The sequence below is a fragment of the Hyphobacterium sp. genome (assembly GCF_965228115.1).
GTDB lineage: Bacteria > Pseudomonadota > Alphaproteobacteria > Caulobacterales > Maricaulaceae > Hyphobacterium.
Map to the genome: position 1 here is coordinate 740113 of NZ_OZ245794.1, position 54048 is coordinate 794160.

At 58.5% G+C, this 54048-nt stretch carries 66 protein-coding genes and 3 tRNA genes (2 of these 69 cut by a window edge); 8 read left to right on the forward strand and 61 right to left on the reverse strand.

Annotation, left to right across the window (positions count from 1 at the left end; translation table 11 throughout):
• The 3 genes from ACO079_RS04065 to ACO079_RS04075 form a co-directional block, all read right to left on the reverse strand.
• Window positions 1–399: the 5' portion of a hypothetical protein gene (locus ACO079_RS04065; protein WP_421792020.1), read on the reverse strand. Its footprint begins 147 nt before the window's first position; 399 of the gene's 546 nt are visible here — the first part of the coding sequence; the start codon lies at window positions 397–399; its stop codon lies beyond the left edge, outside the window.
• A gap of 109 nt (window positions 400–508) precedes the next feature.
• On the reverse strand, window positions 509–2533 hold the full coding sequence (locus ACO079_RS04070; RefSeq protein WP_421792022.1) for an acetyl-CoA carboxylase biotin carboxylase subunit: 2025 nt from the start codon (window positions 2531–2533) through the stop codon (window positions 509–511).
• A gap of 74 nt (window positions 2534–2607) precedes the next feature.
• Window positions 2608–3063: an ion channel gene (locus ACO079_RS04075; protein WP_421792024.1), complete on the reverse strand. Its 456-nt coding sequence runs from the start codon at window positions 3061–3063 to the stop codon at window positions 2608–2610.
• A gap of 72 nt (window positions 3064–3135) precedes the next feature.
• Between ACO079_RS04075 and ACO079_RS04080 the strand changes: the two genes are divergently transcribed.
• Window positions 3136–3993 carry a hypothetical protein gene (locus ACO079_RS04080; protein ID WP_421792026.1) on the forward strand — a complete coding sequence of 286 codons (858 nt, stop codon included), beginning with the start codon at window positions 3136–3138 and terminating at the stop codon, window positions 3991–3993.
• Here the strand turns inward: ACO079_RS04080 and ACO079_RS04085 are convergent.
• Complete coding sequence (locus ACO079_RS04085; RefSeq protein ID WP_421792028.1) at window positions 3990–4949, reverse strand: beta-propeller fold lactonase family protein; 960 nt, start codon at window positions 4947–4949, stop codon at window positions 3990–3992. The genes ACO079_RS04080 and ACO079_RS04085 overlap by 4 nt on opposite strands.
• A gap of 168 nt (window positions 4950–5117) precedes the next feature.
• Between ACO079_RS04085 and ACO079_RS04090 the strand changes: the two genes are divergently transcribed.
• Complete coding sequence (locus ACO079_RS04090; protein WP_421792030.1) at window positions 5118–5411, forward strand: GIY-YIG nuclease family protein; 294 nt, start codon at window positions 5118–5120, stop codon at window positions 5409–5411.
• Between the two features lie 428 nt (window positions 5412–5839).
• Here ACO079_RS04090 and ACO079_RS04095 read toward each other — a convergent pair whose 3' ends face one another.
• From ACO079_RS04095 to ACO079_RS04140, 10 genes are all read right to left on the reverse strand, one after another.
• The gene (locus ACO079_RS04095) at window positions 5840–6268 is read right to left on the reverse strand and encodes a hypothetical protein (RefSeq protein WP_421792032.1); all 429 of its coding nucleotides are present in this window, start codon (window positions 6266–6268) and stop codon (window positions 5840–5842) included.
• 15 nt (window positions 6269–6283) lie between these two features.
• Window positions 6284–7114, reverse strand: coding sequence for a hypothetical protein (locus tag ACO079_RS04100; RefSeq protein WP_421792034.1), 831 nt, complete (start codon window positions 7112–7114; stop codon window positions 6284–6286).
• Window positions 7115–7125: 11 nt separating this feature from the next.
• Complete coding sequence (locus ACO079_RS04105; protein ID WP_421792035.1) at window positions 7126–8658, reverse strand: acyl-CoA carboxylase subunit beta; 1533 nt, start codon at window positions 8656–8658, stop codon at window positions 7126–7128.
• 76 nt (window positions 8659–8734) lie between these two features.
• Window positions 8735–9256, reverse strand: a complete 522-nt coding sequence (locus ACO079_RS04110; protein WP_421792037.1) for a GrpB family protein — start codon at window positions 9254–9256, stop codon at window positions 8735–8737.
• Window position 9257: 1 nt separating this feature from the next.
• Entirely contained in the window at window positions 9258–9998 is a 741-nt protein-coding gene (locus tag ACO079_RS04115) for an ATP12 family chaperone protein (RefSeq protein ID WP_421792039.1), read from the reverse strand.
• Window positions 9995–10678 carry an HAD-IA family hydrolase gene (locus ACO079_RS04120; RefSeq protein ID WP_421792040.1) on the reverse strand — a complete coding sequence of 228 codons (684 nt, stop codon included), beginning with the start codon at window positions 10676–10678 and terminating at the stop codon, window positions 9995–9997. Before ACO079_RS04120 ends, ACO079_RS04115 begins: the two co-directional genes overlap by 4 nt.
• Window positions 10675–11664: an RluA family pseudouridine synthase gene (locus tag ACO079_RS04125; RefSeq protein WP_421792042.1), complete on the reverse strand. Its 990-nt coding sequence runs from the start codon at window positions 11662–11664 to the stop codon at window positions 10675–10677. Before ACO079_RS04125 ends, ACO079_RS04120 begins: the two co-directional genes overlap by 4 nt.
• Window positions 11661–12044 carry a fluoride efflux transporter CrcB gene (crcB, locus tag ACO079_RS04130; RefSeq protein ID WP_421792044.1) on the reverse strand — a complete coding sequence of 128 codons (384 nt, stop codon included), beginning with the start codon at window positions 12042–12044 and terminating at the stop codon, window positions 11661–11663. The genes ACO079_RS04125 and crcB overlap by 4 nt, the downstream gene beginning before the upstream one ends.
• Window positions 12045–12354: 310 nt before the next feature.
• On the reverse strand, window positions 12355–13182 hold the full coding sequence (locus tag ACO079_RS04135; RefSeq protein ID WP_421792045.1) for a PIG-L deacetylase family protein: 828 nt from the start codon (window positions 13180–13182) through the stop codon (window positions 12355–12357).
• Window positions 13179–14489: a replication-associated recombination protein A gene (locus ACO079_RS04140; RefSeq protein WP_421792046.1), complete on the reverse strand. Its 1311-nt coding sequence runs from the start codon at window positions 14487–14489 to the stop codon at window positions 13179–13181. Before ACO079_RS04140 ends, ACO079_RS04135 begins: the two co-directional genes overlap by 4 nt.
• 36 nt (window positions 14490–14525) lie before the next feature.
• On the opposite strand from ACO079_RS04140, the gene ACO079_RS04145 reads away from it, so the two are divergent.
• The gene (locus ACO079_RS04145; RefSeq protein WP_421792047.1) at window positions 14526–14936 is read left to right on the forward strand and encodes a VOC family protein; all 411 of its coding nucleotides are present in this window, start codon (window positions 14526–14528) and stop codon (window positions 14934–14936) included.
• On the opposite strand, the gene ACO079_RS04150 is transcribed toward ACO079_RS04145, so the two are convergent.
• From ACO079_RS04150 to ACO079_RS04300, 31 genes are all read right to left on the reverse strand, one after another.
• Window positions 14933–16381 carry a Do family serine endopeptidase gene (locus ACO079_RS04150; RefSeq protein ID WP_421792048.1) on the reverse strand — a complete coding sequence of 483 codons (1449 nt, stop codon included), beginning with the start codon at window positions 16379–16381 and terminating at the stop codon, window positions 14933–14935. The genes ACO079_RS04145 and ACO079_RS04150 overlap by 4 nt on opposite strands.
• Before the next feature lie 97 nt (window positions 16382–16478).
• A complete protein-coding gene (gene rplQ, locus ACO079_RS04155) occupies window positions 16479–16901 on the reverse strand; it encodes a 50S ribosomal protein L17 (RefSeq protein WP_421792049.1) in 423 nt (140 codons plus the stop codon).
• A 51-nt stretch (window positions 16902–16952) separates the two neighbouring features.
• A complete protein-coding gene (locus ACO079_RS04160; protein ID WP_421792050.1) occupies window positions 16953–17972 on the reverse strand; it encodes a DNA-directed RNA polymerase subunit alpha in 1020 nt (339 codons plus the stop codon).
• 83 nt (window positions 17973–18055) lie between these two features.
• Window positions 18056–18445 carry a 30S ribosomal protein S11 gene (gene rpsK, locus ACO079_RS04165; protein WP_421792051.1) on the reverse strand — a complete coding sequence of 130 codons (390 nt, stop codon included), beginning with the start codon at window positions 18443–18445 and terminating at the stop codon, window positions 18056–18058.
• A gap of 13 nt (window positions 18446–18458) precedes the next feature.
• Window positions 18459–18827 carry a 30S ribosomal protein S13 gene (rpsM, locus tag ACO079_RS04170; RefSeq protein ID WP_421792052.1) on the reverse strand — a complete coding sequence of 123 codons (369 nt, stop codon included), beginning with the start codon at window positions 18825–18827 and terminating at the stop codon, window positions 18459–18461.
• 150 nt (window positions 18828–18977) lie between these two features.
• The gene (locus ACO079_RS04175; protein WP_421792053.1) at window positions 18978–19541 is read right to left on the reverse strand and encodes an adenylate kinase; all 564 of its coding nucleotides are present in this window, start codon (window positions 19539–19541) and stop codon (window positions 18978–18980) included.
• A complete protein-coding gene (secY, locus tag ACO079_RS04180) occupies window positions 19538–20890 on the reverse strand; it encodes a preprotein translocase subunit SecY (protein WP_421792054.1) in 1353 nt (450 codons plus the stop codon). Before secY ends, ACO079_RS04175 begins: the two co-directional genes overlap by 4 nt.
• Window positions 20891–20913: 23 nt before the next feature.
• Window positions 20914–21405, reverse strand: a complete 492-nt coding sequence (gene rplO / locus ACO079_RS04185; RefSeq protein ID WP_421792055.1) for a 50S ribosomal protein L15 — start codon at window positions 21403–21405, stop codon at window positions 20914–20916.
• Window positions 21406–21439: 34 nt separating this feature from the next.
• Entirely contained in the window at window positions 21440–21628 is a 189-nt protein-coding gene (gene rpmD, locus ACO079_RS04190; protein WP_421792056.1) for a 50S ribosomal protein L30, read from the reverse strand.
• A 3-nt stretch (window positions 21629–21631) separates the two neighbouring features.
• Window positions 21632–22213, reverse strand: coding sequence for a 30S ribosomal protein S5 (rpsE, locus tag ACO079_RS04195; RefSeq protein ID WP_421792057.1), 582 nt, complete (start codon window positions 22211–22213; stop codon window positions 21632–21634).
• Window positions 22214–22224: 11 nt separating this feature from the next.
• The gene (gene rplR / locus ACO079_RS04200) at window positions 22225–22578 is read right to left on the reverse strand and encodes a 50S ribosomal protein L18 (protein WP_421792058.1); all 354 of its coding nucleotides are present in this window, start codon (window positions 22576–22578) and stop codon (window positions 22225–22227) included.
• An 11-nt stretch (window positions 22579–22589) separates the two neighbouring features.
• Window positions 22590–23123: a 50S ribosomal protein L6 gene (rplF, locus tag ACO079_RS04205; RefSeq protein WP_421792059.1), complete on the reverse strand. Its 534-nt coding sequence runs from the start codon at window positions 23121–23123 to the stop codon at window positions 22590–22592.
• A gap of 13 nt (window positions 23124–23136) precedes the next feature.
• Window positions 23137–23535, reverse strand: coding sequence for a 30S ribosomal protein S8 (rpsH, locus tag ACO079_RS04210; protein WP_421792060.1), 399 nt, complete (start codon window positions 23533–23535; stop codon window positions 23137–23139).
• A gap of 16 nt (window positions 23536–23551) precedes the next feature.
• Window positions 23552–23857 carry a 30S ribosomal protein S14 gene (gene rpsN / locus ACO079_RS04215; protein WP_421792061.1) on the reverse strand — a complete coding sequence of 102 codons (306 nt, stop codon included), beginning with the start codon at window positions 23855–23857 and terminating at the stop codon, window positions 23552–23554.
• A 49-nt stretch (window positions 23858–23906) separates the two neighbouring features.
• Window positions 23907–24467: a 50S ribosomal protein L5 gene (rplE, locus tag ACO079_RS04220; protein ID WP_421792062.1), complete on the reverse strand. Its 561-nt coding sequence runs from the start codon at window positions 24465–24467 to the stop codon at window positions 23907–23909.
• Window positions 24460–24774 carry a 50S ribosomal protein L24 gene (gene rplX, locus ACO079_RS04225; protein WP_421792063.1) on the reverse strand — a complete coding sequence of 105 codons (315 nt, stop codon included), beginning with the start codon at window positions 24772–24774 and terminating at the stop codon, window positions 24460–24462. The genes rplE and rplX overlap by 8 nt, the downstream gene beginning before the upstream one ends.
• Window positions 24775–24776: 2 nt before the next feature.
• On the reverse strand, window positions 24777–25145 hold the full coding sequence (rplN, locus tag ACO079_RS04230; RefSeq protein WP_421792064.1) for a 50S ribosomal protein L14: 369 nt from the start codon (window positions 25143–25145) through the stop codon (window positions 24777–24779).
• A 35-nt stretch (window positions 25146–25180) separates the two neighbouring features.
• Window positions 25181–25417, reverse strand: a complete 237-nt coding sequence (gene rpsQ / locus ACO079_RS04235) for a 30S ribosomal protein S17 (RefSeq protein WP_421792065.1) — start codon at window positions 25415–25417, stop codon at window positions 25181–25183.
• Between the two features lie 3 nt (window positions 25418–25420).
• The gene (gene rpmC, locus ACO079_RS04240; protein WP_421792066.1) at window positions 25421–25627 is read right to left on the reverse strand and encodes a 50S ribosomal protein L29; all 207 of its coding nucleotides are present in this window, start codon (window positions 25625–25627) and stop codon (window positions 25421–25423) included.
• A 12-nt stretch (window positions 25628–25639) separates the two neighbouring features.
• The gene (rplP, locus tag ACO079_RS04245) at window positions 25640–26053 is read right to left on the reverse strand and encodes a 50S ribosomal protein L16 (protein ID WP_421792067.1); all 414 of its coding nucleotides are present in this window, start codon (window positions 26051–26053) and stop codon (window positions 25640–25642) included.
• 27 nt (window positions 26054–26080) lie between these two features.
• On the reverse strand, window positions 26081–26791 hold the full coding sequence (rpsC, locus tag ACO079_RS04250) for a 30S ribosomal protein S3 (protein WP_421792068.1): 711 nt from the start codon (window positions 26789–26791) through the stop codon (window positions 26081–26083).
• Window positions 26791–27201: a 50S ribosomal protein L22 gene (rplV, locus tag ACO079_RS04255; RefSeq protein ID WP_421792069.1), complete on the reverse strand. Its 411-nt coding sequence runs from the start codon at window positions 27199–27201 to the stop codon at window positions 26791–26793. The genes rpsC and rplV overlap by 1 nt, the downstream gene beginning before the upstream one ends.
• Window positions 27202–27203: 2 nt before the next feature.
• Window positions 27204–27482: a 30S ribosomal protein S19 gene (gene rpsS, locus ACO079_RS04260; RefSeq protein WP_421792070.1), complete on the reverse strand. Its 279-nt coding sequence runs from the start codon at window positions 27480–27482 to the stop codon at window positions 27204–27206.
• A gap of 15 nt (window positions 27483–27497) precedes the next feature.
• Window positions 27498–28337: a 50S ribosomal protein L2 gene (gene rplB, locus ACO079_RS04265; RefSeq protein WP_421792071.1), complete on the reverse strand. Its 840-nt coding sequence runs from the start codon at window positions 28335–28337 to the stop codon at window positions 27498–27500.
• Between the two features lie 4 nt (window positions 28338–28341).
• The gene (locus tag ACO079_RS04270; protein ID WP_421792072.1) at window positions 28342–28647 is read right to left on the reverse strand and encodes a 50S ribosomal protein L23; all 306 of its coding nucleotides are present in this window, start codon (window positions 28645–28647) and stop codon (window positions 28342–28344) included.
• Window positions 28647–29285 (reverse strand): 50S ribosomal protein L4, encoded by a 639-nt coding sequence (rplD, locus tag ACO079_RS04275; protein ID WP_421792073.1) that lies wholly within the window; start codon window positions 29283–29285, stop codon window positions 28647–28649. The genes ACO079_RS04270 and rplD overlap by 1 nt, the downstream gene beginning before the upstream one ends.
• Window positions 29282–30106 (reverse strand): 50S ribosomal protein L3, encoded by an 825-nt coding sequence (gene rplC, locus ACO079_RS04280; RefSeq protein WP_421792074.1) that lies wholly within the window; start codon window positions 30104–30106, stop codon window positions 29282–29284. Before rplC ends, rplD begins: the two co-directional genes overlap by 4 nt.
• A 1-nt stretch (window position 30107) precedes the next feature.
• On the reverse strand, window positions 30108–30422 hold the full coding sequence (gene rpsJ / locus ACO079_RS04285) for a 30S ribosomal protein S10 (protein ID WP_421792075.1): 315 nt from the start codon (window positions 30420–30422) through the stop codon (window positions 30108–30110).
• A 324-nt stretch (window positions 30423–30746) separates the two neighbouring features.
• Window positions 30747–31922: an elongation factor Tu gene (tuf, locus tag ACO079_RS04290; RefSeq protein ID WP_421792076.1), complete on the reverse strand. Its 1176-nt coding sequence runs from the start codon at window positions 31920–31922 to the stop codon at window positions 30747–30749.
• Window positions 31923–32150: 228 nt separating this feature from the next.
• Window positions 32151–32224: transfer RNA gene (locus ACO079_RS04295), tRNA-Gly, on the reverse strand.
• A 284-nt stretch (window positions 32225–32508) separates the two neighbouring features.
• Window positions 32509–32594, reverse strand: a tRNA-Tyr gene (locus tag ACO079_RS04300).
• A 132-nt stretch (window positions 32595–32726) separates the two neighbouring features.
• On the opposite strand from ACO079_RS04300, the gene rlmB reads away from it, so the two are divergent.
• The gene (rlmB, locus tag ACO079_RS04305; RefSeq protein WP_421792077.1) at window positions 32727–33515 is read left to right on the forward strand and encodes a 23S rRNA (guanosine(2251)-2'-O)-methyltransferase RlmB; all 789 of its coding nucleotides are present in this window, start codon (window positions 32727–32729) and stop codon (window positions 33513–33515) included.
• Here rlmB and ACO079_RS04310 read toward each other — a convergent pair.
• From ACO079_RS04310 to metG, 6 genes are all read right to left on the reverse strand, one after another.
• Complete coding sequence (locus tag ACO079_RS04310; RefSeq protein ID WP_421792078.1) at window positions 33512–34006, reverse strand: hypothetical protein; 495 nt, start codon at window positions 34004–34006, stop codon at window positions 33512–33514. The genes rlmB and ACO079_RS04310 overlap by 4 nt on opposite strands.
• A 95-nt stretch (window positions 34007–34101) precedes the next feature.
• Window positions 34102–34515, reverse strand: coding sequence for an avidin/streptavidin family protein (locus ACO079_RS04315; protein ID WP_421792079.1), 414 nt, complete (start codon window positions 34513–34515; stop codon window positions 34102–34104).
• Entirely contained in the window at window positions 34515–34913 is a 399-nt protein-coding gene (locus ACO079_RS04320) for a RidA family protein (RefSeq protein ID WP_421792080.1), read from the reverse strand. Before ACO079_RS04320 ends, ACO079_RS04315 begins: the two co-directional genes overlap by 1 nt.
• A 14-nt stretch (window positions 34914–34927) precedes the next feature.
• Complete coding sequence (locus tag ACO079_RS04325; RefSeq protein ID WP_421792081.1) at window positions 34928–36268, reverse strand: amidohydrolase; 1341 nt, start codon at window positions 36266–36268, stop codon at window positions 34928–34930.
• Between the two features lie 61 nt (window positions 36269–36329).
• Window positions 36330–37484, reverse strand: a complete 1155-nt coding sequence (locus ACO079_RS04330) for a serine hydrolase domain-containing protein (RefSeq protein ID WP_421792082.1) — start codon at window positions 37482–37484, stop codon at window positions 36330–36332.
• Window positions 37485–37505: 21 nt separating this feature from the next.
• Window positions 37506–39218 (reverse strand): methionine--tRNA ligase, encoded by a 1713-nt coding sequence (gene metG, locus ACO079_RS04335; RefSeq protein WP_421792083.1) that lies wholly within the window; start codon window positions 39216–39218, stop codon window positions 37506–37508.
• A gap of 86 nt (window positions 39219–39304) precedes the next feature.
• Between metG and ACO079_RS04340 the strand changes: the two genes are divergently transcribed.
• The 4 genes from ACO079_RS04340 to ACO079_RS04355 all read left to right on the forward strand — a co-directional run bounded on the left by ACO079_RS04340 (window position 39305) and on the right by ACO079_RS04355 (window position 42540).
• Window positions 39305–39709, forward strand: a complete 405-nt coding sequence (locus tag ACO079_RS04340) for a DUF1761 domain-containing protein (protein ID WP_421792084.1) — start codon at window positions 39305–39307, stop codon at window positions 39707–39709.
• Window positions 39710–39778: 69 nt separating this feature from the next.
• Window positions 39779–39854 (forward strand) — tRNA-Thr (locus ACO079_RS04345).
• A 631-nt stretch (window positions 39855–40485) separates the two neighbouring features.
• A complete protein-coding gene (locus tag ACO079_RS04350) occupies window positions 40486–41241 on the forward strand; it encodes a hypothetical protein (RefSeq protein ID WP_421792085.1) in 756 nt (251 codons plus the stop codon).
• Between the two features lie 132 nt (window positions 41242–41373).
• Window positions 41374–42540 carry an LL-diaminopimelate aminotransferase gene (locus ACO079_RS04355; protein WP_421792086.1) on the forward strand — a complete coding sequence of 389 codons (1167 nt, stop codon included), beginning with the start codon at window positions 41374–41376 and terminating at the stop codon, window positions 42538–42540.
• Here the strand turns inward: ACO079_RS04355 and ACO079_RS04360 are convergent.
• From ACO079_RS04360 to ACO079_RS04405, 10 genes are all read right to left on the reverse strand, one after another.
• Window positions 42537–44657 (reverse strand): hypothetical protein, encoded by a 2121-nt coding sequence (locus tag ACO079_RS04360; protein WP_421792087.1) that lies wholly within the window; start codon window positions 44655–44657, stop codon window positions 42537–42539. The two genes, ACO079_RS04355 and ACO079_RS04360, sit on opposite strands and share 4 nt — an antisense overlap.
• Window positions 44657–48007, reverse strand: coding sequence for a tetratricopeptide repeat protein (locus tag ACO079_RS04365; protein WP_421792088.1), 3351 nt, complete (start codon window positions 48005–48007; stop codon window positions 44657–44659). Before ACO079_RS04365 ends, ACO079_RS04360 begins: the two co-directional genes overlap by 1 nt.
• The gene (locus ACO079_RS04370) at window positions 48007–48462 is read right to left on the reverse strand and encodes a hypothetical protein (RefSeq protein WP_421792089.1); all 456 of its coding nucleotides are present in this window, start codon (window positions 48460–48462) and stop codon (window positions 48007–48009) included. Before ACO079_RS04370 ends, ACO079_RS04365 begins: the two co-directional genes overlap by 1 nt.
• 114 nt (window positions 48463–48576) lie before the next feature.
• The gene (locus tag ACO079_RS04375; RefSeq protein ID WP_421792090.1) at window positions 48577–49557 is read right to left on the reverse strand and encodes a hypothetical protein; all 981 of its coding nucleotides are present in this window, start codon (window positions 49555–49557) and stop codon (window positions 48577–48579) included.
• 6 nt (window positions 49558–49563) lie between these two features.
• Complete coding sequence (locus ACO079_RS04380; RefSeq protein ID WP_421792091.1) at window positions 49564–49698, reverse strand: hypothetical protein; 135 nt, start codon at window positions 49696–49698, stop codon at window positions 49564–49566.
• Window positions 49695–50894, reverse strand: coding sequence for an MBOAT family O-acyltransferase (locus tag ACO079_RS04385; RefSeq protein WP_421792092.1), 1200 nt, complete (start codon window positions 50892–50894; stop codon window positions 49695–49697). Before ACO079_RS04385 ends, ACO079_RS04380 begins: the two co-directional genes overlap by 4 nt.
• 82 nt (window positions 50895–50976) lie before the next feature.
• On the reverse strand, window positions 50977–51783 hold the full coding sequence (locus ACO079_RS04390; RefSeq protein WP_421792093.1) for an alpha/beta fold hydrolase: 807 nt from the start codon (window positions 51781–51783) through the stop codon (window positions 50977–50979).
• Window positions 51784–51788: 5 nt separating this feature from the next.
• Window positions 51789–52028: an acyl carrier protein gene (locus ACO079_RS04395; protein WP_421792094.1), complete on the reverse strand. Its 240-nt coding sequence runs from the start codon at window positions 52026–52028 to the stop codon at window positions 51789–51791.
• A 3-nt stretch (window positions 52029–52031) separates the two neighbouring features.
• Complete coding sequence (locus ACO079_RS04400; protein WP_421792095.1) at window positions 52032–52997, reverse strand: methionyl-tRNA formyltransferase; 966 nt, start codon at window positions 52995–52997, stop codon at window positions 52032–52034.
• A 4-nt stretch (window positions 52998–53001) separates the two neighbouring features.
• Window positions 53002–54048: the 3' portion of an amino acid adenylation domain-containing protein gene (locus ACO079_RS04405; RefSeq protein WP_421792096.1), read on the reverse strand. 525 nt of this gene lie beyond the right edge of the window; only the last 1047 of its 1572 coding nucleotides appear in the window; the start codon falls outside the window, past its right edge — the gene reads right to left on this strand; the stop codon is at window positions 53002–53004.

The window sequence follows — 54048 nt, forward strand, 5'->3', positions numbered from 1 at the left end:
CTGGAAATCTTCCTGCATGGCCGGATCCTGCGCCACGGTCTGGAAATCACGCCCGATGGATTCCGCATACTCACCCATCAAACCAATCGAGACGGTAACGGCCAGAATGCCGGAGGCGATCATGCTGACCAGGGCCGCAACAATAACCGGCAGCAAAAACAGCATGATACCCCGGTCAGCATCGCGCCGCCGGTTGATGAAGAGGAAAGAAACAAACACAACAAGCAAGAAGAAGAGCGCCATCGAAAGATAGCCAAAAAGCTCGCTGTTATCACTCGTTCCGAGCGTTGTTCCGAACCAGGTTTTGGCGGCATCGGCAACAGCAAGAATAACAAGCCCGATCAAAAAAGCGGCAGGTGCCGCGCGTTGAATGGGCGTCACAATAGCAAGCGGATTCATAGGTTTTGTCCCTGTCAGAAGTTATCGACCGGAGTCGGCTTTAACCCCGTCGACGAAAGCTTTGAAGCGGGACCGTTTCAGCCCCTGTCCCGCCTGTTCTTTGTCCCGCCTATTCAAATTCGACCAGCAATTCATCGGCAGACACCGACTGTCCGGCCTCTACAGCAATCTGTTTCACCACCCCGTCCATCTCGGCTCGGATGACGTTTTCCATCTTCATCGCTTCGACCACCAGCAGCGGCGCACCTGCTTTCACCTCGTCCCCAGCCTGGGCTTCCAGCGTGACCACAAGGCCTGGCATGGGACTTGTAACCTGTTTCGCCGACGCACTGGTGTCGCGCTCTGGGAGAATGGCATGGAGGTCCGCTGACCGGTGCGTAGCAACAATCGCGGTCGTCGTATAACCGCGATGGCGCAACCGATACCCTTCAGTGAGGTTTTTGAATTCTACCGCGAAATGTTCATCATCCATCAGCCCGTCAAACACATGTTCGCCGGGCAACCAGGCGCTCTCTAGTTTCACGGGGCCGCCATCCAGCTCCGGCATAATCAGCTTGGCTGGCGTGCCGCCGCCTATTGCGGCATCCGGCAGATCAATATCAACGGCGATGCGCTGCTTATCCATCAACACATCCCATTCATCGGTATAGATGCGCGGCAGTGGGGTCAGACGCCCGGAGGTACGTGCTGCCCGGCGGGTCATGACCGTGTGAATGAAAGCAGCCGTCGCCGCGATCGCCCGCGTCTGGAATTCCGTTGGTTCGGTGCCGGTAAACCCTTCCGGGAATTTTTCGGCGATATAGCCGGTGTGAATATCGCCCTCCCGAAAATCCTCTTCTTCCAGACAGGCCGCCAGGAAAGGTGTGTTCGGCTGCAGACCTTCGATATGATAGCGGTCCAGCCCTTCCAGCAGCGTATCGATTGCGGTCTCGCGGGTTTTGCCGTGGGCGACCACCTTGGCGATCATCGGATCATAAAAGAGCGAGATTTCGTCGCCCTCGCGCACACCGGAATCAATGCGCAACGTGCCCTCGCCCAGCTTTCCCTCGGCCGGTTCAGAATAGCGGATCAAACGGCCAATGGAGGGCAGAAAGCCGCGATACGGGTCTTCAGCATAAAGCCGCGCCTCGACGGCCCAGCCATTTATTTTCACATCCTTCTGGCGCAACTCCAGCTTCTGGCCTGCCGCGATGCGGATCATCTGTTCGACCAGATCGATGCCGTGCGTCATCTCGGTGACGGGATGTTCCACCTGAAGGCGGGTATTCATTTCGAGGAAGTAGAAATTCTTGTCCTTGTCGACGATAAACTCGACCGTCCCGGCACTGTCATAATCAACCGCTTTCGAGAGGGCGACGGCTTGTGCGCCCATGGCTTCGCGCGTCGCTTTGTCGAGGAAGGGCGATGGCGCTTCTTCGAGCACTTTCTGATTCCGGCGCTGGACCGAACATTCGCGCTCATTCAGGTGGATTACATTGCCATGCCGATCGCCTAACACCTGGATCTCGATATGACGCGGGCGCTCGATAAACTTCTCGATGAAGATGCGCTCGTCCCCGAATGAAGACCGGGCTTCATTGCGGGCTGACTTGAATCCATCGCGCGCTTCTTGATCCGAGTAGGCAATCCGCATGCCCTTGCCGCCGCCACCCGCCGAGGCCTTGATCATTACCGGATAGCCGATCTCGGCGGAGATTTTCACCGCTTCCTCCGCATCTTCAATCAGGCCCATATGGCCGGGCACGGTTGAGACCTTGGCTTCAGCAGCAAACTTCTTGGACGTGATCTTGTCACCCATCGCCTCAATGGCGTGCGGATTCGGGCCGATCCATTCAATGCCGGCCTCTTTCAGCGCCATGGGAAAGTTCGGATTTTCCGACAAAAAACCGAAACCGGGATGAACAGCTTGCGCCCCGGTTTTCTGGGCGGCCTCAATGATTTTTTCAATCACCAGATAGCTTTCGCCCGGCGCAGGTGGACCGATGAAAACCGCCTCATCGGCCATGTCGACGGCTTTCGACCCGGCATCGGCCTCGGAATAAACCGCAACGGTTTCAATGCCGAGGCGCTGACAGGTCTTGATAACGCGCACGGCAATCTCGCCGCGATTGGCGATCAGGATTTTATCGAACATGAAAGCCCTTTTCTTGTCCCCGAAAGGTTTTCACCGGTTTACCGTGCTTGTTGCGTCCGGGGCAAGCAAAGAGGCTAGTCGCGCCGGTCCCTCAAGCGATCCAGCCAATCCATCTCATTGGTGCGCATCCGGCCGATCAGCGCCACCATGAACGCTGTCGACCAGCCAATCAGCAGAAAGCCATTGAGGCCTTCCAGCGCGCCCAGCAAGCGCCATTCACTGGCGATCGCGACATCGCCGAAGCCCACGGTCGTAAAGGCCGAGGTGGAGTAATACAGCGAGGCCTCGAACGTCTCGAAAATACCCAGCGCGGAATAGGCCATCGCATAAACCATGATCTCGAAAAAGTGGATCGCCACAAGTCCGAGTATAACCAGCACGATGAACAGCCCCTGCCGGAAACCGGACTGAAACGGTTTGATATGATGTGAGCGGGCTTCAAGAAACCGCATCAGCACAATCAGCCCGGTCATGTGAATGATGACGGTGAGCGTGATTAAAAGCGCAGCGATTCCCAGCGATGGCAACATGGATCACAGTCTAGACCGCTTCCCATTGCCGCCGATAGGGATAAGTTGGCGGCCAAATCAGTCGAGAGCGCCATGAGCCATCCAATTCACAAGATTTCCACTCTCGCCCGCCCGGTCGAGGCGAAATACCCCACCAATCTGGCGGTGCTGATCCTGTTACCGGTGATCGCGATCGGCCTGTTCGGTTGGACGATGTTTAATGGCGGCGGCTTTGCGGAGGCCGCCCTTGCCGGTGTGTACGGGTTATTCACTGCATTTCTGACCTGGGCGTTGGGCCGCGAAATGGACCCGGACCACAACGCGACCGGCTTTATAGCCATGGGGCTGGCCGTACTGATCGCTGGTCTGGGTTATCCCTTTGCTCTGATGTCACTGGCAGCGGTCCTCTTTGCGGTTCGACTGGTCAATCGCACCGTTGGTCCGGCGCCAAAAATCATCGACATTTTTGCTTTGACGGGTCTCGGCCTGGGAGCGGTCTTCGTCGATGGAGCCTGGTGGATCGCCGGCGTGGCGATCATTGCGCTCATCATTGACGCCATATTCGAAAAACCGGCCCTGCCGAATATTCTGGCGGCAGTAGTCTTGGGCCTCGGCATGGGTTTTGCGATCTTCTCCAGCGATACGGGTGTGTTTTCCGATCTCGACACTCTGGTGCGCGGCTGGATCGTCACCGTGGTGGTAATCAGCGTGCTGGTCATCGGCAATATCTGGAATACCTGCGAAGTCGCGGCCTTGATGGATGCCATCGCAGAGCCCTGCCATTGCCAACGAGTGCAGCTGGGCATGGCGCTTATCCTGCTGGCGGGCCTCGCCAGCTTGCTGGGCGGTCAGGACGCTTTGCGCGAACACCTGGCGATCTGGAGCGTCCTCGCCGCCAGCCTGCTGGGCCGCAATATCAAGTTTGAAACCAAGACCGAGGCCGAAGCCTAGCGGACCGCCCAGGCCATGCCGTCTGGTTCATCGCCGGTTTCGATCCGGTCGATGACTTCGCGTGTGGCCACATCAATAACGGTGATGAAGTCATCCTGCGTGTTGGCGATAAACGCGCGCCCGCCATCCGGCGAAATCAGAATACCCACGGGCACCGCCCCGACCTCCACCGTACCCAGATGCGCCCGTGTTTCCGCGTCAAACACCGCCACCGAACCTGTTGTGGCGTTGGACACAAAGACCTGAGATCCATCCGGCGTAAACTTCGCGCGGATCGGGAACCCGCCTTGCGATGAGATCGTGTCGATCACCGTATCGGTGGCGACATCAATGATGGAAATATTGTCCGCGCCGCGATTGGTGACCCAGACTTCCGAGCCATCTGGCGACACATCAATGCCTTCCGCGCCCGCATCAGTCCGCACCGTTGTCACAGTGTTCGCGATACGATCAATGACCGTCACAGAGGCCGAACCGATATTGGCAACGTAGAGCTTGGTATCATCCGGCGTCGGCACCAGCTGGTGCGAGGTGAGTTGGTTGGTTTCCCAGACATTCGTCAGCTCGCCGGTTGGTGTCGACAATTCCACCACCGTGCCGCTGGTTTCGGTTGTCGCCCAGACCAGCGTGCCGTCATTTGAAACCCAGATGCCGTGCGGACCGCGATTGCCTTGCAAATCCCAAACATCGGTGCGGGTGGCGGTTTCCAGATCAATGACCGAAATCGTCGTGCCCTGGGAATTGCCATAGTCGGAAATGTAAGCGGTCTCGCCATCGGGAGAGACGTAAACCTCGTGAGGGTTGCGCCCGACGGCAATGTCGCCGGCGCTTTCATAGCTCGCGGCATCAATGATCGAGACGGTATCGGCGCCCTTGTTGACGATGACGATCTGATCATCCGCCAGAGCACCAGTGGCTGCTGCAATGGCCGCCAGTCCGGCATAGGTGAGTTTCATCTGCCTTCTCCCCGTTCAAGGCGCGCTCGCGCCCTCCTGTTGAGATGTCAGGTGTAGATGGCCGAGGCCAATTGCAAGGGGCGCGTAGATTACGGGTCTGGCAAAGACTGTAGTTTCTCCGGGGCCTTCGGGCTTGACCCGGAGGTCCATCTCTAAACTAATAATTGCATGCCCGCCTACGCCTACATTCTGGCGTCAAAGCCTTATGGCACGCTCTATATCGGCTCGACCGACGATATTGCCCGGCGAGTTTGGGAGCACCGCAATGGCGCAGGCTCCATCTTTTGCAAGAAATACAAGGTCTTCACGCTGGTTTATTTCGAGCAGTTCGACTTCACTCGCGACGCCATCGCGTGCGAGCGACGCTGGAAGAAATGGAAACGCGACTGGAAGATCGACCTCATCAATGAACGCAATCCCGACTGGCGTGATTGGTATGACGAATTGCAGAACTGGGTTTGAACCGCTTTCCTCTGGGTCCCTCGGGCTTGCCTGCCCTCGACCCCGATCGGGGGACCCGAGGGTCCGTCATTCTTTTAGCCGATGGATGCCCGGATCAAGTCCGGGCACCCTAGAGTTTTCAATCATCTCAAATGCTAAAATGACTGGGTCCCTCGGACTTGATCCGAGGGTCTATCTTTCAATTAGTCGATGGATGCCCGGATCAAGTCCGGGCACCCCGGACATATTTCGGTTAAGTAAAACGAATTAACTTCTGGGGCCTTCGGGCTTGACCCGGAGGTCCATCAGAAACAGAAAATCCAATCCAACCGCGCAGGTTGCCTAGTTTGCAAGCCGCACAAACGCCAGGGCCAGAAGTATAAAGCTCGCGAAACCGTGCACGCGAAACGCAAGGATATCGAGATGCGGGAAGCGAAACACTCTGATTTCTAGGTCAATCGCGAATACACAAGCATTGCGCCTAGAAAGACACCTATACCGAAAGCCAGAAAAAAACCCTGATATCCGAGTCTCGCTCGACCATGATCGCGCGTCGCTTTTCTTGCCGAAACGGACCAATCTTCCCCTTGCTCAATTTTCGAAAGCATCTCGGCATAAAGAAATCGCATTTCGCTCAACCGGTTCGCACTGAAAAACGCCGATCCCACAGCAAGGCAAAAACTAGTGATTAATCCAATGATCAAAGTGACTTCTGAAGAATTTGCACTATCGACCCAATCTGCCTCCAAGAAATAGGTTATTGAACCGATTGCTACGGTTGCTGCGCCTCCCGATTGCAAGCGGCGATCTGGCATCTCTCTTTCGAGCGCCTCGAGTGAGATTCTAATTACTTTTTGATGATCAATCGGGTCGGGCATCACAACTCAATATTATCACGCTTCTTCCAAGGGTTTTCGTTCTTTTGTAAGCCCCAGCGCGCGAAGCAACAAAGCACCAGTGGGTGTCACTTCAACATACGAGACGGTGCATTTTGCTCCAGGCACATCATGCTCGACTTGGACTTCAGCTGATCGGTAGAAGCCAAGATGGACCAAATTTTCTATAGAGTCGTAAGAGTTTTGGTATTCTTCGGAATAGAAATATTGCTGTGAACCTGCAGGGGAGATGCTCCCGATCGTGAAATGAAGAATTTTTAGCCCTTCGATCCGATTTGTGTTTTGAACGAACTTGTCGATCGCCTCTTTGATCGCAGTCGAGAGACCTGTCGAAGGATCAAAGTTTTGAAAAAGGTATTGCCGAGCCGAAATGTAAATATGGCGCTGGTTTTCGATGCGGTAATTAGCTGACGGCCGAGAGAAACAGCGACCGTCATCAAAAACTTTGGTACTTTCAATAAGTTTAGCCTCGTCAGAACTAATTGACGCAAGAATTTGTCGGTGGTTCGCAATAGTTGCCGACGAAGCATCACCTGCCGCTACCAGAAGTCTTGCCCAGAATTCCAACAGGTCGTCATCATCTTCGAGAGTTGCGCTTTCGACTATCGGCACTAGCACTTTTAGTGATGGGAACTCAGCTCGAATATCGTGATCGCTGGCATAATTATTTGCTTTATCCAACAGCTTGTTTAGTGACCTCCAGCGATGGAAACGAACCTTGTCTGCAAGGTATTCACCAACCTCGCTTCCACTCTTGCCGAATATTTTATCAAGCCCTTCCGAAATTGATTTGATTGCAGAAGTTTTTGTGCCTTCGTCAATCTCCATTTAGCACTCCCTCACAACGGAATATTATCGTGCTTCTTCCAGGGGTTTTCGGCCTTCTTGTTCGCCAGCGTGCGTAGCGCCTTGATCAGGCGGCGGCGCGTATTGCGCGGCTGGATGACATCATCGATATAGCCGCGCCCAGCCGCCACGAACGGGTTGGCGAAGCGGTCCTCATATTCCTTCACATGCTCGGCCATTTTTTCTTCATCGCCGAGGTCCGCGCGATGGATAATCTCGGCCGCGCCCTTGGCGCCCATCACGGCGATTTCCGCCGTCGGCCAGGCATAGTTGACGTCGCCGCGCAGGTGTTTGGAGCTCATCACATCATACGCCCCGCCATAGGCCTTGCGGGTGATGACCGTCAGCTTCGGCACGGTGGCTTCGGCATAAGCAAACAGCAATTTTGCGCCATGTTTGATGAGGCCGCCATATTCCTGCTTGGTACCGGGCAGGAAGCCGGGCACGTCCACGAAAGTCACGATCGGGATATTGAAGGCATCGCAGAAACGCACAAAACGCGCGCCCTTGCGGCTGGCATCAATGTCCAAGACGCCAGCTAGGCTCATCGGCTGGTTCGCGACAAAGCCCACGGGCTGGCCATCCAGGCGGCCAAAGCCGACGACGATATTCTTGCCATAATCGGGTGCGATCTCGAAGAAATCGCCCTCATCGGCGGTTTTTTCGATAAGCTCCACAATGTCATAGGGCTTGTTCGGATTGGGCGGCACCAGCGAGTCCAGGCTGGGCTCTGAACGCTCTGCACTGTCATAGCTGGGCCTGGTTGGCGGCTTTTCCCGGTTGGACAGCGGCAGAAAATCGATCAGCCGGCGCATCTGCACCAGGGCTTCCAGATCATTTCCGAACGCGCCATCCGCCACGCCGGATTTCTTGGCATGAACCGACGCCCCACCCAGGTCCTCATGACTGACTTCTTCATTGGTGACGGTCTTCACCACGTCCGGGCCGGTCACATACATGTAGGACGTATCCTTCACCATGAAGATGAAGTCGGTGATCGCTGGAGAATAGACATCCCCGCCTGCGCACGGGCCCATAATCACCGAGATCTGCGGCACCACGCCGGAGGCCAGCGTGTTCTGCAAGAAGATATCGGCATAGCCCGCCAGCGAGGCAACACCTTCCTGAATACGGGCCCCGCCCGCATCGAAAATGCCAATCACGGGCGCGCCATTCTGGATTGCGGCTTTTTGGATTTTGACGATCTTCTGAGCGTGCGTTTCCGACAGGGAGCCGCCGAACACGGTGAAATCCTTGGAGAAGAGATAAACTAGGCGGCCATTGATCGTGCCATGGCCGGTGACCACGCCATCACCGGGGATTTTCTTGTCCGCCATGCCAAAATCGGTACAGCGATGCTCAACGAACATATCCCATTCTTCAAACGAGCCTTCATCCAGCAGCAATTCCACCCGCTCGCGGGCGGACAGCTTGCCCTTTTCATGCTGCTTGGCGATGCGGGCGTCACCCCCGCCCCGACGTGCGCGTTCGCGCCGGTTTTCCAGCTCTTTGAGAATATCCTGCATGAAGGCCCCTCTTGGCGTGATCGCAATTTGCGTCAGTTAGCACTGAGTGCAGGAAAAGGGCAATTTATCAGGGCGGTTATTGACGCGCTGCCCAATCGAGCGCGGCTTGAAGCGTTCGATCTATCCAATCCTGTTTCGCACTCTGATATGCTTGGCCTGACAAGCCTAGTGTTTGGGTCAGCTCCCGCTTCAATTCAGAGTATGCTTTGGCCTTATCCGGGTGGGCGATCAGAAAATCGCGAAAGACCAGATGACGGTGCAAGGCTGCATCGCCCTTCCGATAGATGTGCAGATGGACGCGCCGTCGGCCACGCGCATCGGCTTTTCGGAAATAGCGCCGCCCGGCAAGGCCATGCTCACCCTTCGGTTCATAGCCCAGCGCCAACATCTCGGCATTGCGCGCATCGATTTTAGAAAGATCGTTCGCCGAGCCCAGAATATCGATGACCGGTTTGGCCAGAATGCCGGGAATGGCGGTGCTGCCAATATGATCGATGTCGGTCAGCGCAGCACCAAACATTGCCTTTAACGCCTTGGCTTCCCGTGCATAGACCTCTGCCCAGGCAGGGTCATGCACGACAAGCCGCGTCACGGACATGTCAAAGCGCCTCTAGCATCGCGCCAATCGCCAAGCATTCGGCCTTCAACCGCGCGGCGCGTGCTTCCGCCTCAGCATCTTCGCCCCAGTTTTCGATCTGGAAGTCTTCATCAACGCGGCTGGCGGTGAAAATCTCTTCGGCGCTTGCCTGACCCTCGACCAGAGCAAATCCCAGCACGGCAGATGTCGTGAGCGCCGTGGCCTGCGCCAGAGCCGTGAGTTGCCAATGGTCATAGCTCTCGGTCTTGGCCTTCAACGCGTCGAGCGCTTGCGGCGCGGTTTCAGCGGGCATGATGCCTTCCACGGCGGGCAATTTCGCGCCCAGCGCGGCCTCCGCCCAGTCCAGATACGGATCCCAGACGGCTTTTTGCCGTTTCACCAGCTCGGCATCCTCACCGCGATGGCGCATCAAATCAGTTCCGGCATATTTCAGGACTTCCGCGATAATCGCCGGTCGGTTTGAGGGCGCAGAATCAATCGCCCCATGCGCCAGCCGGGTCACGGGCATGATGAAGGGGTCAATCTTTTCGCCCTGTGCGGACCATTCTGCCGCCATCAGTTCAGCGAGCACCCTGGTCGGCGCCGCCAGCGCGTTCTTCATCGGCGTTTTTATGCCGCGCCCATCCAGTTGAACGGCCCAGCCACCTGTTGTCTCGGCAACGCTCACCTTTTTGTAGAAGCGCTTGGGCAGGCCGTCCTCGCGCGACGGAAGGCGGACGCCTTCTTTCATCTTTTCGCTCATGCCGCCTTGCCTTCGCCAAAAGCGGTCAAACCCCGCGCGAGACACTCAAAATCCTCATGCACGGAATGGGCGCCCGATGCGCTCAGCTCCTCGGGAGTGTGAAAGCCCCAGGCGACGCCCGCTGCCGTTACCTTGGCGTTCAACGCCATCTGAATATCGTGGGAGGAATCCCCGATCATGATCGTTCGGTGAGCGTCCACGCCGGTTTCCTGCATCGCTTCCAGCACCATGCGCGGATTGGGTTTTCCCACGCCGGTGCAGCTGGTGTTCAGCGTGACGAACATCCCGTGCAGGCCATGCGCATCGAGAATATGATCAACGCCGCGGCGCGGCTTTCCGGTCGCCACACCCAATAGCCAACCGGCATCATCGAGCTCGTGCAAGAGTTCCCGTGCGCCCTCATAAAGCCCTTCCGTATGCGTGCCGTCAGATCGGTTACGCACAAAAATCTCACGAAAATCATTGCCGATCTTCACCGCGCCTTCAGCGGGATAATCCTCCGACAATAGCATCGGGATGGCTTCGAATAATTCGATTCCGACAATCTGGCGCACCTGATCATAGGAGCAGCCTTTCAGCCCATTCTTGCGGAAGGCTTCATCCATGGACTGGGCAATTAGCTGTCGCGAGTCGACCAGCGTGCCGTCCAGATCAAACAGGGCGAGTTTCAAGTCGCTCACGCCAGCAACTCCGCAATTTCAGCCTCATCAATATCCGCCGGGTTAAAGCCCAGCGCCGCAAAAGTCCGGTTTAGATGTTCAGGCGGATCAGCCTCCAGCGCCAGCGGCCTACCCCCCAGCGGCAGCACCAGACGCCGCGCATGCAGGTGCAGCTTGCCCGACAGATTGTCCGGAATGGGCCGGTGGCTGGTATATTTCTTATCGCCCACAATCGCATGGCCGATCAGCGAGGCATGAACCCGCAACTGGTGCGTCCGGCCCGTAATGGGCTGCATGGCGATCCAGCTGGCTTTCTGACCGGCTTCCGCCACAACGGTATAGCGCGTCAACGCATGCTGCGCGCCCGGCTCGCCATGTTGGGCGGGCATCATCTGCTCGCGGCCATGCGCGCCGCCCGTGTCTTTCTTCAAAAAGCCCTTGATCTCGCCCGTCTTGGGTTTCGGCACGCCAGAGACAATCGCCCAATAGGTCTTTTCCGTCTGGCGGGACTGGAACGCCTTGGCCAGCTTGGCGGCCGCCGCAGGCGTCTTTGCGACGACCAGTACGCCAGAAGTGTCGCGATCCAGCCGGTGTACCAGGCGCGGCTTTTGATCGCCCTTGCCAAAAGCTGCCAGCAAGCCATCCACATGGCGCGTGGTTTTTGACCCGCCCTGCACGGCCAGCCCGGCTGGCTTGTTGAAAGCGATCAAATCCTTGTCCTGATAGATCACCAGCGAACGAAGATAGTCGGCATCTTCGCGGCTGATGGACGCTTCAGGCTTTTGATAGTTCGGGTCCGCATCTGGCAGAGGTGGAATGCGAATGGATTGCCCCGCTTCAACGCGCGTGTCGGCTTTGGCCCGCGCGCCATCCACGCGGATCTCACCCTTCCGCAAGGCTTTCTGCAAGCGTCCATTGGGCACATGCGGAAACTTGCGCTTGAACCATTTATCGAGGCGCGCGCCTTCTTCGCCGGGCTGCACGGTCAGCGTCTGAACACCGCTCATGCGAACACTCTCCGGGCCAACAGCAAGCCAACAAATAGCGCTAGCACGGACAAAACCACCGACGCCGACACATAGAAAGCCGCCGCGCCCCACGCCTTGCGTTCTAGCATCACCACCACATCCAGCGAGAAAGCCGAAAACGTCGTAAAACCGCCCAACGCTCCGACTGCAAAGAAGGCGCGTAACTCATTGGCATCACTGCGGCCCGCTTGCGAGAGCCAGCCGACAAACGCCCCGAGCATCAGCCCGCCCAGCACATTCACCACAAAGGTCCCATAGGGCCAGTCCGGCCCGACCGCGCGCAGGAAAAACTGTCCGGTCAGATGCCGGCTCACCGCGCCGAGGGCACCGCCAGCAGCTATGAGAAGGAGGTTCGTCATGGGTGCGGGAGATATGGGAGTTGGAGCGCCGGTGCAAGCGCGGCTAACCCATGCATTTTTGCATAACGGTTATGGCGGGGGCGCATTTGTGCATCCAAATAAACGACTTATGTCATCACTTGTCTGACGGGCGCACCGTCAGACCAATAATAATAAGGAGATGAATTATGGATCGATTGAGCGCAACCCTCGCCGCCGTGCTGCAAGTTGGCCTGATGGTCGCCGTGTTTGGCGGCATGGCCGCAGCGGTTCTTCCGGCACTGGCCTAAGGAATTTCGAAACGGGGAGCCGACGCTCCCCGTTTTTGATTCTAGGGCTCGATTACGCGCACCGCGTAGTATTCCTGCGTCCACAGTGCATAGAGCAACCAGGCGGGAACGCCCGTTGTCTCGCGCAAATAATCCGCTTGCGAGGCATGGATTTCCCAGGCTCGCGTTTTCAGCTCGGCACCTGCATCTAAAGCAAAATCCGGCTCGGGCTGTAAATCTGCCACCCGAGCATAGCGCTCCCCGCCAAACCGCCGCGAGCCAGGGCGAGAATTGAGCGTATAGGCCAAAGTCACCGCTTCGCCGCGGCGCGTTGCATAGTCCTGTACGGCCAACAGAGTGGCCCGGCCGATCGCCATGTGATCCGGGTGGAGCGAAACTCCGCTTGGCGGATGGAACGTCACCACGGCTTCCGGTTCCAGCCGGACCAGCTCGGCGAGCACCTGATCTGCCAGATCGGCATCGCTGATAGCGTCCGGCACACCACCATCCGGCAAGTCAAATACCACCTGCTCATCAATGCCCAGCGAAAAGCCATGCTGGCGCAACTCGCCTTCACGGATCAGGCCCAGATAGGATTGATCTACGATTTCCGGAAATTGTGTTCCTGCCTCGCCGCGCGTCGCGGTGAGGGTCGCCACAAAAGCGCCCTCCTCGACAGCCCGGCGGATCAGCTCTGTGGACGTAATTTCATCATCGGGATGCGCAAACACCAGCACAATGCGCTGCGCATTCAGTCGCTCGGTGACGCTTTCAACGACTTCTACATCGGGCTCTTCAAACAGAGACCGCCCATACCAAAGCGCGGCGTGATAGCTGAGGAAGACGATAATGGTTGTGACGATCAGGCCGAACAGAAAATTGCGCATCATTCCTCCCTCCGCTTCGCCCGGATTTTCCGCCATCTGGCCAAACGCTCGGAAATCGCCGCCTCGCGCCCGCGATCCGTGGGGTCGTAGAAGACCGGGCGGTCTTTCATCGCTTCCGGGAAATAATCCTGACCAGAAAATCCGCCGTCGGCGCTATGATCATATTCATAGCCCGCGCCATATCCCTCATCTTTCATCAGACGCGTGGGCGCGTTGAGAATGTATTTGGGTGGCGGGAGACTGCCCGTTTCGCTCGCGGCCTTCCTGGCGGCCTTATAGGCGGAATAAACCGCATTCGATTTCGGCGCGCACGCCAGATGCACGACCGCCTGCGCCAGCGCCAGCTCGCCCTCCGGCGATCCCAGGAAGTCATAGGTCTCTTTTGCGGCCAGCGCCGCGTGAATGGCGGTCGGATCGGCCAGACCGATATCCTCATTCGCCATACGCACAATGCGCCGGGCGAGAAACAACGGGTCTTCGCCGCCTTCCAGCATGCGTGCCAACCAGTAGAGCGCCGCATCCGGGTCCGAACCGCGCACTGATTTATGAAGGGCGGAGATCAGATTGTAGTGCTCGTCCCGGTCGCGGTCATAAACCGGGGCACGCCGTTGCAGATAGGTCGACAGGTCCGCGGGGCTAAGAGGCTCTTCACGGTCCAGCGCGAACAATTCTTCGACGAGGTTCAGCAGATAGCGGCCATCGCCGTTCGCCAGCTCGAAAAGCGCAGCCCGGGCGTCTTTCGTGACGGGCAGTTCGCGCCCTTGCTCGCTTTCCGCGCGCTGCACCAATAGTTCCAGGCTCTCCGCCTCCAAGCGCTTCAGCACCAGAACCTGCGCGCGTGACAGCAAAGCGGCGTTCAATTCAAAACTCGGGTTTTCCGTTGTTGCCCCGACGAGCGTGATCACGCCCTCCTCGACGACCGGGAGAAATCCATCTTGCTGGGCCCGGTTAAAGCGGTGGATTTCATCCACGAAGAGCAGCGTACCCCTTCCCGCCTGACGGCGCGCTCGTGCGCGCTCAAACGCTTTTTTGAGATCCGCGACTCCAGAGAAAACCGCTGAAAGTGGCTCGAACTCCAACCCGGACTCATCCGCCAGCAATCGCGCAATCGTGGTCTTTCCGACACCCGGCGGGCCCCAGAGTATTATGGAGGCAAAACGCTTCTGCGAACGCATTCGGGCGATCGGTCCTTCGCCCTTCAAAAGATGATCCTGCCCGACAACCTCATCCAGTGAATTTGGCCGCAAACGGTCGGCCAGCGGACGCGGCGCTTCATCTTCCAGACCGGCAGCTTCAAACAGTGAGCTCATTCGCCTAGTTTATCTTTCAATTGATGGAGAAACACCATGACCTTCACCGCCACCGCCCCGTATCTCAGCGTCCGTGATGGTGCCGCTGCGATCGAGTTCTACAAAGCCGCTTTTGCTGCTGAAGAGCTCGAACGGTATGAGTTTGAAGGCAAGATGGGCCATGCCTCCCTGCGGATTAACGGCCACCTTTTGATGCTGGCCGATGAATTCCCCGAGATGGAAGATCAGATCGGTAATGTGGCCCCGCCGACACTCGGCAACCGGACGACTTTCACCATCAATCTAACCGTGGATGATGCCGATGCCTGGTTTGACCGGGCGGTCAAAGCCGGATGCGTCGTCATCCGCGAGGTGACGGATGAATTCTTTGGCCGCCATGGCAAGCTGCGTGACCCGTTCGGGCATGTCTGGAGCGTGGTTCAGCTGAATGAAGACCGGGAAAACTAGAGTTCCAGATTCGCTTCCTGTCGGCGGCCACGGCGTTCAATGGCAATCGGCCAGGATTTCAGGCCATCCTGCCCGTCCAGCAGGCTTTCCAGATCGCTGATTTCCTCAATCCGCGTTCCGAGGAGTTCGATGACCCGGTCACCGGGGCGGAACCCGAAATAGTCTGCCGCCGAACCACGCTGGACGTTAAACACGACCACGCCACGGGCAAAGGGATCAAAACCAACCGCCTCATTGAAGGCTGGTGAAAGCTCCACCACCTCCACGCCAGCCAGCGGGTTGGCCCCCTCTATGACGCGGCTAAACGGTTCCACGCTGCCAGGCGCCACGTCAACGGGAACCGACACGGACCGCTCGCGGCCATTACGCAGAACCGTAAAGTCGGACGCCTCGCCGACGGCACGGATCGCATAGCGGAACCGAGCTCCTGGCTCGTCATTGATGTCAACGCCATCAATGGCCAGAATGATGTCGCCCTGTTCCAGGCCCGCATCTTCCGCGGCTGCTCCGGGATAAACATCCGATATCAATGCGCCGCGCGGACGGTCCAACCCGAGCGAATCCGCAATATCTCCGGTTACGGTTTGCAAGCGCGCGCCCAGCCAGGGCTGCACCAGCTCGCCTTCTGTCAGGGCGGCATCCACCACACGGCGGACCATTTCGACAGGGATGGCAAAGCCGATCCCGTTCGACCCGCCTGAACGCGAATAGATCGCCGAATTCACACCAATCAGCGCGCCATCCATGTTCACCAGAGCGCCACCGGAATTGCCCGGATTGATCGCAGCATCAGTCTGGATGAAAAATGCAAAGTCCGTCACGCCAACTTCTGTTCGCGCCAAGGCAGAAACAATGCCTGATGTGACCGTCTGCCCCACACCGAACGGATTACCGATCGCCAGCACCAGATCACCAATCTCAGCGGCTCCAGGCTGGGCGAAAGTCAGGGCCGGCAGTGGTTCGTCGGTATCAATCCGCAATACAGCCAGATCCGTATTTTCATCGGCCAGAAGAATTTCGGCTTCGAACTCGCGGCGGTCATTCAGCACGACGCGAAGCTCGTCCGCGCCTTCAACAACATGATTATTGGTCACAACCACGCCGGTGGAATCGACGATCACCCCGGAACCCAGCGATCCCTGCTGTCGCGGTCCTTGGCGGCCGAAAAACCGCTCGAAGAAGGGATCCATCCGGCGCTGAACGGTACGGGTGGTATAGACGTTCACAACCGCCGGCGCGGTATCGCGCACAATGGGCGCAAACGACAATTGCATCTGCGCCTGGCTGCCCGGCACTTCACGGAAACTGTCTTCGGTCAGCGTTTCCGTCCCGGTTCCGGCATCTGCCAGCGAGGGCGGCGTCAGCTCAATTGCTTCATCCTGTGCCTGACAAGCGGTCGTAAATACAGCCGCCGCAGCTAGCAGGGATAGCGCAAATCGTGTCATCTCATCTCTCCTGCCCGGTCATTTGAGAGTCTAGATAGGAAAAAGGCGGCCTCCCGCAAGGAAGCCGCCTGATCCTGAATTCACGGTGAATTGCAGATTACTCTTCTGCAAACTCATCCATTTCCGCATTGCGGGCTCGATCAGCAGCGCCGCGTGCTTCCGGGTCACGATCGACCAGTTCTATCACGGCCAGCGGCGCGTTGTCGCCATGGCGGAAACCCGCTTTCAGAACGCGCGTATATCCGCCGCTGCGCTCTGCATAGCGCGGGCCCAGCGTTTCAAACAGCTTGCCGACCTGCTCGACATTGCGGACTTTCGAGATCGCCTGGCGGCGGGCGTGCAAATCGCCACGCTTGGCCAGCGTGATCAACTTGTCCATGAAAGGCTTCATCTCTTTCGCCTTGGGCAGAGTCGTGACGATCTGCTCATGTTCGATCAGCGATGCCGCCATATTGGCGAACATGGCCTTGCGGTGCGAAGTGGTGCGACCGAGCTTGCGGTGTGCGATGCCGTGGCGCATGGCGTTATCTCCAAAAGAGTCCGGATCGAAGGGGCTTCACAGCCGCTTGGATCAGACGTTTTCCTCATACTTCTTGGCGAGGTCTTCGATATTCTCTGGCGGCCAGTTCGGCGCTTCCATACCCAGATGCAGACCCATCTGGGCGAGAACTTCTTTGATCTCGTTGAGCGATTTGCGGCCAAAATTCGGGGTCCGCAGCATTTCCGCTTCGGACTTTTGAATGAGGTCGCCGATATAAACGATGTTGTCGTTCTTCAGGCAGTTGGCTGAACGGACCGACAATTCCAGCTCGTCGACTTTCTTCAGAAGCGCCGGGTTGAAGTCCAGCTCCGGGCGATCGTCCTCGGCAGGGCGGGCTTCGACAGCTTCTTCGAAGTTGATGAAGATCTGGAACTGGTCCTGCAGGATGCGCGCCGCGAACGCGACAGCGTCTTCCGGCGTGACCGTGCCATCGGTTTCAATGTCCAGAATCAGCTTGTCATAATCCAGAACCTGGCCTTCCCGGGTGTTTTCTACACGGTAGGCCACGCGCTTGACCGGGCTGTAGAGCGAGTCGATCGCAATCAGGCCGATCGGCGCATCTTCCGGACGATTGCGCTCGGCCGGGACGTAGCCCTTGCCGCTATCGACCGTCAGGGTGAAGCGGATTTCCGCGCCTTCATCCAGCGTGCAGATGACATGATCCTTATCGACGATTTCAACGTCGGCGGTCTCTTCAATATCGCCTGCCGTCACAACGCCGGGGCCGGACTTTTTCAGCACGACCCGCTTTTCACCTTCCGAGTGAACGCGCAGCGCCACACCTTTCAGGTTCAAAACAATGTCGGTGACATCTTCACGCACGCCCGGGATAGACGAAAACTCGTGCACCACACCATCGATCTGGACCGAGGTGATGGCCGCGCCCTGAAGCGAAGACAAGAGCACACGGCGCAGGGCATTACCCAGCGTCATGCCAAAGCCACGCTCGAGCGGCTCGGCGATGATCGACGCGCTGCGCTCCGGGTCGTGACCCGCTTTGACTTCCGGCTTCATCGGACGAATGAGTTCTTGCCAGTTCTTCTCGATCACGGGTGAAACCCCTTCTTTCCTGCGACCAGCGGCAAATCCGCGGCGCAAATCTCAAAAATCTTGCCCCTGGATCAGGAGCGGAATTATACGCGGCGGCGCTTCGGCGGGCGGCAGCCATTGTGCGGGATCGGCGTCACGTCGCGGATGGACGTGATGGTCAAACCCGCTGCCTGCAGAGCGCGCAATGCCGATTCGCGGCCCGACCCCGGACCGGAAACATTGACTTCCAGCGTCTTCATGCCGTGATCCATCGCCTTCTTTGCCGCCTCTTCGGCCGCAATCTGCGCCGCATAAGGCGTGGATTTGCGCGAACCCTTGAAGCCGTTCGCGCCGGCAGTCGACCAGGAAATGGTGTTGCCCTGCGCGTCGGTGATTGTCACCTGCGTATTGTTGAAGGACGCATTCACATGGGCCACGCCCGATGTGATATTCTTGCGCTCGCGGCGCTTAACGCGTTCCGGTGCTTTTGCCATAACTTAACCCGCCTTACTTCTTCTTGCCGGCAATCGGCTTGGCCGGGCCTTTGCGGGTCCGGGCGTTGGTGTGCGTACGCTGGCCGCGGACCGGAAGCCCCCGGCGATGGCGCAAGCCACGATAATTACCAAGGTCCATAAGACGCTTGATGTTCACGGCAACCTCGCGGCGGAGATCCCCCTCCACCATGTAGTCACGGTCGATCGTTTCACGGATCTGAATGACTTCCGCGTCCGAGAGTTCGTTGACACGCCGCTCCGAGGCAATGCCGACTTTCTCGCAAATTTCTTTCGCCATCGCGGGACCGATCCCGTGAATGTAGCGCAGCGCGATTTCAACGCGCTTGTTCGTCGGAATGTTGACACCAGCTATGCGGGCCACAATGCTCTCCTTACCTCAAATCGCGACCTTCATTGACGGCGAATTCCGCCCCGGCCAACGCCGGGCGCATAAAACGCCGCCCTTTTCGCGAAGGGCGCTATCTATATTGTCCGCATACTCCCCGTCAACCGGGCAGAATGCGGGATTTCACTATCCGTCGAGTGCTGTAGCAATCGCAGCGGAAACCGCCTCGATCGACCCCATCCCATCGACTTCAACAACTTTGCCCTGATCCGTGTAGTAGGGGATCAAAGGCGCGGTTTGTGTTTCATAAGCTTCAAGGCGCACCTTGAAGGCCTCCACCGTATCGTCTGCGCGGCCCTCTTCTGCGGCGCGCTTGGCCATACGACGGACCAGTTCTTCATTGTCCACGACGAGGCGGACCACCTTGTCGACCTGTGTCTTGCGGCCTTCCAGCAACCGGTCCAGCGCTTCAGCCTGTGCCACCGTCCGCGGAAACCCGTCAAAAATGGCACCGCCCGCAGCTTCCGCTTCCGGCAAGCGCTCGGCGATCAGTTCAATCACGATCTCGTCGGACACCAACGCGCCCGAATCCATGATCGCTTTCACGCGCTGTCCCAGATCCGACCCTGCCGCAATGGCGGCGCGAAGCATGTCGCCTGTAGACAATTGAACCCAGCCGCGTTTGGCGACCAGGTTCTTGGCTTGCGTACCTTTTCCGCAGCCGGGAGGTCCGAACAGAACAAGGTTCATCGATTGCGGCCCCGCAGGCGCTGTTTCTTGATCAGGCCTTCATACTGATGGGCCAACAGATGCGATTGGATTTGCGTCACCGTGTCCATCGACACCGACACGATAATCAGGATCGCCGTTCCGCCGAGCGCAAAGGTCACAGCCCCTGCAGCCCCGCCGGTCAGGATTTCCGGGATCAAACAGACAATCGCCAGATAAAGTGCGCCGATCACAGTCAGGCGGGTCAGCACATAATCCAGATATTCCGCGGTGCGCTTGCCCGGGCGAATACCCGGCAGGAAGCCACCATATTTGCGAAGATTCTCCGCCACATCATCGGGATTGAACACGATGGATGTGTAGAAGAAGGCAAAGAAGATCACCATCAGGCCGTAAAGCGCAATGAAAAGCGGCTGACCGCGGCCCAACTGAGCAGCAATCGCCTGCAGCCATTCCGGGCCCGTCGTCGCCCACATATTGGCAACCGTCGTCGGCAACAAAAGCAGCGAGGTCGCGAAGATGGCCGGGATAACACCTGCCGTATTCAGCTTCAGCGGCAGGAAGGAGGTATCACCCCCTACCATGCGCTGGCCCTGCTGACGCTTGGGATACTGGACCAGCAGACGGCGCTGTGAGCGCTCGATGAAGACCACAAAGGTCAGCGTCGCCAGCATCAGCGCCATGATACCCAGCAGCGAACCGCCAGTAATCTGACCCTGACGCGCCTGCTCGAACAGGCTGTAGATCAGCCCCGGCAGTACGGCGATAATTCCAGTAAAGATAATCAGCGAGATACCATTGCCGACGCCACGCGCCGTGACCTGCTCGCCCATCCACATCAGCAGCATTGTGCCGCCAACAAAGGTCAGCGTCGTTGAAACCAGGAAGAAGAGGCCCGGATCCAGCGCGATCGTCTGGCCGCCAGAGCCCGGCTGCATCATGGAAACCGCAATTGCGCCGCCCTGCACGGCTGCCAGCAGCACGGTCAGGTAACGCGAATACTGGTTGATCTGCTTGCGGCCCTGCTCGCCACCTTCCTTTTTCAGCTTTTCCAGCGACGGAACGGTCGCGGCCATCAACTGCATGATGATGGAAGCTGAAATGTAGGGCATGACGTTCAGCGCAAAGATCGCCATCCGCTCAACGGCACCGCCGGAGAAGATGTTGAACACGCCGATAACGCCACCGGCCTGGCTGTCGAACAGAGCCTGATACTGGACCGGATCAATTCCGGGTACCGGGATGTAGGTGCCAAGCCGATAGGCCACGAGAATGGCCAGTGTGAAGAATATACGCTGCTGCAGCTCTTTCGCTTTCGCGAAAGACGAAAAATTCATGTTCGATGCAAGCTGTTCAGCAGCAGATGCCATTGTCCGTCCTCACGATGTGCGGGCTAGTCCGCCGCCTTGTCAGATTTCGCAGGCTTCGGCGCAACAACGGTCACTTTACCACCAGCTTTCTCAACCGCTTCGATGGCGGCTTTGGTCGCGCCTGCAACCGTGATCTCTACTTTGGACTTGAGCTCGCCTTTCGCAAGAAGGCGCACGCCATCTTTTTCACGACGCACCAGACCGGCCGCAATCAGGGCAGCAGCATCAATCGCTTTCTTGGCGTCGATCTTCTTGGCTTTGATCGCCGCTTCCAGACGGCCGATATTCACTTCTGCGAAGGCCAGACGGTTCGGCTTGTTAAAGCCGCGCTTGGGCAAACGCATGTGAAGCGGCATCTGACCGCCTTCAAAGCCCTTGATCGCCACGCCCGAGCGCGACTTCTGACCTTTGACGCCACGGCCGCCCGTCTTGCCCTTGCCGGAGCCGATTCCACGGCCGACGCGGGTACGGGACTTGGTCGAGCCGTCCTTATCGCGCAATTCATTGAGACGCATGTCTAATTCTCCTTCGAAGGAATAGTCCTCAGGACTAGTCCTCGACGATCTCCACCATGTGCGACACTTTGCTGATCATGCCGCGCACTGCGGGTGTATCTTCCAGTTCACGCACCCGGCCAACCTTGTTCAGGCCCAGACCGATCAGCGTTTGGCGCTGGTCTTGCGGACGCCGGATCGGGCTGCCCGTTTGACGCACCTTGAGAGTTTTCTTGGCGGCCATTGATTAGCCCTCCAGAGCTTCCGGCGCCGAGGCCCCGTCATTGCGACGGTTGACCAGATCGCCAACTTTCAGACCGCGCTTGGCCGCGATGGAACGCGGGCTTTTCTGATGCTTCAGCGCATCAAAAGTCGCACGGATCATGTTGTACGGGTTCGAGGTACCGGTGGACTTCGCCACGACATCCTGAACGCCCAGGGTTTCCAGCACGGCGCGCATCGGACCGCCGGCAATCACGCCGGTTCCCGGAGGCGCTGCGCGCAGAACCACTTTCCCGGCGCCATGGCGTCCCGGGCTGTCATGGTGCAGCGTGCGGCCCTCGCGCAGCGGCACACGCACCAGGTTCTTCTTGGCTTCTTCCGTTGCCTTGCGGATGGCTTCCGGTACTTCGCGGGCTTTACCCTGACCGAAGCCGACCCGGCCCTTCTGGTCGCCAGCGACAACAAGCGCGGCAAACTGGAAGTTCCGGCCACCTTTCACGGTTTTGGCAACGCGGTTGATGTGAACGAGCTTGTCGACGATTTCGTCCTGTTCCTCGTCCCGGTCACGCCGGCGTCCGCGGCCGCGGTTTTCTTCATTACGAGCCATTGGCCGCTCCCTTAAAAGTTCAAACCACCTTCACGTGCCGCCTCGGCCAGAGCCTTGATGCGACCGTGAAAGATGTAACCGCCGCGATCAAAGACGACGTCTTTAACCCCGGCCTTGGTGGCGCGTTCCGCCAGGCGCTTGCCGACTTCCGCTGCCGCCGCGACATTCGCGCCGGTGCCTTTGGTATCGGCTTCTGCCGTCGAAGCGGACGCCAGCGTCACGCCTTGCTGATCGTCGATCAGCTGGGCGTAGATGTGCTTGGACGACCGGTAGACAGACAGCCGCGGGCGGCCATTGGCCACCTTGCGGAGCTTGATCCGGTTGCGCGATGCGCGGCGCTGCATTTTTTCGCGTGAGCTTTTCATGATCTTCGCGCCTACTTCTTCTTGCCTTCTTTGCGGCGGATGTATTCGCCCTGATAGCGCACGCCCTTGCCCTTGTAGGGCTCTGGCGGACGATAGCGGCGGATTTCCGCGGCAACCTGGCCAACTTGTTGTTTGTCAGCGCCCGAGACGATGATTTCCGTCGGCTTGGTCGCCTGGATTTGAATGCCTTGCGGCGGCTCGTAAACCACGTCATGGCTGAAGCCGAGTGACAGTTTCAGGTTTGAACCCTGCATTTGCGCCCGGTAACCGACGCCTTCAAGCTCCAGCGTCTTGTTGAAGCCTTCAGAGACGCCCGTCATCATGTTGGCGATCAAAGCACGGGTCATACCCCACATGGCGCGGGCCCGCTTGCTTTCGCTGGACGGCTTCACTTCAATGCCGTCCTCGCCCTTTGACAGGGTTACGTCTTCTACCGCCGTCAGGTTCAGCTCGCCTTTCGGACCTTTCAGCGTCAGATCGCGGCCCTCGAGGCGCACGTCCACACCGGAAGGAATGGCGACGGGGAGTTTTCCGATACGTGACATCGTTTTTGGCTCCCTAGCTGACCTTGCAGAGGATTTCGCCGCCGACATTCTGCTCGCGCGCGGCGGCATCGGACATCACACCCATCGGGGTGGAGACGATCGCGATACCCAGACCGTTCGAGATCAGGGGCAAATCCTTCACTTTGGAATACACACGGCGGCCCGGCGTTGAAACGCGGCTAATCTCGCCGATGACCGGCTCGCCTTCGTAATACTTAAGCTCGATTTCGAATTCGCGCTTGCCGTCGGCATGTTCAACCTCGGAATAACCGCGGATATAGCCTTCGGTTTGCAGCACATCGAGAACGCGCTTGCGCAGGTTCGAAGCCGGCGTGGCGACAGACGTCCGGTTTCGCATCAGCGCATTCCGGATGCGGGTGAGCATATCACCGAGAGGATCATTCACATACATTTTCAATCCCTCCCGACTACCAGCTCGACTTGACCATGCCCGGGATGTACCCGTTCGAGGCCAACTCGCGCAGTGCAATCCGCGACATTTTCAGCTTGCGGTAATACCCGCGCGGACGACCCGTGACTTCGCAACGATTGCGAACCCGGTTCGGCGCGGAATTCCGCGGCAGCTCTGCCAGCTTCAGCTGAGCCGCGAAACGCTCCTCAACCGGCTTTGACGTATCGCGCGCGATCGCCTTCAGCTCGGCTCTTTTGGCAGCATACCGTTCGGCCAGCTTCTGACGCTTACGGTTACGCTCGACAGCACTTGTCTTCGCCATTTACTTCCTCCTGCGTGCGGCCCCACCGCGGGGACGCCCTCCTGTTGCGTTAGTTCGAGAATGGAAAGTCGAACTCGGCCAACAGGGCTTTCGCCTCGTCATTGGTTTTCGCGGTCGTGCAGACCACAATGTCCATCCCCCGGATCTTCTCGACCTTGTCGTAGTCAATCTCGGGAAACACGATGTGCTCTTTCAGGCCCATGGCGTAGTTGCCACGGCCATCAAAGCTTTTTCCGTTCAGACCGCGGAAGTCGCGAACGCGCGGCAGCGCGATCGTGATCAAACGGTCCAGAAATTCATACATGCGGTCCTGACGCAGCGTGACTTTCACGCCGACATTCTGGCCATCGCGCAGCTTGAAGCCGGCGATGGAGTTCCGCGACTTGGTCTTGATCGGCTTTTGGCCTGCGATCAATTCCAGGTCTTCATATGCGCCATTGATCTTCTTGGAATCCTGGGCGGCTTCACCGACACCCATATTCAGGACCACTTTCTCAATGCGCGGAATCTGCATCGGATTCGTGTAGCCGAACTTTTCTTTCAGCCGATCACGGATCTCTTCGCGATATTTCGAGCGCAGGCGCGGCGTATATTCTTTTACATCAGCCATCGAGGACCTCACCGGATTTCTTGGCCACGCGGACCTTGCGGTCGCCTTCCATCTTGAAACCGACGCGGGTTGCTTCTCCGGATTTCGGATCGGCAAGCGCCACATTGGATACGTGGATCGGCGCTTCTTTGGTTTCGATGCCGCCTGCGGACGCTTGCGTCGGGCGCTGGTGGCGCTTGACGATGTTCACGCCGCGCACGATGACGCGGTTTTCCGCCGGGATCGACTTGACGACTTCGCCCGTCTTGCCCTTGTCGCGGCCGGCCAGGACGACGACCTTGTCACCCTTTTTGATCTTCGCAGCCATGACTACAGCACCTCCGGAGCCAGCGACACGATCTTCATGTGGTTCTTGGCGCGAAGCTCGCGCGGAACCGGCCCAAAGATACGGGTGCCGATCGGCTCTTCATTATTGTTCACGAGAACGGCGGCGTTGCTGTCAAAGCGGATCACCGAGCCATCCTTGCGTTTGATGTCTTTGGCAACGCGGACCACGACGGCGCGGCGCACATCACCCTTTTTGACGCGGCCGCGCGGGATCGCTTCCTTGACCGACACCACGATGATGTCGCCCACATGAGCGTAGCGCCGCTTGGCACCGCCGAGCACTTTAATGCACTGCACACGGCGGGCACCCGAATTATCGGCCACGTCCAGATTGGATTGCATCTGGATCATCTCGATCCTCCTTACAAAGGTCTGTCCGCCAACGCTTACGCGTCAGTGGTCACGACCTCCCACCGTTTCAGTTTCGACTTGGGTGCACATTCCTGAATGAAGGTCTGGTCACCCACTTTGAGGGCATTGGCCTCATCATGCGCGTGATAACGCTTGGAGCGGCGCACCGTTTTGCGGAGAAGCGGGTGCAGAAAGGTCCGCTCCACTTTCACCACGACAGTTTTCTCGCCCTTGTCGCTTACCACGACGCCTTGCAATACGCGTTTGGGCATCGCTTAGCTCCCTTGACCGGCTTGCGCGGTCCGCTCGGCCTGAACCGTCTGGATACGCGCGATTGTGCGGCGCACCGTTTTGACGCGGGCGGTGTTTTGCAACTGACCCGAGGCCTGCTGGAAACGCAGGTTAAATTGTTCTTTTTTCAGCTTCAGGAGCTCGTCCTTCAGCTGATCGTCGCTCATCGCGCGGACATCAACAGCTTGCATAACGTCTCACTCCTACTCGCCGATCCGGGCGACGATTTTCGTCTTCACCGGCAGCTTGGCCGCGCCGAGCGACAGCGCTTCACGCGCGACGTTCTCGGGCACACCATCAATCTCGAACATGATCCGGCCGGGCTTGACCTTGGCGGCCCAGAATTCAGGCGAACCCTTACCCTTACCCATGCGGACTTCTGTCGGCTTTTTAGACACCGGCACATCGGGGAAAATCCGGATCCAGACCCGGCCAGCCCGTTTCATGTGGCGAGTAATCGCCCGGCGGGTCGCTTCGATCTGGCGTGCGGTGACGCGCTCTGGCTCCATGGCCTTGAGGCCATAGGATCCGAAATTCAACGTGAAGCCGCCCTTGGCCGCGCCCTTGATGCGGCCCTTGTGCGCCTTCCGGAACTTGGTGCGTTTCGGTTGAAGCATTGTCTTTCGCTCCGTCGTCCCTGTTCGTTACGCTGCGCGGTTGCCGCTGCCAGAGCGGGCGCGCTGCTCACCGGATTCCTGCAGGCGACGCTCTTGCGCCATCGGATCGTGCTCGAGGATCTCACCTTTGTAGATCCAGACCTTGATGCCGATGATGCCCATCGCCGTGGAGGCTTCCGCGGTTCCATAATCAATGTCGGCGCGCAGCGTGTGCAGCGGCACCGAACCCTCTTGGTATTGCTCAACGCGCGCGATCTCGGCGCCGCCGAGACGGCCACCGCAGACCACTTTGCAGCCCTTGGCGCCCATACGCATCGCGGTTTGCAGCGAACGCTTCATTGCGCGGCGGAAGGCCACGCGGCGCTCAAGCTGTTGTGCGATCGACTCTGCGACCAGCGTGGCGTCGATTTCCGGCTTGCGAACCTCGACCAGGTTGAGGAAGACCTCACCCTTGACGATCTTCTGCAATTCACGGCGCAGCACTTCGATATCTGCACCCTTTTTGCCGATCACCACGCCCGGGCGCGCCGTATAAACGGTTACCGTGCACTTCTTGTGCGGGCGCTCGATCACGATCTTGGAAACGCTGGCATTCTTCAAACGCTTGCGCAACATTTCGCGGATTTTCAGATCTTCATGCAGGAGATCCGCATACTCGCCCGTATTGGCGTACCAGCGGGATTCCCACGTGCGGTTCACACCGAGCCGCAGCCCGATCGGATTGACCTTCTGACCCATCAGGCGGCCTCCTCAATTTCACGGACGACAATCGTCAGCTCGGAAAACGGCTTCAGCACTTTCGCAGCACGGCCACGGGCACGCGCGCGAAACCGTTTCATTACCAGGTTTTTGCCGACAAAGGCTTCCGATACGACAAGGCTGTCGATGTCGAGGCCGTGATTGTTCTCGGCATTGGCAATCGCGCTGTCGAGGACTTTCAGAACGTCCTTGGCAATGCGCTTGCGCGAAAATTCCAGCGTTGCCCGAGCGCCTTCAACCTTTTTGCCGCGGATGGATGCGGCAACCAGGTTCAGCTTTTGCGGGCTGATACGGATCATCGTCTGCTTAGCGCGGGCTTCGTTATCAGCCACGCGGCGGACATTCTTTCCGTCTTCATCGCGTTTCTTCTGGCGGGTCAAGGTGGTCATAATTAGCCCCTCTTCGCCTTCTTATCCGCAGCGTGACCGTAATAGGTCCGCGACGGCGCAAATTCACCCAGCTTGTGGCCGACCATGTCTTCGGTCACCAACACCGGAATGAATTTGTTGCCGTTGTGAACCTGAAAAGTCAGGCCCACAAACTGCGGCATGATGGTGGAACGGCGCGACCAGGTCTTGATCGGCTTCTTGCGGCCTTCAGCGTGAGACGCTTCGGCCTTTTTAAGGAGATATCCGTCGACGAACGGACCTTTCCAGACTGAACGAGGCATAGTGACCGCGCTCCCTTAGCGTGACTTGCGCTGATGGCGCGAGCGGAGGATGAATTTATCGGTCGCCTTGTTCTTGCGGGTCTTGGCACCTTTCGTAGGCTGACCCCAAGGCGTGACCGGGTGACGGCCGCCAGACGTACGGCCTTCACCGCCGCCATGCGGGTGATCGATCGGGTTCATGGCCACGCCACGAACGGACGGGCGCTTGCCCATGTAGCGCTTGCGGCCGGCCTTTCCGAGATTCTGGTTCATGTGATCCGGGTTGGAAACGGCCCCAACGGTCGCCACACACAATTCAGGTACAGCACGCAGCTCACCCGAGTTCAGACGGACCTGAGCATAACCGCCATCGCGGCCTACCAGCTGGGCGTAACCGCCAGCCGAACGTGCGATCTGACCGCCCTTGCCCGGCTTCATCTCGATATTGTGGATGATGGTGCCGACCGGCATCGCCTTTAGCGGCATGCAGTTGCCCGGCTTCACGTCCACACCGGTGGTGCCCGACATCACCTTGTCGCCTTCAGACAAACGCTGCGGTGCCAAAATGTAGGACTTCTCGCCATCGGCATATTCGATCAGCGCAATAAAAGCGGTCCGGTTCGGATCGTATTCCAGGCGCAGCACCGTCGCTTCGATGTCGTGCTTGGCACGTTTGAAGTCGACTTTCCGGTAAAGCGTCTTGGCACCCCCGCCACGACGGCGGGCAGTGATACGACCGGTATTGTTGCGGCCACCCTTCTTGGTCTTGCCTTCAACAAGGCTTTTCTCCGGACGGCCCTTGTGGAGGCCTTCGCGGTCAACCAGCACCAGAGCGCGCCGGCCCGGCGAGGTGGGTTTATATGTCTTAAGCGCCATGGTTCTAGAGCCCCGTGGTCACGTCAATCGAATCGCCCTCGGCAAGGGTGACGATTGCTTTTTTCATGTCCGAGCGCTGGCCGATCCGGCCGCGGAAGCGCTTGGTTTTGCCTTTCAGGCGCAGCGTGTTCACCGCCGTCACCTTCACCTTGAAGAGCGTTTCCACCGCGTCAGCGATTTCCGTCTTGGTCGCGGTCAGCGGCACGCGGAAAACAACCTTGCCGTCTTCGGACAACAGGGTGGATTTCTCGGTGATCACCGGCGACAGCAGGGAATCATAGTGGCGGGCGTTTGCTTGGGTTTTGGCCATTATGCCGCCTCCTTCGCCGCGAAGCGCTCATGGATTTTTTCAACGGCCGCCTTGGTCAGAACCAGCTGGTCGTGACGCAGCACGTCATAAACATTCAGACCTTGCGCCGGCAGCACATCAATGTGCGGAATGTTTCCAGCGGCCTTCGCGAAATTCGCATCTACCGCATCGCCATCAATGATCAGCGCATTGCTGATGTTGAGCTTGGCAAAGGCATCACGGACTGACTTGGTTTTGGCTTCTTTGATGGCCGCATTGTCGACGACGATCAGCGCATCTGAACCAACCTTGGCCGACAGGGCATGTTTCAGCGCCAAAGCCCGAACCTTCTTCGGCACGTCATGGGCATGGCTGCGAACGCGCGGCCCGTGAGCCTTGCCACCGCCGACAAAGATCGGAGCGCGGCGATTGCCGTGGCGTGCGCCACCGGAACCCTTCTGGCGGCCATATTTTTTGCCGGTGCGGGAGACCTCATTGCGTTCCTGCGCCTTGTGCGTGCCAGCCTGGCGGCGGGCTAGCTGCCACTTCACCACGCGCTGCAGGAGATCGGCCCGGACCTCGCCAATACCGAACACGGCATCGTCCAGATCCACATTGCCCGCATCCTTCGCGGCGAGGGTTTTTACCTCGACCTTCATGATTTGGACTCCTCTTCGCCTGCGGCGTCATCGGCCCCTGCGGTGTTTTCCTCAGCGGGCGCTTGCTCATTCGGCAGACCGCCCTCGGCATCCATATCGGCCTCCGGCGTCGCCGGCTCGGCATCGGTCAGAGCCACGGGCTCTTCTTCTTCGCGGATGGCACCCGGCATCGGCAGCTCGGCGTCACCATGGCCCTTCACAGCATCGCGAATCTCGACCCAAGACCCGGCAGAGCCCGGCACCGCACCGCGGACCAGGATGTAGCCGTCATTGGCATCTACACGAACGATGTCGAGGTTCTGGATGGTCACGCGCTCATTACCGAGGTGACCGGCCATCTTCTTGCCTTTGAAGACCTTGCCCGGATCCTGACACTGACCGGTCGAACCATGCGACCGGTGCGAGATCGACACGCCGTGCGTGGCGCGCAGACCGCCGAAGTTCCAGCGTTTCATGGCACCGGCAAAGCCCTTACCAATGCTGGTTCCGGCCACATCCACTTTCTGACCCGGCACGAAGTGCTCGGCGGTCAACTCGGAACCCGGCTCGATCAAATTATCTTCGGAAACGCGAAACTCCGTCAGGCGGCGCTTCGGCTCGACCTGCGCTTTGGCAAAGTGGCCGCGCATCGCCTTGGAGGTCCGCTTGGCTTTCGCCGCGCCAGCGCCCAGCTGAACGGCAGTGTAACCGTCGCGATCGGAAGTACGCTGTGCCACGACCTGGCAGTTTTCGAGTTGAAGAACGGTCACCGGAATGTGCGCGCCATCCTCGGCGAACACCCGGGTCATCCCGACCTTTTTGGCAATCAGGCCCGTGCGCATCTTAGGCTCCCAGCTTGATCTCGACGTCGACACCCGCCGACAGGTCCAGCTTCATCAAAGCATCGACCGTTTGCGGGGTGGGATCGACAATGTCCAACAGGCGCTTATGCGTCCGGATTTCGAACTGCTCGCGCGATTTTTTGTCGATGTGCGGACCCCGAAGAACGGTAAAACGCTCCAGCCGGGTCGGCAGCGGGATGGGCCCGCGCACATTGGCGCCGGTGCGCTTCGCCGTTGAAACGATCTCGCGCGCGGAGGTGTCCAGCACGCGGTGATCGAAAGCTTTCAGGCGAATGCGAATATTCTGCTGTGCCATCGTAGTTCGTCCACACAATTAAAGGCGCACTGATAGGCGTAACCTTCCGGCCACCGATCGGCGCGCTTGAAACCATCTTGTTCGCTTCATGGAACTGCGTCTGCCGTCAGGCACCGCCAGTTCATTCACGAGGGGCGTCGTCTACCGGTATGAGTCGCTTCCGTCAACACCTCAAAGCGCAAATCGCAAAAGAATTTCCGCAATTTTGTGACACAGCGCACCAGCCGGAAAACCATCCGCCCAAAGAAAAAGGGGCGCCCGCGTTGGACGCCCCTTGATCTGTTCCGGGTCAGGTGTGGCCTGATCCGGGATGTGGCCGGTCGATTACTCGATGATTTTCGAAACGACTCCGGCACCAACCGTGCGGCCGCCTTCGCGGATCGCAAAGCGCAGACCCTGATCCATCGCGATCGGCGTGATCAGTTCCACATTCAGCTCGGCATTATCGCCCGGCATCACCATCTCCGTACCCTCTTTCAGGGTCACAACACCCGTCACATCCGTGGTCCGGAAGTAGAATTGCGGGCGGTAATTGGTGAAGAACGGGGTGTGGCGTCCGCCCTCTTCCTTGGTCAGGATGTAGGCTTCGGCTTCGAACTTGGCGTGCGGCGTGATCGACCCCGGCTTGGCCAGAACCTGACCGCGCTCAACGCCTTCACGGTCGATACCGCGCAGGAGCACACCGACATTGTCGCCCGCCTGGCCCTGATCCAGGAGCTTGCGGAACATCTCAACGCCCGTACACGTCGTCTTGACCGTATCGCGGATGCCCACGATCTCGATCTCTTCGCCCACTTTCACAACACCGCGCTCGATCCGGCCGGTCACAACCGTACCCCGGCCCGAGATCGAGAACACGTCCTCGATCGGCATCAGGAAGTCCTGATCCACCGGACGCTCCGGCGTCGGGATGTACTCATCCACAGCCGCCATCAGCTCGGCGATCTTCTCTTTACCGATATTGTCATCACGATCTTCCAGAGCGGCCAGAGCCGAACCGGCGATGATCGGAATGTCGTCACCCGGGAAGTCATAAGAAGAAAGCAGCTCGCGCACTTCCATCTCGACCAGCTCCAGGAGCTCTTCATCGTCAACCTGGTCAACCTTGTTCAAAAACACCACCAGAGCCGGAACGCCAACCTGGCGGGCCAGCAGGATGTGCTCGCGCGTCTGCGGCATCGGGCCGTCTGCTGCGTTCACCACCAGGATCGCGCCATCCATCTGGGCCGCACCGGTGATCATGTTCTTTACGTAATCTGCGTGACCCGGACAGTCGACGTGCGCATAGTGACGGTTCTCCGTCTCATACTCCACGTGAGCCGTCGAGATCGTGATCCCGCGAGCCTTCTCCTCAGGCGCCGCATCAATCTGATCATACGCCTTGAACTCACCAAACTGCTTCGTAATCGCTGCCGTCAGCGTCGTCTTGCCGTGGTCAACATGACCAATCGTGCCAATGTTCGCATGCGGCTTCGTGCGCTCAAACTTCTCCTTGGCCATCGTCTCACTTCCTCTTGAATTATGACCGGAAATAACGCGACTGAAACCAGCGCGTAACTCATTGAGCGCGGGAGATAGACTTAGCCGCCTTCAAACGCAAGGGGCAGCCTTATCGGGATACAGCTAATCTATTGTTGCTCTGGCCCAAGCACGGGACCCGCTGCCGGCCGGTCAGGCCGCCCCGTCGGGGGCATGAGCGAAGCGAATTGCCGCGAGATAAAGAGAAGCTGGAGCGGGTAGCGGGAATCGAACCCGCATATTCAGCTTGGAAGGCTGCTGCTCTACCATTGAGCTATACCCGCGCCGAAGCGCTTATGTAACGGCGCGAAACGGATACGTCGAGAGGTCTGTCGCTACTTGTGACAGCCACAAAGCATAAGGAAGAAATCCCCCCAGGCTGCGACTGCGGTCCCGGCTTTCGCCCGCCCCGCCGGAGCCGTGAGCGCAGCGAACTGGCGCGAGGCAAAGAAAATCATTCGAGCTGACGGAAGCTGGCAGTCCGCCTCCGCTAAAGCTAGGGCGAGACAGCCTTCACTCTCATAAAAGCTGGCTTGCCGAGCCGAAGCTCGCGCCAGCGAGCGAAGGCTGGTGGAGGGGGCTGGATTCGAACCAGCGTAGACTCTCGTCGCCAGATTTACAGTCTGGTGCCTTTAACCACTCGACCACCCCTCCAGGTGCATTCGAGGCAAGCGTCTTATCCGCAGATAATTCGCCGACGCAACATGCCGATGGTGTCAATCTGCAGAAGATTGCAGTAACCACGCGGCGGGTTGAGAGCCCTCGGTCAAGGGAGCGCGGACTATAGTGACGAGACAATCAGGGCGCAACCGCCCAAATTCAAACAAGTTTTCAAAGGCTTCACCCAGTTCCGGGGCAATCGAGGAAGGCTGGATCTGGGGCCGTCACGCCGTGCTCGCTGCACTGACCAATCCGCGCCGCGAGGTAAAACGGGTTTTGCTAACCCTGAACGCCCAGCGCGAAGTGCCGCAAGGAACCTTATTCGAGGATTCCAAACCGGACGTCATCACCGCCGCCCTGCCCGAAGGGGCAGTCCATCAGGGATTTGCAGCCAGGGTTTCAGCGCCGAAGGCCGAATCGCTGAACGCGGTCAAAGACCCGACCCATGGCGTGCTGGTTGTGCTGGATCAGGTCACAGACCCGCAAAATGTCGGCGCTGTCTTCCGGTCGGCTGCCGCTTTCGGTGCCCGTGCGATCATCATGCAGGACCGTAAATCCCCGCCGCTTTTCGGGGCGACGGCCAAGGCTTCAGTGGGCGCGGTCGAGACCGTGCCGCATATCCGCGTTACCAATATCGCCGATACGCTGATTGAGCTGAAAAAAGCGGGCCGTTCTGTCATCGGCCTGGCCGGAGAGGCAGACACGAGTCTTCCTCAAGCCATCGCCGAACACTCCGGTCCTGGCCTGGTGATCGTGATGGGCGCAGAAGATAAAGGGTTGCGGCCGCGCGTGGCGGAGAATTGTGATGTACTGGTGTCCATCCCTACCACCGGAAAGGTGGAAAGTTTGAACATCTCCAACGCAGCCGCGATTACCCTTTATGCGGCCTATGCCGCACGGTTTACGTCCAGCTAGTCGGTCGCTTCCTGACAGGTGCAGCCATAATCATTGCACCCGATTGTGCCTTCGACACAGATCGGCGCCATGGCAACGCAATCGGATGCCCCGGCGCAGGCACAATTGCCGCTGTTACAATTATAGTCCGCTGGCTCTGGTGGCGGGGTGTTCGCCGCAAGACTGGTCGAGGCCGACGATGAGGCGGATGAGGTGGTCGCACGGACCGGCTCAAAAGTCCGGCGGCCGGTGGCCATTCCCGACCCACTTTCTCGTGTTGTCGTGCCGCGCATAGCATCACCCGAACGAGCCAACGAAGCGGCTTGGCGGAAATTGCCGCTCTCCATTGCTTGCTGGAACGCCTCAGTAAAGCCGCCTTGCTGAACCAGCCGCGCATGGATTTCCATGTTCGCATTGTTTTGTTTGGTTTGCTCGGCTTCGGCCGTTGCCCAACCACCGAAAGCCATTCCACCCGCCGTCATAGCGGCAATCACTAGAATTAGTCGAAGCATTGGATATCTCCCCTGTTATTCCCCTCGCTGCGGTAAGGATACCCGAAAGTCGCCTTAGCGGCGAATCCACAGACTAAGAGAATGAATCCGGAGAGTTAGTCTCGTCGTTCGAACCGGCTGGTGCCCCCAAAGCGGCCGAGTTCTTCACCATCGCCGGGCTCTGAACCGGCATCAGACCAACGCACTAACGACCACTCGGTTTCGATTACATCGCCATCGATCACGCCGGTCCAGCTGGTGATGGAATGACAGGTCTCGGCATCCGCTGACCAGACCACGTTGAAGGTGATCAACGGATCAAACACCCGGCCCTCGACGGCATATTCAATGCCCTGACAGCGATAGCCTGTCGCGGCGTTTACATAGCGCCCGGTCAGGCGGCCGGTCTCATCCACGCGATCAATATACAAAACCGAACCGGATTGGTTCTCCCAGACACTGGGCACAGAAAGTTCATCTGCGAAAGAAACGCTGTGAAATAGCAGGAATAAAGCGGCGAGCGCGCGCATCAATCGCCTCCGTCCAGATAGGCATCGGCTTCAATCTCGACCAGAAAATCCGGGGCTGCCAGGGCCGAAATGCCATAAAGTGCTGAGGCCGGTGGGAACTCGCCAAACACAGCCGAATGCGCGCGCCCGAAGGCGGCCTGCGCCTCCGGGCTCATATCGGTCACGAACACCCGTGTGCGGCGGATATCGCTCATCCTCGCGCCCAGCTTTGCCAGCGCCGCCTCGATAATGTCCAGACAGCGCCGCGTCTGCGCTTCCATATCGCCTGGCGCAAAAGGCTGGCCGTCTTCGCCGACAGCCACCGTGCCGGACACCCATATGAGCGGGCCGTCTTTAACCGCGCGGCGATAGCCGACGCGATCTTCCCAGACCGCGCCGGACGAAATGCGTGAGACCATTTTGCGTTTTGCCCTTATTGCGCGCCGTCAGGCTGCAGGAAATCCAGCGCGATGGCTGTCAGGCCTTCTGCGGCCTGCGTAATCGCGGTTTCGGCATCCGGCGCAAACAGGGCCGAGTGATTGCCCGGCGCGGACAGACCCCGCGATTGGTAATCCAAAAGCGTATCCCGCGGCGTTCCACCGACCCAGAACATGAAGATCGGCACATCATGTTCGGTACGGCCATAGCGGGAAAAATCTTCCCCGCCGGTCACCGGATCCAGCTGGCGCACGGCCACATCACCAAAGCGTCCGCGCAGAATGCCGGCCGCCTGTTCGGTCAATTCCGGATCATTGTAGGTCGCCGGCGTGTAGGGTTCTTCCACCTCCACTGTCGGCCAGAGCTCTTCGGGAATACCGGCGGCCATGGCCTGACCATGTGCGATGCGCTCGATCCCGGCCAGCAGCATTTCGCGCGATTCATCCGTATACGACCGGACCGTGATCTGCATATGCACATCATCGGGAATAATGTTGTGCTTGGTGCCGCCATTGATCGCCCCCACCGTCACCACGCCGGTTTCCAGCGGGTTCATTTCGCGGCTGACCAGGCTTTGCAGCGCTACAACAATTTGCGAGGCGAGCAGAATCGGGTCGCGCCCGACATGCGGCGTGGAGCCATGCGCGCCAATCCCGCGCACGGTGATATCGACGCTGTCAACATTCGCCATGGCAAAGCCCGGCACATAGCCGATCATACCGGAGGGAATCGCGCCGAATGTGTGGAAGGACACCACCGCATCGGGCAGCGGAAAGCGCTCATACAGGCCATCCGTCAGCATCATCATGGCGCCAAGCCCGATCTCTTCGGCCGGCTGGGCGATCAGGACCAGCGTCCCGGACCAGTCCTCGCGCCGTTCGACCAGCTGACGGGCCGCGCCGATCAGGCCGACCATATGGGTGTCATGGGCACAGGAATGCATAACAAAGCTTTCCTGCCCGCGCCGGTCCGTCCCCATGGCGCGCGAAGCAAAGGACAGGCCCGTGTTTTCTTCCATGGGCAGGCCGTCCATATCGGCCCGCATCAACAGGACCGGGCCCTCGCCATTTTCCATCACCCCGACAACGCCGGTGCCGCCGACCTCTTCGGTCACCTCGAAACCCAGCGCGCGGAACTCCTCGGCCATGCGCGCAGCGGTCTCGACCTCCATCAGGGAGAGCTCCGGATTGGCATGGAAGTGCTGATACAACGCTTCCAGATTGGCCGACCAGTCGCTGGCAATATCGCCTCGCAAATCCTCGTCCGCGATAGAGGCGCCGGATAAAGCTGTCAAAGACAACGCCAAAGCGGCCACAGAGCCCAGATACCGATTCATGATCAAACCCCTTTAATTCCCTGACCTAATAGGACGCCGCGCCGCTCGAAGGGTCAAGGGGTCAGGCAAACACCTCGCCCACCAGGCGCATCAATGCCAGCTCTTGCGGGCGGAAATAATCATCGTCACTGACGCCGGGGTTTTCCGCAAAGCCGTTCAGCGAATAGGCAAAGGAGAGCCCGCTGGTGGCATCCCACCAGCACCCGCCGCGAAAGCCGAACGCATCGCCATAATGGCCGCAGAGCTCGCCGGGATAGACGTCCCCCGTGGGCAGGATCTGCAAGCCGGCTCCGAAAGAGTAAAACAGCCCCTCACCCGGCGCACCGTTCCGCAAGGCCGGATCAAAACGCCAGCTGGGTTTGCGCTGGAACGCCACCGCCGGATCATCCGAGCCGAAACTCTCGGCCAGTAACGCGGCGTCGCGCACGCTCATGCGCAGACCGGCATGAGGCGAAAAGATCGCCGCGCCTTCGCCCAGCGGAAAATCCCTGATTCTCAGCCCCTGCCCGAACCGATCAATGACCTCACCTTCAAGCTTCAGATCCAGCCCGTCGAATTTTTCGACAAAGCGCCCGGCCTCCCAGCGGCCAACCGGTGCGCGTTCCGCCCGTCGCTCTGGAGGAACGCCCTCCCAGTTAAACCCGCCGGATATTCCCAGCGGTTCCAGCACCCGTTTCCGGGCGAGCTCATGAAAGCGTTGACCGCTGACGGCTTCGATGAGCCAACCCAGCAGCACGTAATTCAGGTTCGCATAAAGAAAATATTCGCCGGGCCGGCGGTCATCGGCGATCTGATGCCAATTCTGCATGATCAGATCATACAAACGCTCGGGCGGATCGACGAAGTAACCGGCTCTATCGGTCAGGGAAGAGGTATGGTTCAGCGCGGTCCACACCGGCACGGGCTTGGGAATTTCCGCCTCAAGACCGATCAGCTCGAAAAGATTATCGTCCAGCGAAAACCGGTCCGCTTGTGCCAATTCCACCACCAGCCGCGCCGTAATTGTTTTGGACACCGATGCAAAGCGGATTGGTGTCTCGGTCGTGAAAAGACGGCCGGGCTCTGGCGCGGCAGCGTCGATAAATTCGCTCGCACCGTCAAAAATCACCTCGCCGCCGCGCCGCACCACCAGCGCTGCGTTCGCCAACGGATGAGGCTGCGCGTTGGGAGATGTGAGAGTGGTGAGAAATTCCGTGATTTCGCTTCGACGGGTCACCGATGCAAATTGCCTTTCAGCCTACCCTTCCCCTCCAAATCTTTCCGTCCAGTCGGCGACTTGATCGTCATCAATTTTCGCAAAGAGAACGTCCGGCGGGGTGACCTCAAGCCCTTTCGGCAGGACATCCAGCAAGTTCGCTGCGGGTTCGTTTGGCCAATTGCGATTGCCCTCTGGAACGCCTAGGCAGGAAAGGATTTTCGCTGCCGTATCGGGAATGATCGGCTGGGCGGTTATGCCCATCAAAACGGCCAGATTCAGCGCGGTGCGCACACCGACAGCGGCCTTGACCTTATCGGTCTTGAAATGCGTCCAGGGTTCGGCGCGGGTCAGATACTCATTGCCCGCCGCCCACAGGGCCCGGGTCTCGGCCGCTGCCGGGCGAAAACGCATGGCCTCATAGTTTTCGATGATCGCAGCCAGCCGCTCATCGACCTCGCGCGCCAGCCAGGCTTCATGTTCGCCGGGCTCGCCGCCTTCGGGCACTTGCCCATCAAAACGCGACTTGGTGAAGCGCAAAATCCGGTTGATGAAATTGCCCAGCACATCGGCCAGGTCCTTGTTCACCACGCCCTGGAAATGCTCCCAGGTAAATTGGGTGTCCGAGCCTTCCGGCGCATTCGCGGTCAGATACCAGCGCCAGTAATCCGACGGCAGCAGCTCCAGCGCCGTATCCATAAAGACACCGCGCTTTTCAGAGGTTGAAAACTTGCCGCCATACCAGTTCAACCAGTTAAAGGCTTTCAGCCGGTCCACCGTCTTCCAGGGCTCTTCAGAGCCCAGAATGGTCGCGGGGAAAGAGACGGTATGGAAGGCGACATTATCCTTGCCCATGAACTGGACATAGGTGACATCATCTGCCCCCTTATCGGTGCGCCACCAGCTTTCCCAATCAACGCCCGTGGCATTCGCCCATTCCTCGGTCGCGCCGATATAGCCGATGGGCGCATCAAACCAGACGTAAAAGACCTTATTGTCGAAGCCGGGCCGCACCTCGCCCTCGCGGGCCACCGGCACTCCCCAGGAGAGGTCGCGCGTGATGGAGCGATCCCGCAGACCTTCATCCAGCCACTTATTGGCAATGGAGACCGCGAGGGATGGCCAGCTATCAGCGGCGGCATCGACCCATTCGCGCAGCTTTGGTTCCATCTTCGTCTGCAAGAGATAAAGGTGCCGCGTTTCGCGCACTTCAATATTCTTAGAGCCGGAAATCTTCGAATAGGGATTGATCAGATCCGTCGGTTCCAGGAGCCGCCCGCAATTATCGCATTGATCGCCGCGCGCCCGTTCAAAGTCGCAATGCGGGCATGTGCCTTCGACATAGCGGTCGGGCAAGAAACGGTCGTCGTCTATCGAGAACACCTGCTCGTCAGCGCGTTCCTCGATCAGCCCCTTATCTTCCAGGACCCCGGCAAAATGCTGGGTGAGGCGATGATTCGGCGCATTCGAGGTGCGGCCGAAATAATCAAAGCTGAGTGCAAAGCCCTCGCCAGCCTGGCGCTGGATTTCATGCTCCTGATCGCAATAGGTCCTCACATCCACCCCGGCACTGGCCGCGGCCAGCTCGGCTGGCGTGCCATGCTCATCAGTGGCGCAGATATACAAAACGTCATGGCCACGCAGACGCTGGAAACGCGCATAGACATCTGCTGGCAGCATGGAGCCTGCCAGATTGCCGAGATGTTTGACGCCATTGATATAGGGTAGCGCACTTGTGATCAGATACCGGGCCATTTCCGCTTCTTGTTTTTCTGCTTTGGGGTTTAGGCTTTCCACCAATAGCGCGAGACATACGCGCGAATAACAGGGGAGGAAAGTCCATGGACGTCTATGGCATCAATCTCATTGCAGTCTTGCTGTCCACATTCGGATTTATGTTGGTCGGTTTCCTTTGGTACGGCCCGCTGTTCGGCAAGCGCTGGATGGCGCTGAACGGGTTCACCGAAGAAGGCCTGAAAGAAACCAATATGGGCCTCACCATGGCCAAGGGCGTGACCAATTCACTGATCGCCGCGATTGGCATTGGCGTGGTTCTGGTCTGGAAAGACGCGGACGGGCTGGTGGCCAGCCTGAAGGCGGCCTTCCTGGTCTGGTTGTTCTTCTCAGCGACAACGCAATTGCTCGCCCACATCTGGGAACAGCAAAAGCTGGAGCTGACGCTGATTCATTTTGGCAATCAGCTGACGGCCTATCTGCTCGCCGGGCTGATTTACAGCTTTTTCTGATCGCGCCGAAATGGAAAGCGAAGCGTGCTTGCCCGCGCGCTCCGCTTCGCTATAAGCAGCGCCTTGGTCGCCGGCATAGCTCAGCTGGTAGAGCACCTGATTTGTAATCAGGGGGTCGGGGGTTCGAGTCCCTCTGCCGGCACCATTCACCGACGCCCGCCAAAGGCGGGAAATTCGATCCGGGGGATCGAATTTGGTCGGTGAATATAGCTCTTACGTTTTTTCCGTTGCGCACGGCCCGGATGCCAAGCACCAGCGCTGTTACTGCGGGCCGCGCTCACATGAAACGCGCTCAAGGCTGGCGCGTTGGCGGTTGTCATCCTGGGCATTAAAGACGAGAGCTTCGGCTGGGCAAGACAGCTGAATGAGCGAAGGCTGTCGCGCCGTAGCCTTGGCGAAGGCGGACCAGCAGATCAAAATCAAGCGCGGAATGCCCCGCAGGGGCCTTCGCTCGTCCGTCAAAGGCGGGAGATTCGATCGGTTGGTCGAAACTTGTCGGAGAATGTGGCTCTTCCATTGTTTCCTTTGCGCGCGGCCCGACTGCCAAGCACCGACACAGTCGCAATCGACCGTGCTCACATGAAACGCGCTCAAGGCTGGGAGCACCAGCGGATGTCTTTTCCCAAATTCAGCAAGCGGGATTTATATAGATCCCATATACCCGCAATTGGTTGCTCAACTGGGCATCGCCTAACTCTGCCTTCGATCTAGACCGTCACACACTTGTTTTATCGCGGGCGTAGAGTAACAATCTTAGCTTGAATAGGGAGGATGCAATGCACAGGCTATTTCTATCTATTGTTGTGGCTTTGGGGTGGGCCACGACTGCGACGGCGCAAGAAGTAATTGAGGACCACACCGTAGACGCAATATATAATCATGGCAGCGTTGTAATTTCGTCCGATGACGAAGGATTGAAATTTCCTGATGAGTGGCAGGGTGAGGAATTCGCTCAGCTGATAGCCGACGTAAGAACCGCTGTTGGAACGATGATTGTCAGCAGTGGCAACTCAGAAGGCAGCAGTGGTGACTCGGAAGAGGATGCCAACGCTGAAGATCAGGACCGCCAATGCCGAAACCTTAACAATCTAACCCAGTCCGGCATTAGTCATGGCTATCGACGAGAAACACATGGTATTTGGTGTGTTGGCCCAAATGATACCTTCAATTCTGAAACGCTGTACACGGTTGTAGGACGCGTTTCTGAGGATACAGGTATGAACCGAATTCGGGTCTGCTTCTTGGCCGCTATTAGCAGAAAAGGCGAGCGAATCGATAGCGGCTGGGGCAATTACCCTTTGAGCGTCATTCTCGGGTCGGGAGAAACAGAAGGCATCATCTATGATGCCCGCGGATTAACCGCTATTCCTGTAAATGGCAGCGCAGAGATGCGATTGGGGCGATGCGACGATGCGGAATTGCGCCCCGCTTCAAATTCGGATGGTCGAGTCATTCCAGCCGATACTGCAGTTAGCATGCAGAATCAAAGGGCTCGTCTTTACATCATCGGTTACTGGCATCTGGTCGAATAGTCAGGTTTTGTACAACGACCATAGCCGAAGCATATCCGTAAACCGGAAACGTGCTGGATGTGCGCTCTTGCTGGGTTTTTCAAACTCAATATGAATTAGTTTGAAAAAATCCAAGTAGGATGCAACGCCGCCATGTCAGTCTTTTATCGCGAACGCCGCCTGCCGCCTTACGTCTTTGCGGAAGTGAACCGCATGAAGCTGGAAAAGCGCCATGCCGGCGTGGATGTCATTGATTTCGGCATGGGCAATCCGGACATGCCCCCGGCCCCGCACATTATCGAAAAACTCAAGGAGGTCGCCGCCGATCCGCGCGCGCACCGCTATTCTTCCAGCATGGGCATTCCCGCCCTGCGCAAAGCCGTCGGCCGCTATTATGAGCGCCGCTTCAACGTCGCGCTGGACGCAGAAAAAGAGATTTGCGTCACGCTGGGCTCTAAAGAAGGTCTGGCGAGCTTTGCTACCGCCGTGACCGCGCCGGGCGATACTATTCTGGTGCCCGATCCGTCCTATCCCATTCATATGTTCGGCTTCATCATTGCGGGCGCTGCGGTGCGTCCTGTGACATTCGGAGACCCGGAGCATTTCTTTGCAGAAGTTTCTGCCGCTTGCCGCCGGTCCGTTCCGGCCCCGACGGTGTTGGTATTGAACTTTCCGTCCAACCCGACGACGCAAACCGTCGACCTCGATTTTTACCGGGAAGCGGTCAAACTCGCCAAACAATACAATCTGATCATCATTTCCGATCTCGCCTATTCGGAGATCTATTTCGACGGTAATCCGCCGCCGTCCATCCTGGAGGTGCCCGAAGCGCGCGAGGTGGCGATTGAATTTACCTCCATGTCCAAAACCTATTCCATGCCGGGCTGGCGGATGGGGTTTGCCGCCGGATCGGAACGGCTGATCGGCGCGTTGAAACTCGTCAAATCCTATCTCGATTATGGCGCCTTCACGCCCATTCAGGTGGCCGCGATCGCTGCGCTGGACGGCCCGCAGGACGGGATTGAAGAAAACCGCCGCGTCTATCGCGAACGCCGGGACTGCCTGGTGGAAAGTTTTGGCCGGGCCGGGTTTGACGTACCCAGCCCGCCAGCCACCATGTTTGCCTGGGCGCCTATCCCGGAAAAATACCGGGAATTGGGCTCGCTTGAATTTTCCAAACGCTTGCTGGATGAAACCGGCGTGGCCGTCTCACCGGGGCTTGGTTTTGGCGAACGCGGCGATGGCTTTGTCCGGCTCGCGCTGGTGGAGAACCCACAACGCATCCGCCAGGCTGCACGGGCGATGACCGGGTTTTTCTAGTCAGCCACGCTTTCGGCGGCCTGATTTGCGGCGCGGTCTGCGGCGATATCCGCCGCCATCAGATGCGCCAGCCAGTGATTGCCGAATTCTGTAAAGTGAAAGTCGTTTTCATACAGCAGTGGCTCGCTGAACAAGGAATCCTGACCGCCATCATGGCCCATTGTGCAGACCAGGTCATGGCTTGCACAGAAGGCTTCCAACCGGTCATAGAAGGCAGGCGGACCCGAGGCAACACGCGCCCCGGTGACGGCTGAATTATATTCCGCCGGACCGCACGTTCCCGCCGCCGCGCAGCGGGCATTTTCGTACGCCGCCTCGATGTAAATCTCGGTTTCCGGAAACTCGGTCCTGTAGAGCCCGATTATCCGGGAGAACACCTCCCAGGCGCGATCGACTTCAGGCGGGGTATGCCCTTCCGGCAAAAGGAAGGCCGTCGAGAGCGGCGCACCACTGGGCAGCGTGGAACTGGAGGGCACGGTATGTTCGATCCAGTCCGCGGCCGGCGGCACATAGACCAGATCTCCAGCTTCATTCAGATCAAAGGCCGCGACCGGGCTGCGTCCGCTTGCAAAGCCAAAGAAGGTCTCGGCAATGACCGGCGTCATATAATAGAAAATCGACGGGCTAAGCTCGAAAACCATGAAATCCGGCTGATAGTCCCGATGCAGGCGCAACAGGTCTTCATAGCTCTGAATGCTTTTGCCCGGCGCCACATTGTGGACCAGCACGCAATGCCCGCTTTCCAGCGATAAATTCTCTGACAGGATGGAGACCGTGCGCTCATGCAGGCGCATCTGGCGTGATTCCACCAGCGACTCGCCAACATAGAAGCCGACCTCGCATTGATCGCGATTGGCGCGCATCACATCAATATCGTGAAAGCCGATATTGTTATAGAAATACTCTGCCCGGAAGCGGGTCATCTTGTTGGCAGCCCCCGACCACCAGGCGCGGGTGTGCGGGGCATAAAGCTCGGTATAGCGCGTCTGCACGCGCGAGCGCCGGACCGATTGCTGCCAACGGGCATAATCATTCATTTCCCCGCCAGCATTCACATAATCGGGGGCATAGACCAGCCGGTCCGGCAAAACCTGATCGCGGGCAATCCAGCGCCCGGACGGGAAATATGTGACGTCATTGTCGGTCACAAATCGCGCGCGGAACAGATCCGCATCCGGCCGCGGAAAGATCAGCTGACCGTTTGAGGCCGGCTGGGCCGTGAGCATCTGCCCGTCAGGCGTCATCAGCTCCAGACGGACACGTCCATCGCTTTCAAAACCGGCAAGCTGGACCGTAATCAGATCGGCTGCCGGCGCATCTGCGATCAATCCGGCAAACGCGATTTCGATTAGTTGATCGGGAACCGCCTGAAAGACCAGATAGGCCGCTGTAACCGGTGCGCCCTCATCAGGGAGGGAGACATCGAAGCGGACCTGCCCGCGAGGGGCGTCGGCCGCTTCGATGGCTGAAATGTTCAGCGTGTCTGCGCTCTCAAGGATCGGCTCAACCTGGGAAAACGCCACGATCGACCGGGTGAGAACACCAGTCAGCGCTGCCTCGTCGAAATTATAGGTGAAGGCCAGAGGCGGTGCATCGGCGCGCTCAATTACGATGGCCAGCGGCGGAGCCGTCCGCCCCGCCAGCGCCAACTGGAACCGGTCCGCCGAGACGGGCTGCATCAAGCCTTCCGCGCCGACAACCACACTCTCATCATAGGGCACCAGAAAGGTCGAACCGACGGAGATGGGTCCAATGCGTTCTTCGACGATGGACGCGCCATAGCGGACTGTGACATGTGATTTTGCGGCATAGGGCACTTGGTCGAACACGCCCAGGACCAGCGATTGCGTCGCGCTCGCCGGGCCACGATCGGCTGGCAAGGTCCAATCGAAATCGATCGCGATTTCCGGGCTGGCCGGGCGGCCCAGTTGACCTTCGACCTCAAGCCCCTGAGCGTTTGCCAGCGCCCCGGTTTCAGCTGTTATTCCCGTGACCAATGGATCGCGAACAAAGGAAGGTTCACCCCGGTTGGCTTCCGGCCAGAACAAAAATACAAGCACGGCGAGAAGCGCGATCACAGCCGCCCCAGCCGCATAATGGCGCCAATCCAGGGTCATCAGCGGCGCTCCGTTTCGCTCAAGGCACAGCCCGTGACCGTTAAATCCAGGTCCAGCCGGTCACGTTGAATGAGGATTAATCGCTCCGGGCTGTCCGAACAATCGTCCGAAATCCAGCGGGCGCGATAATATCCGGGTGCTGGCACGTCGCCGTGATAATATCCTGCCGACGCCGTGAGCACGGTGATAGCGCCATTCGCCTCTGCTTCGAGCATCAAGGCCCCGGACGCTGCGCTGTCGCCGGATAATTGCCCACCGATCAGCGGTGCGAAGATGGCATCCGAGCGGATATCGCGGCGGGCCTGAAGCACCTCAACCGGCCCGAACGCGTCGGCCGGGCGCTCTCCTTCAATCCGGACACAGACCTCTTCGACCTGTCCCGCAAAGGCAAGGCCCACGCCATCGTCTGAAACAGGCCGATAAGCGGCCGGCATGAACACCGGCGCGAAGATGCGCGCCGGCTGGCGTCCACCCTCAGCGGGCAGATCAAACCGGTGGACGGTCTGACTAACGCCCGAGGTCTGAATGACTTGCGCGGGGTTGCTTGTGAAGACGTGTTCCACGAGCGCTTGCGTTTCAATACCATAGGATAGCTGCGAATGCGGACGCAGCGTCACCCGGATCTCCAATGCACCGCTTTGTTCAGCATCCGCAAATGGATTGGCGAAGCTCAAAAAGCGGGCATTGAAAATATCCGCCTGTTGATAGGGTACAGCGCATCCAGCCCAGCCGCCATCCGACCGCGCCAGTGGGATTTGCGTACGGTCACTGGCGTCTGTGTCCAGTCCGGCAAAAACCAAAGTCTGCGCGGCGCCGGAATCGACGATCGTCACCTCACCGGCCTCTCCCTCGCCTGAACGGCGGCGCATGACCGGCAAAGGCTCGTCATTGAAGATGAAGTCAGCCGCAAACACATCCTCGACTTGATAGCTGAGCATGGCGAGATCTTGAGTAACCCGGTTTTCATCGGGATAAAGCCCGCCGAGGAAAGGATCGATGGCATCGCCGACGATTATGCGATCTCCTTCCACGTGAAGGCGCATCAGGCCGCTGGACAGGATGTATTCCAGCTTTCGCGACAAAATGCCTTCTGCGGCGGAGCTTACATAAAGCCGTTCATCCAGCGTTGGCGCACCATCGGCATGAAAACCGAGGAAAGACGCGCTGAGGCGTTCAAACGCGGCGCGGGAATCGGCGCTGAACGGCGTATTGACTGTGGGTTCATGTAAAGCAGTTGGTGAACCGAAATGCGTGTACCAGAGATGGCTGAAATGACCGTCGGTATTCTCCGCACGTTGAAACGAGGCCTCGATCAGCAGCGGCAGCGTATTGTTCTGGGAAATATTGCAGGCCCCTTCGACGCAAACGCGTTGCAACAGATCTTCGTCAACATTCAGACGTGAGCGGAAATAATCATAGTGAAACTCGACCGGCGCCTGAAAAGGCGGATGATCGAAAAAGTGTGTGGTCGCGAAATTCACCTTGTCCGCATAGATGCCGAAATGATTATAGGGCGCGTCCCAGTCTTGTATGGCCTCATTGCTTTGCCGGCCGCCATAGAGCGTCTGGGGACGCACAGCCAGGACGCCGATTTCTGTCAGAACGTCCTCGATATAGCCCTTGGTGTCTTCGACATTGGCGGTGGTGAAGGTTGGAGAACGATGCGGCACATTCGGCACCGCAGTAGCGCTCACCAACTCGTCCCAGAATGCTGGCAAGGCGGCGGGATTGCCATGAACATGCCATCCCTCCCCGCCATGTGACGTAAAGCCCATCGGGAAAATCCGCAGATCCCGCAACATCCGCGCCTGATTTATCGCGGTTGCGCGATCAAAATTATTGACTTCAATCTTGATGAGCTGGATCGCGCAATCCGCAGCACAGGAGGGCGATGCAATCTGAACCGAGGCGATCGAGCTCTGATCAAGCACGTCTCCCGCCGGCAGGAAAAAGTCCGGATAACGGCCCGGCAGTGTCAGGACGATAACATGCCGCTGCTCGCCTTCGTCCAGCTCCATACGCTGGAAGTTCACGATCTCGGCAGAGTTCACAGCGACCGTTGAACCTTCCTGTGTCTGAAACGCGATACGCAAGTCTTCCGCCGGGCGTTCAGACAGGTAGAGACGCAGGACGAGCCCGGACTGTTGGAACCGCTCGGCGGGGCGCGACAACAGTTCGCTGAGCGGAATTTGCGGGCTGGAGGATATCGCCCAGGGACCGCGCATCAGATAGGTTTCGCCGTCCGAAAACCAGCTGTGCAAATGGTCGTACCGGCCCCGATGCCAGGCCCGGCCAATATTGAAATAATTCGGCGCGCCGAACACCGGCGACTGATTTGGTCTGTCCACGCCATTGAATACCGACATCAAAACCAACGGGTCTTCATCATCGCCTGTAGAAGGCGTTTCGATGGTCGGTCCTGAGCCCGAAACAAAGATGGAGCTGGCAATGGGCAGCCCGAGATGATCATTCAAATAAGCATGCATGGCGATTGACGCCGAGGCACTGTCGGAATCGGCATCGCTGGTGAAGCCCACGCGGCCTGCGAATGGACGGGGCAAAACGCTTGCCCGCGCATCACCTCCGCCATCAGAAAAGGAAAAAAGCGTCTGGCTTTCATCGATGGCCGCAAGATCAAACGCATCCAGACGCGCTGTTGCCGCCGCAATCAATCGAGCACGCAGTTCGGATGTGTCTTCGCTTTCCGCGCACTGGAAAAACGCCGGGTAGAATTCATCAATGGTGGCTGCGCCATTTCCGGGCTGGGACCGCGTTTCCACGAAGACGGCCAACAGCAATTCATAGCAGCTGAACCCGGCCAGATAATCCGTCGGGTCCTCGACATTGATCCGGTCCAGAGTGGCCGTGCCCAAGGCGAAATACCGGGCTGCCGCTGTCTGGTTCGGGTTGGCGATGCGCGAATTCCGATGGAAGTTCGCCATCTGCATCATCGATGTGACGTGCAGACCGCGTTCCAGCGCCATGCGGTGAAAATAGGCTGCGCGCTCATTCTCGTTGCGGGGCTGAAGAATACCTGCCGCCCAGACCGGCGCATTGACATCCCCATTTTCGGAAGATGCGATCAGGTAATCCAGCGCACGATCAATATCAGCTTCGACGCCCTGACCGTCATGATACATCCGTCCGAGGAAAAACTGGGCGGTCGGGTCCTCCTGGGCATCGTATATTTCCAGGATTGAACGCGCTGTTTCAAACTCACCGGCCCGATAGGCGTTGATTCCGTCCATCAGGGTGGGTTCGGCAGAAACGCTTTCTTGCGCCCTGGCGCTAGCCGCAGTCAGGCAAAGGGCCGCAACAAGCGATAGCAGCCCGGCAAACCAGTTGCGCATCAGCGCGTCTCCAGGCTGACCAATTCCCAATCACCGTCGGTCGCAACAAGGCGGGCATCTGCAACATCCTCGAACCCGTCCCCGACATTGTATTCGTCCAGATTGGTGATGCGGATAATGCGAAGCTCGACTTCGGAGACATCCGCATCTGTCAGGAAGGGCAAGACCTCACCAAATTCAGCTGCAAGCGCGGTCATCAATTCGCGCGTTGTCTCCAGCGTCGTGGTGTCACCGGTCAGCGGTTGAACATCGAAATACCCGTTCGCTACGCCGTTTTCCACGCCGATGACCTGGATGTTGACCAGAGCGTCATCAACGATATCGCTCATCTCGTAAGCTGGCCCGCTGCTAGCGGCGTTTGCCGGGGCGTCCGGGTCGGTAGCTCCACCACCACACGCCACAAGAACAAGGCACAGGCCCGACAGGGCCGACAGGCGTTCTACGCGTCCAAACATCATACTCTCCCGGAACCCGCTGGATGGACCGCCTCAATCGGCAAACTGACGGGTTTTGTCAAGGCAGGCGCGTCCCTCCGGTCAGAGCATATAACCGCCGGAAAAGCCTTGAGTTCAGCGCGCCACCAATTCCTGCTCGAGAACCGGCGCAATGCGGCGAGCCATAATTCGGTATCCGTCCGGCGTCGGGTGCATCTGATCGACATAATGCTCGCCTGACATATCGGGATCGGGACCCAGGAAAGGCGCATTCGGGGCGGCTTGTTCTGCAAAGGCCAGCATGGCGGCGAAATTCCGCTCCCGCAGCGCAGAGGGCAATATCTGATCCCGCAAGTCCGGGTTCTCGGTGGCATAAACCAGCACCAGGGCCACGCCTGCGGCTTCGGCCGCTTGAAGCGCTTCGGCTAGCCGACGGGCTTGAAAACCCTCAGACGGGTCAAATTCAGCTGAAGCCAGCCGCTGGCGGAACAAAAGCGCCGATACCGGATCAACCGTGCCGGTTTCCGGAACAGGCTGAGACCGTGCGCGAACCCCCGTCAAAACCGCCGGTAAGGGCCCACCGGTAAAATCGGTCAGCACAATGTCGGCGGCACCGCGCGCCTGGAGGAGCGGCGCCGCAAAGCCCTCGCGCCGCCAGTCATGGGCGTGTTGTTCGTCATAGGCGTCAAAGTCAGATGAGAAGGCGCGGGCGCTGAGCACCAGCACAATGGCGTCGACCTCCAGCGCAACAACATCCTCTACGGTGCGCGCATAGTCGGCGGCCTTCAGGCCATTGGCACTGAGATTGGAAATCGTCGCGCCGGGCCGTTCCGCCGCCAATGCGCGAGACAATTCTCCGTCCTGCCAGTCCGCCAGACCATAATTGGCCATCACCTGCCCGAGCCCCACAGAATCGCCCAACACCACGATACGCTCACCCTCCATGCGTGACAGGGCGGCAAGCCGGGCATTGTAGCCGGCCTCGGTGACCAGATCGGCCGGGCGTTCCGCCAGATACGCCGTAACCGGAGCGCTGCGCACAACGCCTTCAACGACGGCAATCACCGCCGCAAGCAAAAAGAAACCCGCAAGGCTGGAGAGAAGATAGGGCCGCATCGCCGATCAGAATCCCTGATAGACCGGCACCGCGCCATCGGGCGAGGCAAACAGATAAAGCAGGTAAAGCTTCAGCCCCAGCCACAGGGCGGCAGCGGCCAGTCTCGCGAAACGCGGCTTGGGTTTGTCATTCTCTATCATAGAACCGCCAATACATTGCCGACATCGTTGTCGAGGAAAAGGAAGCTGGCCGCAATCATGTGCTGGAAAATGATGATGCGCACGATGCGGCCGGCCAGCTGATTGTCCATCTCGTTAAAGCGCTTGCGGCCATATTTCTTGATCATGGCCGAGCGGGCCAGATGCGTCAGGGACACGCCTGCCGCCTGGATGAAACCAAACACGATGAAATTCCAGGCAATGCCGTGCCATAGCCCGATCAGGAAGAAGGTGATGAACAGGCCGGTCATGATCGCCAGATTCTGGCGCTTGGGACCAAAAGTGCGGGTCAGTTGAACCAGCAAGGGCGTGAACAGAAACGTCTTGAACCAATGCCCCAGCGTCATATTCCAGCGGTTCCAGAAATCCTGGAAATCCACGGCCAGATAGGGCCGGTTGAAGTTCTCAGGAAACGCTTTGAAGCCCAGCAAACGGCTTAGCCCCACGACGATGTCGATATAGCCGGAGAAATCAAGGAAGAGGAAAATGTAATAGCTATATAACGCGATCGTCAGATCGGTCGCTGTCGGCTCGCCCGCCGCCAGAGCGGCAAAATCGCTTTGCCCGGCGAAAATCGGGGCCAACACCAGAATTTTCAAAGCCCCGGTCGTGATGCGCTGCAACCCATCCAACCACTCCCGGCCACCCGGCAGAGTCCGCACCGCCATGTCCTTCAGGTGCGCTTCCCAGGTCTGGATGGGCCCGGCGATCAGCGTCAGCGGGTTGATCAGGAAGGACAGCCAAAGCGCGGCATTTAAGGGCTCGCGCGCCCGGTCCGCGATCAAGAGAAGCTGGATCTGCCGGAAGGTGAGATAGGAAATACCGATCGTGCCCACGAGGCCGAGCGGTCCCGCAAAGGCCTCGACTTTTGTGGCTCCGAGCAAAAGCACATGCCAGGCGACACCGAATTTGACGAGCCCCCGGCTAAGCGGCGTTGATTGCCCCCAGGCAACCTGAAGGATGAGGAAATTGCTGACCAATGCCGTCATCAACAGAATGAATTGAATCTGGCTCGCCCAGGAGATCGCGATCAGCGCGCCACCCAGCGCCAGGGCAAACGGGATCAGCCGCCACTGGCGAAATTGCGCCAGCAGAATGGCCACGCCCGCAATCGCCAGAAACTGTGGCGAAGCCGCTGGAATGGACGGCAATCCGCTTATCAAATCAGCCTGTAACACCGGATGCACTTCCCGATCGTCCCGCGTGCCTTGTTTCAGGCACGCCCCAGCGAGCGCGAATAGCCTTGCGTGCCGGTCCGGGTCAACTGCGCGTGTGCGCCAGCCGGTCTTCCAATAGGGCGATCATGAGCTCCGGCTCGGTCTTCGGGAACATATGCCCGCCTTCCGGCACAACGTGCTGGGACCAATCCGGACGGAGCTGTCTGACCTTTGGCATCAGGCCGGCAATCACCGCATTGGTGTCCGCCGCGTAGATGACTTCTGTCGGACAAGCGATGTCGGCAAACAGGCTGGTTGCATCAGCGGGGAAAACCGCTTCCCATTCATGGATTAAAGGCGGCAACGTCCAGGAAAAGGCGATCCGGTGATGTTCGCCCATGCCAGCCCAAACGTCTTCCCCTTCCCAGAAAGAGATGAAGACCTCTGCCGCCGTCAGCCAGTCGTCCCTGGCACCTGCTTCACAGATTTTTTTAAACGCGGCTTCCAGCTGGACTGCAAGCGATGCAGTTTCGCCCTCATGAAGCAGGTTGAACGGGTTGGGTTCGACCAGGATCAGTCGCGAGATTTTGTCGCCAAACCGTCCGGCGGCTTTAGCGGCCACCATGCCGCCAAAGGAATGCCCCACCAGCTCGATTGGCCCATCACCGTCAAAAACCGGCGCAATGGCATCCACATGATCGTCAAGCGTGACCTGACCATCGGACCAGGGGGATGTTTTCGCATACCCCATCAGATTGGGAGCCAAGCATTGGTAACGATCGGCGAAGGCCTTCATCACCGGTTTCCATTGCCGGGCACCACTTACGGAGGAATGAATGAGGACAAGGCGAGGCCCCTCGCCTTCTTCAAGATAGTCGAGCCGCCGGCCGTCCTGTTCGATCACCGGCATACGGTTTATTCCCGGCCGGTCCGCTCTTTGATGATGTCCATGAATTCACCAACATTTTCGAGCATGGAGATTTCAGTCGTGTTGAAGCGGATCTCGAACTTCGCTTCCGCCGCCATGATCAAGCCAACATGCGACAGGGAATCCCAGCCTTCTATGTCTTCTGCGGTCGTTTCACGCGAAATTTCAATGCTGTCATCGTTGAAGGTCTCGCGGAAGACTTCGAGCAGATCGGATTCAATAGACATGGCTCAATTCCCGTTATATTGGTCTGGTTGGCGCAGCACATCGCCGGTTTTGAGACCAATTTCAACCGGATTTAGCGCTTCGGCCTTCCGGACATCACTGTCGGCATAAATCTCCGGGATACTCAAACGTCCTCCCGCAACGGCGATTTCGATCCCGTCTACGTCGGCTTTCAGTACGCTGCCAGGCGGCTCTGAAATGGCTTCGGCGAGAAATTCAAAGCGCTCGGCAAACACGTCGCGCCTGTCCGCTGTGATCACGCGCGGGCGGTAATATCCATTAGCGAGTGGCGCAAACCATAGCGCACGCGACAAGGGCTCCAGCCGGTCTTCCGGCCACCACCAGGGCAAATCCCCGTTTTCGGGCCGGTCCTTGCCAGCAAAATAGCGCCGCTGACCGGAATCCTGCACCACGGGCGAGAACTCGCGCGACAATAATTGCGGCAGAACGATAGTTTTGAAGGATGACATCCCGCCCATAATGACCTTCATAATGGCGCGCACGACCGTGATATCCGGCTCGAAGGGAAAGCGTTCGACATGGATGATGTCACCCGTATCGATCCCCTCATCGACGAAATGCCAGGCGATGCCGTATTCCCGCTCACCATTCAGAATGGCCCAGGAAATCGGATTGAGCCCGGCATAATCCGGTAAGGGGCCATTATGAAAATTCACGGTTCCATATGTGGGCAGGTCAAGCATTTCACGCTTGAAGATCATATAGTTATTGGCACTGATGATGTAATCCGGCTTAAGCCCGCCGACGAATGCCAGCACCTCAGGTGTCGAGAGCCGGGTTGCGGCTTGATAAGGAAGCTCCAGCTTCGCCGCGAGAGCTTCCAGCGAAGATTGCGCGGTCTCGTGCCGCGGATCACCGACCAGACCGACAAGCGCCGCCGTGTCGTCGGCTTTCAGGATCCGCGCTGTATCAATGGCGGCTTTACCGCTGCCGATGATGATAAACCGCATCGGATCAGCCCTCGAGTTCTTCGCGCTTGGCCAGCGCTTTGTAATCCACCTTGCCATTGGCGTTGAGCGGTAGCTCATCCAGGAAGATCAACCGATCTGGGATCATGTAATCGGCCAGCTTTTCACGGCAGTAATCAAGGATGATCTTCTCGTCTGTCACCGGCGCAGCGGACCGGATGAAGGCCACACAACCCATCGCATTGCCACCCTCAATCACCGGCCAGGGCAGAACCGCAACATCCGTCGTTTCGCTGACGGCGCGCACCGTGCTTTCAATCTCGCCAAGTTCGACACGGAAGCCCCGGATTTTTGTTTGATTGTCCGCCCGGCCCGCAAAAATGAAGCCTTTTTCTTGTGTGTAACGGCCCAAATCCCCGGTTTTATACCAGGTCACCCCATCGCGTTCGAAGAAGCGCTTGGCGTTAAGCTCGGGATCCTGCCAGTAGCCATCAAACACCTGATTGCCGGTAAAGCAGATCTCGCCGACCTCGTCGCCGCCGACCGGCGCATTGGTCTCGTGATTGAACAGCCCCATCTTATTGCCGGAGAAAGGTTCGCCCAACGAGACGACTTCATGCGGATCAAAATCTTCGGCGGCAAATTTACGACCGCACAGCGAAATCGTGCCCTCTGTCGGGCCATAGATGTTCCAGACCGGCGCGTTGGGCGCAGCCGAATACCAATCAGACGCCACAGAAGCGACCAGCGGTTCGCCCGCGAAAATCGTCGAGCGCAGGCTGGGCATGCTGCCTGGCGATAAAAGTTTGTTCTCTGCCAATAGCCGCGCCGTTGACGGCACAGAAAACCACTGCGTGATTTCCTGTTCTTCCACAAAGCGCGAGGACATCAGGGCGCTGTTTTCCGGGATGGAGATCATGGCCGCGCCATTCGTCCAGGCGGTGAACATGTCATGGATGGAGACGTCAAAGGTCACATCGCTGATCTGGATCACCCGGTCATCCGGCTCGGTCGGGCAAATGACCGAAGCGATATTATCCAGATAGGCGCGCAAATGCGCATGCGTGATCGGCACACCCTTCGGCAGGCCCGT

What these genes read in the sequence shown, in the direction of transcription:
- ACO079_RS04115 (WP_421792039.1), bottom strand. Translation starts at nt 9,998, where the DNA reads ATGAGCGAAAAGATGAAAGAAGGCGTCCGCCTTCCGTCGCGCGAGGAC.
- rplB (WP_421792071.1), bottom strand. Translation starts at nt 28,337, where the DNA reads ATGGCGCTTAAGACATATAAACCCACCTCGCCGGGCCGGCGCGCTCTG.
- ACO079_RS04340 (WP_421792084.1), top strand. Translation starts at nt 39,305, where the DNA reads ATGGACGTCTATGGCATCAATCTCATTGCAGTCTTGCTGTCCACATTC.
- rpsK (WP_421792051.1), bottom strand. Translation starts at nt 18,445, where the DNA reads ATGGCAAAAGCACCGGAACGCGTTAAGCGCCGCGAGCGCAAGAATATC.
- rplR (WP_421792058.1), bottom strand. Translation starts at nt 22,578, where the DNA reads ATGAAAAGCTCACGCGAAAAAATGCAGCGCCGCGCATCGCGCAACCGG.
- tuf (WP_421792076.1), bottom strand. Translation starts at nt 31,922, where the DNA reads ATGGCCAAGGAGAAGTTTGAGCGCACGAAGCCGCATGCGAACATTGGC.
- ACO079_RS04350 (WP_421792085.1), top strand. Translation starts at nt 40,486, where the DNA reads ATGCACAGGCTATTTCTATCTATTGTTGTGGCTTTGGGGTGGGCCACG.
- ACO079_RS04310 (WP_421792078.1), bottom strand. Translation starts at nt 34,006, where the DNA reads ATGCTTCGACTAATTCTAGTGATTGCCGCTATGACGGCGGGTGGAATG.
- crcB (WP_421792044.1), bottom strand. Translation starts at nt 12,044, where the DNA reads ATGACGAACCTCCTTCTCATAGCTGCTGGCGGTGCCCTCGGCGCGGTG.
- ACO079_RS04110 (WP_421792037.1), bottom strand. Translation starts at nt 9,256, where the DNA reads ATGTCCGTGACGCGGCTTGTCGTGCATGACCCTGCCTGGGCAGAGGTC.
- secY (WP_421792054.1), bottom strand. Translation starts at nt 20,890, where the DNA reads ATGGCATCTGCTGCTGAACAGCTTGCATCGAACATGAATTTTTCGTCT.
- rpsN (WP_421792061.1), bottom strand. Translation starts at nt 23,857, where the DNA reads ATGGCGAAGACAAGTGCTGTCGAGCGTAACCGTAAGCGTCAGAAGCTG.
- rplC (WP_421792074.1), bottom strand. Translation starts at nt 30,106, where the DNA reads ATGCGCACGGGCCTGATTGCCAAAAAGGTCGGGATGACCCGGGTGTTC.
- ACO079_RS04355 (WP_421792086.1), top strand. Translation starts at nt 41,374, where the DNA reads ATGTCAGTCTTTTATCGCGAACGCCGCCTGCCGCCTTACGTCTTTGCG.
- rpsE (WP_421792057.1), bottom strand. Translation starts at nt 22,213, where the DNA reads ATGGCTCGTAATGAAGAAAACCGCGGCCGCGGACGCCGGCGTGACCGG.
- ACO079_RS04100 (WP_421792034.1), bottom strand. Translation starts at nt 7,114, where the DNA reads ATGGAGATTGACGAAGGCACAAAAACTTCTGCAATCAAATCAATTTCG.
- ACO079_RS04315 (WP_421792079.1), bottom strand. Translation starts at nt 34,515, where the DNA reads ATGCGCGCGCTCGCCGCTTTATTCCTGCTATTTCACAGCGTTTCTTTC.
- rpsH (WP_421792060.1), bottom strand. Translation starts at nt 23,535, where the DNA reads ATGTATGTGAATGATCCTCTCGGTGATATGCTCACCCGCATCCGGAAT.
- ACO079_RS04105 (WP_421792035.1), bottom strand. Translation starts at nt 8,658, where the DNA reads ATGCAGGATATTCTCAAAGAGCTGGAAAACCGGCGCGAACGCGCACGT.
- rpmC (WP_421792066.1), bottom strand. Translation starts at nt 25,627, where the DNA reads ATGCAAGCTGTTGATGTCCGCGCGATGAGCGACGATCAGCTGAAGGAC.
- rplO (WP_421792055.1), bottom strand. Translation starts at nt 21,405, where the DNA reads ATGCGTCTCAATGAATTGCGCGATAAGGACGGCTCGACCAAGTCCCGT.
- rplQ (WP_421792049.1), bottom strand. Translation starts at nt 16,901, where the DNA reads ATGCGCCACGGCATCGCACACCGCAAGCTCGGTCGCACCACTTCGCAC.
- ACO079_RS04095 (WP_421792032.1), bottom strand. Translation starts at nt 6,268, where the DNA reads ATGCCCGACCCGATTGATCATCAAAAAGTAATTAGAATCTCACTCGAG.
- ACO079_RS04125 (WP_421792042.1), bottom strand. Translation starts at nt 11,664, where the DNA reads ATGAGCGGTGTTCAGACGCTGACCGTGCAGCCCGGCGAAGAAGGCGCG.
- ACO079_RS04145 (WP_421792047.1), top strand. Translation starts at nt 14,526, where the DNA reads ATGACCTTCACCGCCACCGCCCCGTATCTCAGCGTCCGTGATGGTGCC.
- ACO079_RS04075 (WP_421792024.1), bottom strand. Translation starts at nt 3,063, where the DNA reads ATGTTGCCATCGCTGGGAATCGCTGCGCTTTTAATCACGCTCACCGTC.
- ACO079_RS04090 (WP_421792030.1), top strand. Translation starts at nt 5,118, where the DNA reads ATGCCCGCCTACGCCTACATTCTGGCGTCAAAGCCTTATGGCACGCTC.
- ACO079_RS04360 (WP_421792087.1), bottom strand. Translation starts at nt 44,657, where the DNA reads ATGACCCTGGATTGGCGCCATTATGCGGCTGGGGCGGCTGTGATCGCG.
- rplN (WP_421792064.1), bottom strand. Translation starts at nt 25,145, where the DNA reads ATGATCCAGATGCAATCCAATCTGGACGTGGCCGATAATTCGGGTGCC.
- rplD (WP_421792073.1), bottom strand. Translation starts at nt 29,285, where the DNA reads ATGAAGGTCGAGGTAAAAACCCTCGCCGCGAAGGATGCGGGCAATGTG.
- ACO079_RS04175 (WP_421792053.1), bottom strand. Translation starts at nt 19,541, where the DNA reads ATGAACCTTGTTCTGTTCGGACCTCCCGGCTGCGGAAAAGGTACGCAA.
- rplE (WP_421792062.1), bottom strand. Translation starts at nt 24,467, where the DNA reads ATGGCTGATGTAAAAGAATATACGCCGCGCCTGCGCTCGAAATATCGC.
- ACO079_RS04080 (WP_421792026.1), top strand. Translation starts at nt 3,136, where the DNA reads ATGAGCCATCCAATTCACAAGATTTCCACTCTCGCCCGCCCGGTCGAG.
- rpmD (WP_421792056.1), bottom strand. Translation starts at nt 21,628, where the DNA reads ATGGCCGCCAAGAAAACTCTCAAGGTGCGTCAAACGGGCAGCCCGATC.
- ACO079_RS04370 (WP_421792089.1), bottom strand. Translation starts at nt 48,462, where the DNA reads ATGTTTGGACGCGTAGAACGCCTGTCGGCCCTGTCGGGCCTGTGCCTT.
- ACO079_RS04270 (WP_421792072.1), bottom strand. Translation starts at nt 28,647, where the DNA reads ATGGCCAAAACCCAAGCAAACGCCCGCCACTATGATTCCCTGCTGTCG.
- ACO079_RS04395 (WP_421792094.1), bottom strand. Translation starts at nt 52,028, where the DNA reads ATGTCTATTGAATCCGATCTGCTCGAAGTCTTCCGCGAGACCTTCAAC.
- rplV (WP_421792069.1), bottom strand. Translation starts at nt 27,201, where the DNA reads ATGACCACCTTGACCCGCCAGAAGAAACGCGATGAAGACGGAAAGAAT.
- ACO079_RS04390 (WP_421792093.1), bottom strand. Translation starts at nt 51,783, where the DNA reads ATGCCGGTGATCGAACAGGACGGCCGGCGGCTCGACTATCTTGAAGAA.
- ACO079_RS04400 (WP_421792095.1), bottom strand. Translation starts at nt 52,997, where the DNA reads ATGCGGTTTATCATCATCGGCAGCGGTAAAGCCGCCATTGATACAGCG.
- rpsJ (WP_421792075.1), bottom strand. Translation starts at nt 30,422, where the DNA reads ATGGCACAGCAGAATATTCGCATTCGCCTGAAAGCTTTCGATCACCGC.
- rplP (WP_421792067.1), bottom strand. Translation starts at nt 26,053, where the DNA reads ATGCTTCAACCGAAACGCACCAAGTTCCGGAAGGCGCACAAGGGCCGC.
- ACO079_RS04135 (WP_421792045.1), bottom strand. Translation starts at nt 13,182, where the DNA reads ATGATGCGCAATTTTCTGTTCGGCCTGATCGTCACAACCATTATCGTC.
- ACO079_RS04365 (WP_421792088.1), bottom strand. Translation starts at nt 48,007, where the DNA reads ATGCGCAACTGGTTTGCCGGGCTGCTATCGCTTGTTGCGGCCCTTTGC.
- ACO079_RS04320 (WP_421792080.1), bottom strand. Translation starts at nt 34,913, where the DNA reads ATGGTCTCACGCATTTCGTCCGGCGCGGTCTGGGAAGATCGCGTCGGC.
- rpsQ (WP_421792065.1), bottom strand. Translation starts at nt 25,417, where the DNA reads ATGCCCAAACGCGTATTGCAAGGCGTCGTGGTAAGCGACAAGGGCGAG.
- rplF (WP_421792059.1), bottom strand. Translation starts at nt 23,123, where the DNA reads ATGTCACGTATCGGAAAACTCCCCGTCGCCATTCCTTCCGGTGTGGAC.
- metG (WP_421792083.1), bottom strand. Translation starts at nt 39,218, where the DNA reads ATGGCCCGGTATCTGATCACAAGTGCGCTACCCTATATCAATGGCGTC.
- ACO079_RS04380 (WP_421792091.1), bottom strand. Translation starts at nt 49,698, where the DNA reads ATGATAGAGAATGACAAACCCAAGCCGCGTTTCGCGAGACTGGCCGCT.
- ACO079_RS04325 (WP_421792081.1), bottom strand. Translation starts at nt 36,268, where the DNA reads ATGAATCGGTATCTGGGCTCTGTGGCCGCTTTGGCGTTGTCTTTGACA.
- ACO079_RS04150 (WP_421792048.1), bottom strand. Translation starts at nt 16,381, where the DNA reads ATGACACGATTTGCGCTATCCCTGCTAGCTGCGGCGGCTGTATTTACG.
- ACO079_RS04070 (WP_421792022.1), bottom strand. Translation starts at nt 2,533, where the DNA reads ATGTTCGATAAAATCCTGATCGCCAATCGCGGCGAGATTGCCGTGCGC.
- rpsS (WP_421792070.1), bottom strand. Translation starts at nt 27,482, where the DNA reads ATGCCTCGTTCAGTCTGGAAAGGTCCGTTCGTCGACGGATATCTCCTT.
- ACO079_RS04085 (WP_421792028.1), bottom strand. Translation starts at nt 4,949, where the DNA reads ATGAAACTCACCTATGCCGGACTGGCGGCCATTGCAGCAGCCACTGGT.
- rplX (WP_421792063.1), bottom strand. Translation starts at nt 24,774, where the DNA reads ATGGCTGCGAAGATCAAAAAGGGTGACAAGGTCGTCGTCCTGGCCGGC.
- ACO079_RS04140 (WP_421792046.1), bottom strand. Translation starts at nt 14,489, where the DNA reads ATGAGCTCACTGTTTGAAGCTGCCGGTCTGGAAGATGAAGCGCCGCGT.
- ACO079_RS04375 (WP_421792090.1), bottom strand. Translation starts at nt 49,557, where the DNA reads ATGCGGCCCTATCTTCTCTCCAGCCTTGCGGGTTTCTTTTTGCTTGCG.
- rpsC (WP_421792068.1), bottom strand. Translation starts at nt 26,791, where the DNA reads ATGGGTCAGAAGGTCAATCCGATCGGGCTGCGGCTCGGTGTGAACCGC.